Origin of the sequence: Mesorhizobium sp. M5C.F.Cr.IN.023.01.1.1, assembly GCF_003997585.1 — a bacterium.
Lineage (GTDB): Bacteria > Pseudomonadota > Alphaproteobacteria > Rhizobiales > Rhizobiaceae > Mesorhizobium > Mesorhizobium wenxiniae.
Map to the genome: position 1 here is coordinate 1 of NZ_RZSU01000047.1, position 49,603 is coordinate 49,603.

Sequence of the window (49,603 nt, forward strand, 5' to 3'; positions counted from 1 at the left end):
CGAAGTGACCACACCGGTCAGCTTCACGCCGTTGATGAGAAAGATGGTGAGTGGGTTTTTGCTTTTGCGAACTGAATTCAGGAACAGGTCCTGAAGATTTTGCGATCGTTCCGCCATTGTTCTTGTCTTTCGCCGATCCCCTTCGGTTTGCACCTCAATGCGCCAAATTACCCGGCACGTGTCAAGCGCGCAAACACCATCTTGCCGTCAATAACGACAAGCAGAACGAGATATTGATGTTCATTCCACCTGTGCGGTTATCAGGCTGGACTTTTTTCCGCAACGTCAAAAAAGGCTTGCCGCAAGGAAAGTGTTATCGAGCCCGGATGGCCATTGGCGACGGGAGCGCCGTCGATCGCCACGATCGGCATGGCGATGGTGGTCGCGGAGCTGATGAAAACCTCGCGCGCAGCCTTGGCCTCGGCGACCGAAAAACCGCGCTCCTCGATCTTCAGGCCTAGCTTGGCGGCCACTTCGAACAGCGTGGTGCGGGTGATGCCGCGCAGGATGCCGTGCTCGGCCGGACGCGTCACCAGCACACCATCCCTGGTGATGATCCAGGCGTTCGACGATCCACCTTCCTTGACGGTGCCGTCGGCATCGACGAACCAGGCTTCCTGGGCGCCGGCTTCCTTGGCCTTCTGCTTGGCGAGCACATTTGGCAGCAGGCCGACCGACTTGATATCGACCCGATCCCAACGATTCTCCGGCACGGTGATAACCTTGATTCCGCTTTCGGCTCTCTTTGCGGCAGCAGCGGGGTCGGCTTTCCTGGCGGTCACCACCAGCGACGGCTTCGTGCCCGCCGCCGGGAAGATAAAGTCACGGCTGGCGACGCCACGCGTCACCTGAAGATAGACCAGGCCATCGGTGACACGGTTGCGGCGAACCACCTCACGCATAATAATCGGCAACACGCCCCGCGTGACAGGCCAATCGATCGACAATTCGGTCAGCGAGCGGTTTAGCCGTCCGAGATGGCGAGGCATATCAACGATGAAGCCGCGCGCTACCTCGCAGACCTCGTAGACGCCATCGGCGAACTGATAACCACGGTCCTCGACATGCACGAAGGCGTCGGCGTGAGCGACATAGCGCCCGTTCACATAGGCAATGCGCGGCATGAGGCCACCCCTGGAGAAGTCAGCGCATGACCCCGAAAATCGGAATCGATTTTCGGGGTCTTGCGCAAAAATCAAAATGCTACAGCGTCCTTTGAGCGTCCCAAAAAGACCCGCGGCGCTGCAGCGCTTTCTTATGCGATTCCGCCGGCGCCGTAACCGATAATTGCGTAGGCCATGATGGATTGGCTATCAGACGCCCAGCGACTTCAGCTTGCGGTGAAGCGCCGAGCGTTCCATGCCGATGAACTCGGCCGTCTTCGAGATGTTGCCGCCAAAACGATTGATCTGGGCGATTAGATAGTCCTTCTCGAATTGTTCGCGCGCTTCACGCAACGGCAGCGCCATGATGTGCTGATCGGATTGGTTTGGCGTGCGCGGCATGACATCGCCGATCTCGGCAGGCAAAAGATCGGCGGTGATCGGTGCATCGATATCGTCGCCGCGCGCCAGGATCATCAGTCGCTCGACGTTGTTGCGCAACTGGCGGACGTTGCCTGGCCAGTTGTGCGCCTGCAGCACCGCCAGCGCGTCGTCGCCGATGCGCCGCGGCCGGATGCCGGCCTGGCGGGCGATCTGCTTCATGAAATTGTCGACAAGATAGGGGATGTCCTCCCGCCGCTCGGCCAATCCCGGCACCATGACCGGAACCACCGCCAGACGGTGATAGAGATCCTCCCGGAAACGACCGTCGGCGATCATCGCCTCCAGGTTCTGCGAGGTCGACGAAATGATTCGAACATCGACCTTGACCCGTTTGGTACCTCCTACCCGCTCGAACTGCTGTTCGACCAGCACGCGCAGAATCTTGTTTTGCGTTTCGCGCGGCATGTCGGCCACTTCGTCGATGTAGAGAATGCCGCGATGGGCTTCCTCAAGCGCGCCGACCTTGCGTTCGACACCGTTGGATTCGGTACCGAACAGCTCGACCTCCATGCGTTCGGGCGTGATGTTGGCAGCGCTCAGCGTGACAAATGGTGCGCTCTTGCGCGCCGACAGCGTGTGGATGGCGCGAGCCGCGAGTTCCTTGCCAGACCCGGACGGGCCGATGATCATGACGCGGCTGTTGGTCGGCGCAACGCGCTCGATGGTCTGGCGCAACTGGCTCATCGCCGACGACATGCCGATCAGGTCGAAGGTTTCGCCGCTGCGCAGCTTGAGATCAGAAACCTCGCGTCTGAGTTTCGAGGTTTCAATCGCACGTTCGGCGATGAGAATCAGTCTGTCGGCCTTGAACGGTTTCTCGATAAAGTCATAGGCGCCGCGGCGGATGGCCGAGACCGCCGTCTCGATATTGCCGTGGCCCGAGATCATCACCACAGGCAAGCTCGGATGCATCGTCTTGATCTCGTCCAGCAACGCCAGTCCGTCCAGACGTGAGCCTTGCAGCCAGATATCAAGGAATATCAGCCTCGGCGCCCGGTCGGCTACCGCCGCCAGGGCGCTGTCGGCATCGAATGCCGTGCGGGTTTCGTGACCTTCGTCGCTTAGGATACCGGCGACAAGTTCACGGATGTCTTCCTCGTCATCGACGATGAGAATGTCAGACGCCATTACCGACCTTTTCAGTTTCTCTTTCGTTTTCCGTCTTGCCTTCGCCGCGCGACGGCACGGTGGCGACGAGCGGCAGAATGATGCTGATCATCGCGCCTCGCCCGTCGTGGAAATCCGCCGGCGCATCATGCAGTTCGAGCCGGCCGCCATGGTCCTCCACTATCTTCTTGACGATAGCGAGGCCGAGCCCCGTGCCTTTCTCGCGTGTCGTCATGTAAGGCTCGAGCAATCGCTGGCGATTCTCGCGCGGCAAGCCCTTGCCGTTGTCGATGACATCGATGCGAATCGCGCCATTCTGGCGCCCTGCTTGAATCCGGATTATGCCGTGCGAGCGGTCCTTCTGATCAAGTCCGTCAATCGCCTCGGCCGCGTTCTTGATAACATTTCCAAAAGCCTGCGCCATCAGGCGGCTGTCGAAAGTGCCTTTGAGCGGTTCGTTGCCGAACACGCGCTCGAAGGTGATATCGGATCGGCTCACTTCGACGAGGAACGAGGCTTCGCGCAACGATTCGCGCAAATCGAGGGCCTTCATTTCGGGCTTGGGCATGCGTGCGAAAGCGGAGAACTCGTCGACCATCCGGCCGATGTCCTCTACTTGCCTGATGATCGTATCGGTGCACTGATCGAAAACCTCGCGGTCTTCGGTGATGACCTTGCCGTAGCGGCGCTTGATGCGCTCGGCGGAAAGCTGGATCGGTGTCAGCGGGTTCTTGATCTCGTGGGCGATGCGCCGCGCCACATCCGCCCAGGCCGAGGAACGCTGCGCCTGGACCAGATCGGTGATGTCATCGACCGTGACGACATAGGATTTCTCCTCCGAACCGTCGTCGCCGGCCTCGACCGTGATCTGCACGTTGAAGGTCCGCTCCGTACCGGCGCGATAGAAGGTCACCTGCTCGCGGTGGACAGGCTTGCCCGACTTGCGGCCGATCTCGAAGACGCGGCCGACATGCGGCAGCACGGCGGAGAGGTTTTGCCCGAGTGCGGCGGTAGCGGATATGGCCAGCATCGTTTCAGCCGACCGGTTGACGATGGTGACGATGCCATATGGATCGACGCCGATGACGCCAGCGGTGACACCGGCAAGCACGGCTTCCGAAAAACGCCGCCGCTCGTCGACCAAATCCTTGGCAGACAGTATCTCGTTACGCTGCGATTTCAGTTCCAGCAGCATCTTGTTGAAGGTGTCGCCGAGCGAGGCGACGTCTCCGTCGGAGGGCCGAACCGGGACGGCAACGTCGAGATTGCCTGTCGCGACCTCGTCGGCCGCGCCGATGAGCTGGCGGATCGGCCGCACCAGGCGGTCTGCCACGGCAATTCCGGTCCAGATGGCGGACAGAATGATGATCAGCGTCAGCGACAGGTAGGGAAGTGCGAACGCCACCTGCGAAGTGCGGCGATTGTCTTCCAGACCGCGATATTCGTCGGTGTTGGATCTGACAATCTGCCGCGCCTTGATCACCTCGGGATCGACGAGCCGGATGGTGTAGAGATAGAGCCCTTCGATCTCGCGCAGTTTGACGATGGCGCCCATGATATTGCGCGTCTTCGGCTCGATCAGCACCGGCCTGCCGTCGGCGGCACTGCTCATGGCGCCTTCCGGCGGCTCCGGCATGGCAAAATCGGCGTCGGTCTTGGCGCTCATGACGAACGAACCGTCGGGCCTGACCAGTGCGGCATGGGCCAGCGAGCGTCCGACGGCTTCCTTGTTCATGAGATCGAGGAAGCCGGTTCGATCGAGGCCATAGAGCGCACGGGAGGCGTCGAGATCGTAAGCCATCGACAGGGTCGTTCCCTGGAGATTGCGCGCGTTCTCCTGCACATAGGCATCGGCGATCGACAGCGACGAATTGACGATCGTCTTGGTGCGGATCTCGAACCAGCGATCAAGACCGATATCGAGTGTGATCGAGGCGATAATGGCCACCATGATGGCGGGAATCGCGGCGACCAGCGCGAACATCGCCACGATCCGTACATGCAGCCGCGACGCCGCCTTGCCGCGCCGGCGCGCCATCACGATACGATGCACTTCGCGGCCGACCAGCGCGATCAGAAACAGGATGAACGCCGCATTGAGGGCGATAAGCGCCAGCGTTGTCCTCTCGTCCGGCGTGATCGGCGTGGCGCCGACGAGGATGGCGAAGGAGATCGCCGCCGTAACCAGCGCACCGGCAATTGCCACCACGCCGGGCAGCGCAAGCAGCCGGCGCCCGTCCCGTGTGCCAGGTTCGCTGAAAAGCGCTTCGCTCGGTGTCTGTGCCTGTGGAGCCATGTCGCCGTCTAGAGCCAGTGATTGCGTCGGATGTATGCAACGCATTGTGGCGATTATGCAACAAGTGTGACCTGGACGGAAATGTTTCGGCGATCGATCCCCGGAAAAGGCTTCGCTATGCCGGCCTGGTCGATTTGTAGACGTTGACGCCGAGTTCGCGAATTTTCTTGCGTAGCGTGTTGCGGTTGAGCCCCAGGAGTTCCGCAGCCTTGATCTGGTTGCCGCGGGTTGCCGTCATTGAGGCCAGCACCAGCGGATATTCGACCTCGGAGAGAATGCGCTGATAGAGGCCGGCGGGCGGCAAATCGCCGGCGAACGAAGCAAAATAGCGCTGCAGGAAATGTTCCACCGCCTGGCCGATGGAGAGGTCGTCGGGAATGAGGTTGCCGCCAGCGGGAACGACCGGCCTCTCGCCGGTCTTCAGTTCCGCCTCGATGACTTCGGCGGAAATCTCATCCTGAGAATAGAGTGCGGCAAGCCTGCGGACAAGATTTTCGAGCTCGCGCACGTTGCCTGGCCACGGGTAGCGCTTCATCAGCTCGATGCCGCCGGTGGAAATGCGCTTGGTCTGCAGGCCTTCGCTGGCGCCGAGCTTGAAGAAGTGCCGGACGAGATCTGGAACGTCCTCAGACCGCTCGCGCAGCGCCGGCAGCCTTAGCGGCACGACATTCAGGCGATAGAACAGGTCCTCGCGGAAAAGCCCCTGATTGATCAGCGTGCGCAGATCCTTGTTGGTGGCGGCGACGATGCGGACGTCGGTTTTGATCGGCGTACGGCCGCCGACGGTGGTGTACTCGCCCTGCTGCAGGACACGCAGCAGGCGCGTCTGCGCTTCCATCGGCATGTCGCCGATCTCATCGAGGAAGAGCGTGCCGCCTTCGGCCTGCTCGAAACGGCCGGTGGAGCGGTTCTGCGCACCGGTGAAGGCGCCTTTCTCGTGCCCGAACAGTTCCGATTCGATCAGGTCGCGCGGGATCGCCGCCATGTTGATCGCGACGAAGGGGCCGCCGCGGCGGCGGCCGTATTCGTGCAGCGCGCGCGCCACCAGTTCCTTGCCGGTGCCCGATTCACCTGAAATCATCACCGTCAGGTCGGTCTGCATCATACGCGCCAGCATGCGGTAAATATCCTGCATGGCGGCCGAGCGGCCGACCAGCGGCATCGTTTCCGGCGGCTCGTCGGCCCGCGCATCGATCTTCGGCCGTCGGGGCTCGGAAAGCGCCCGGTTGACGATGCTGAGAAGCTCGGTCAGGTCGAACGGTTTCGGCAGATATTCGTAGGCGCCGGTTTCGGAGGCACGAATCGCGGTCATGAACGTGTTCTGGGCACTCATGACTATTACGGGCAGTTCCGGTCGCGCCTTCTTGATGCGCGGCAGCATGTCGAAAGCGTTCTCGTCCGGCATGACCACGTCGGTGATGACGAGATCGCCCTCGCCGGCCGCCACCCAGCGCCATAGCGTCGAGGCGTTGGACGTCACGCGCACCTCGTGGCCGACGCGCGAAAGCGCCTGATTGAGGACCGTGCGGATCGCCGCATCGTCGTCGGCGACGAGAATATTGCCGCGAACCGTCATTTGCGGTCTCCTTCGCCATCATCGTCTGTGCCGAACGGCGTTTCTTTCCAGGCTGGCATCAGGATGCGGAAGGTGGTTGCGCGCGGCGTCGAATCGCATTCGATGATGCCGCCATGCTCGCCGACGATTTTCGCGACCAGCGCCAGACCAAGCCCCGACCCGTTCGGCTTGGTGGTGATGAAGGGATCGAACAGGATCGGCAGGATATCTTCGGAAACGCCAGAACCGTTGTCGCGCACGCAGAATTCCAGCGGCAGCGACACGCGGCCCTGCGTTCCCGGAACGGAAACACGGATGCCCGGCCGGAATGCGGTCGACAGAGTGATCTCGCCTTGCGGATCGCCGCCAATGGCCTCGGCCGCATTCTTGACCAGGTTGAGGAACACCTGGATGAGTTGGTCGCGGTTGGCGAAAACCGGAGGCAATGATGGATCATAATCCTCCAATATCTTGATCCGCTTGGCAAAACCGTTCTTGGCAATCGCCTTCACATGGTCGAGCACGACATGGATATTGACCGGATAGCGATCGATGGGCCGCTCGTCGGAAAACACCTCCATGCGATCGACCAGCGAGACGATGCGGTCGGTCTCGTCGGTGATCAGCCGGGTCAGCGCGCGATCCTCGTCGGAAGCCGACAGTTCGAGCAGCTGGGCAGCACCCCGGATGCCGGATAGCGGGTTCTTGATCTCGTGGGCAAGCATCGCGGCAAGGCCGGTTACCGAGCGTGCCGCACCGCGGTGCGTCATCTGCCGGTCGATCTTGTCGGCCATCGATCGCTCCTGGAACATCACCACGACGGCGCCCGGGAATTCCGACACCGGCGCGACATAGAGATCGACGACCTTCTCGATGCCGAGGCGCGGCGACGATACGTCGACCCGGTATTCGTTGACGGGTGCCCGGCGCTCGCGCACCTGGTCGACAAGCGTCAGCAGCGGACTACCGAAGGGAATGAGCTTGGGGAGAGTATTGCGGGCGAGCATGGTCGCGCTCGAGCGGAAGAAATCCTCGGCATCGGCATTGGCGAAGGTGATGAACCCTTCCGCATCGACCATGATTACCGGGCGGCGGATGGTGTTGAGCACAATGTGAGCGGCGTCCGCCATGTCCATGCTCTGTGTAAGCGTGGCGTTCATGCTGCGCTCCGCAGGTTCATCGCCTCGGCAGCGCGTGAAAACACCTCGCGCAACGCGGCAACGATGCGGACAGGCTCGAAGGAGGTGAGGATGGCCTTTCGCTGCTCATCAACGACGCCAACAGCGTGGCGGTCGAGATACCAGCCAAGATGCTTGCGCGCCTGGCGCACGCCGCTTTCGATGCCGTAGAGCGTTAGCATGTCCTCGTAGTGGGCAACGATGTAGTCGGCCAGCGCTTGCGGACTTTCGGGCACGCCGGGCGCCGCATCTTTTGCCGCGGCTGCCGCGATGCTGCCTGCCGTCCAGGGCGCGCCATAATGCGCGCGGCCGATCATCACCGCGTCGGCGCCCGACTGGTCGAGGATCATTGCTGCCTCCGCCGGCGATCCGACATCGCCATTGGCAACGACTGGTATCGATACAGCCTGCTTTACGCGTGCGATGGCGCGCCAGTCGGCCTTGCCCTGGTAGAATTGGCAGCGCGTGCGGCCATGCACCGTCACCATCTGGACGCCCGCCTGCTCGGCGCGGCGCGCCAGCAGCGGCGCGTTGAGCGCGCTTTCGTCCCAGCCGAGCCGCATTTTGACCGTGACTGGCACCTCGACGGCGCCGACCACCGCCTCAATCAACGACAAAGCGTGATCGAGATCGCGCATCAGCGCCGAACCGGCATAGCCGCCCGTCACCTTCTTGGCCGGGCAGCCCATGTTGATGTCGACGATGTCGGCGCCCTCGCCCGCGGCGATTCGAGCGCCCTCGGCCATATGCGCCGCCTCATGGCCGGCAAGCTGGACCATGTGCACAGGCAGCCCGGAATGGCGGATGCGAAGGCCGCAACCGGCCCTGCCCCTGGCAAGCTCGCCGCTCGCCACCATCTCCGACACGACCAATCCGGCGCCATGCGCATAGGCACGCTGCCGGAACGGCTCATCGGTTATGCCCGACATGGGCGCGAGAAAAGCGCGATTGCGGATTCTCACCCTACCCACGTCCAGCGGCGAAGCCAATTTGGTGAGGTCATACATGCACAAAAACCAAGCATCTTTAGTTGCTGCACATTCTCTAGCCAGAATGGCAGCAATGTGCAACGCGCAATGACGTCACATTAAGGCGCATTTGGGAAAAATGCTGGCCTTGGGCCTATACCCGGGCCCTCGGCGGCGTACGCCTTTAGGAAAGGACGCTTTGGCACTTTGCATCTGCGCATGATCTCTTCCGAAAAGCGATTCCACTTTTCGGGATCATGCGCTAAGCGTCTCGGCATGACAGATGCAAGCGAAATGCGAGCTTTGGCTACGGACTCTAGGGTTGCCGTGGTTATCGTCGCCGCCGGCCGCGGCGCGCGCGCCGGTCAGGCCGACGGCCCGAAGCAATACCAGAGGATCGGTGGCCGTGCCGTCATCGCGCGCACATTGGATATGTTTTTGGCGCATCCGAGAATCGGTCCTGTCGTCGTCGCCATCCACGCCGACGACAGTGCGCTTTTTCGCAGCGCCGCCGGAGCCAACGCCGATCGGGTCATCACGGTGACCGGTGGCGCGTCCAGGCAGGACTCCGTCCGGCTCGGGCTGCTTGCGCTGAGAGGCCATGCACCGAGCCAGGTTCTGGTCCATGATGCCGTTCGCCCGTTCGTCGACGCCGAATTGATAGACCGTACGATCGCCGCTATCGGCGAGCGCCAGGGAGCGCTGCCTGCCTTACCCGTCGCCGACACGCTAAAACGTGAGTCGGCCGCCGGCATGATCGGGGAGACGGTTTCCAGGAACGGGCTTCATGCCGCCCAGACGCCGCAAGGCTTCCCGTTCTGGCCGATCCTGGCCGCCCACGAAAAGGCCCATCACTTGGGCAAGGCGGACTTCACCGACGATGCCGCGATTGCCGAATGGGCGCATATTCCGGTGAAAATCGTTCCGGGCTCGCCGGACAATGTCAAGCTCACCTGGGCAAGGGATATTTCGATGGCGGATCAGCGGCTTTCCGGCGAACGGCTGCGTTTTCCGGATATCCGCACCGGCAATGGCTATGACGTCCACGCGTTCGAGCCCGGCGATCATGTGACCCTGTGCGGCGTGTCCATCCCGCACGACAAGAAACTGGCCGGCCATTCGGACGCCGATGTCGGCCTGCACGCCTTGACCGACGCGCTGCTCGCCACCTGTGGCGCCGGCGACATCGGCACGCATTTCCCGCCGTCGGATCCGCAGTGGAAAGGCGTGGCCTCGCGGATCTTCGTCGAACATGCGGCAAGACTGGTGCGTGCGCGCGGCGGGCGCATCGCCAATGCCGACATCACGCTGATCTGCGAGGCGCCCCGGGTCGGCCCACATCGCGAAGCAATGACCGAAATCCTTTCGGAAATGCTGGCAATTTCCCGAGACCGTATCTCTATCAAGGCGACAACCAACGAAAAGCTCGGCTTTGTCGGACGCGAGGAAGGCATAGCGGCTATCGCCACCGCCAGCGTCGTATTTCCGGGGGATGTCCCCGAATGAGCAACAGCGATCTCGCAGATGCCCTGCTTCAGGCCTGCCGACAGCGTGGCATCATGCTGGCGACGGCCGAAAGCTGCACAGGCGGCATGATCATCGCCGCCCTTACCGACATCGCCGGCTCGTCCACGGTGGTCGACCGGGGTTTCATCACCTATTCCAACGAGGCCAAGACTGAGATGCTCGGCGTTTCCGCCGCCACGCTTGAGACGCACGGCGCGGTCTCGCGGGAAACCGCAGTCGAGATGGCGGCCGGCGCGTTGGCACATTCGCGCGCCGGACTCACCCTTGCTGTTACCGGCGTTGCCGGTCCGGGCGGCGGCTCGGCGGAAAAGCCCGTCGGCCTGGTCTGGTTCGGTATCGCCTTGACTGGCCGGCCGGTCGTCAGCGAATGTCAGTTGTTCGCCGACAAAGGCCGCAATTTCATCCGCCGGGAGACGGTCAGGCATGCGCTTGAACTGGGCTTGCGCGCACTCGCTGCGGATCAGGCTGCCGGCATTGCGCCATAGATGACGTCGGCGCGCTTCTCGAACGCTTCGGAGAACATGCGGAAGGCGCGATCGAACATCGCTCCCATCACCGCACCCAGAATACGGCTCTTGAATTCGTAGTCGATGAAGAAGCATACGTTGCAACCGCCATCGGCCGGCTCGAAACGCCAGGCATTGCTCAAATACTTGAACGGACCGTCGATGTATTTGACGTCGATGGCTTTCTCGCCAGGTTTTAGCAGCACCTGGGTCGTGAAAGTCTCGCGGATCGCCTTGTAGCCGATGCTCATGTCAGCGACGAGCAGGGTGCGTCCGTCGCGTTCCTTGCGCGAGCGAACCGTCAGCGCCTCGCAAAGCGGCAGGAATTGCGGATAGGATTCGACATCGGCGACCAGAGCGAACATCTGTTCCGGCGTATGCGCAACGCGGCGGTGGGCTTCGAATTGTGGCATGAAACCAGTGTGTTAGGCGGACTTCCTGAGAAACGCTTCCCGTGCCGCGCGCAGCTTGGCGAAATCGTCGCCGGCGTGATGCGACGAACGCGTCAGCGGGCTCGATGCCACCAGCAGGAAGCCCTTGGTCTTGCCGATCGTCTCGAAGGACTTGAATTCCTCCGGCGTGACGAAACGGATCACAGGGTGGTGTTTCTTCGACGGCTGCAGATACTGGCCGATGGTCATGAAGTCGACATTGGCCGAACGCAGATCATCCATCAACTGCAGTATCTCGTTCCGCTCCTCGCCGAGGCCAACCATGATGCCGGATTTGGTGAAGATCGACGGGTCGAGTTCCTTGACCCGCTGCAGGAGCCTGATCGAATGAAAATAGCGGGCGCCGGGCCGGACCGTCAGATAGTTCGACGGTACGGTCTCCAGATTGTGGTTGAACACGTCCGGCTTCGCCGCCACCACGATCTCCAGCGCGCCTTCCTTGCGCAGGAAGTCGGGCGTCAGGATTTCGATTGTCGTCGAAGGCGTTGCCGCCCTGATGGCGCGGATGACCCCGGCAAAGTGCTGAGCTCCGCCATCGGCGAGATCGTCGCGGTCGACTGAGGTGATGACGACATGGCTCAGACCCATTTGCTTGACGGCGTGAGCGATGCGCGCCGGTTCATCGGGATCAAGTGCGGTCGGAATGCCGGTGGCGACGTTGCAGAAGGCACAGGCGCGCGTGCAGATCTCACCCATGATCATGAAGGTGGCGTGCTTCTTTTCCCAGCACTCACCGATATTGGGGCAACCGGCCTCTTCGCAGACCGTCACCAGTCTGTGCGATTTCACGATTTCGCGCGTCTCGGCATAGCCTTTCGACACCGGCGCCTTGACGCGGATCCAGTCGGGCTTGCGCAGCACATCCTGGTCAGGTTTGTGCGCCTTTTCAGGATGCCGCAGGCGCGGCGCATTGGCGATCGTGTCGAGGACGGTGACCATCGGAAATCCAGTTCATTCGCGATCGCCTTCCGGCGTTCGCTTTCACAAGTCATCTAGGACTTTTCGCTGCAAAGAAAAAGGCCGCGGCGGCGCATGCCGCCACAGCCGTTTTCGCATGGCAAGAGTTCAGCAGCTAACGGCGCACCATGCGCCCTACCCAGATCAGCAGGCAGGCGCCAATGAAACCGGTGATCAGATAGGCGATCCAGCCGGCGCCGAAGGCGCCGATGTTGAGCGCCTGCAGGATAGCATTCAGCACGATCGCGCCGACGATGCCAAGAACGATATTCATCAAGATGCCCATGTTGCTTTTCATGAACATCTCGGCAAGCCACCCTGCCAAACCGCCGATGATGATGGCTGCGATCCAGCCCACGCCATTCACGTCCATATGCCCTCTCCTTGTGTGATGAATGCATCCGGAAACGAATTACCTTGCCGTTGAGTTCCTTGGCTTTCATGTGTCGAGTCTCACGCGATCAATTTATCACGCGTTCAGCGCGCGGCCATAGGCGTCGAGGACGCTTTCCTTCATCATCTCCGACAGCGTCGGATGCGGGAAGATCGTGTGCATCAGTTCTTCCTCGGTGGTCTCCAGGTTCATCGCCACGACAAAGCCCTGGATCAGTTCGGTCACTTCGGCGCCGACCATATGCGCGCCGAGCAACTGCCCGGTCTTCTTGTCGAAGATGGTCTTGACGAAACCCTGGTCTTCGCCGAGCGCGATGGCTTTGCCGTTGGCGGCGAACTGAAAGCGGCCGACGCGGATGTCCTTGCCCTCGGCCTTCGCCTTCGCTTCGGTCAAGCCGACGGAGGCAACCTGCGGGTTGCAATAGGTGCAGCCCGGAATCTTCAGCTTGTCAGTGGCATGCACGCCGGGGAAATTGGCGATCTTCTCCACGCACACCACGCCTTCATGTTCGGCCTTGTGGGCGAGCATAGGCGGGCCGGCAACGTCGCCGATGGCATAGATTCCGGGCACATTGGTGTTGCCGTAGCCGTCGACGACGACGCAGCCGCGTTCGGTCTTCACGCCGAGCGCTTCGAGGCCGAGATTCTCGATGTTGCCCTGCACGCCGACGGCCGAGATCATCCGGTCGGCGGTGATCTTCTCAACCTTGCCATCCTTCATCTCGACATGCGCGGTGACCGAGTTCGCACCCTTCTCGACCTTGGTGACCTTGGCCTCGAGGATGATCTTCATGCCTTGCTTCTCGAACTGCTTTTGCGCGAATTTCGAGACCTCGGCGTCCTCGACCGGCATTACCGCCGGCAACAACTCGACCACCGTCACCTCCGCGCCCATGGTGCGGTAGAATGAGGCGAATTCGATGCCGATTGCGCCCGAACCCATCACCAGCAGCGATTTAGGCATTTCCTTCGGCACCATCGCTTCGAAATAGGTCCAGATCAGCTTGCCGTCGGACTCGATGCCGGGCAGCGCCCGCGGCCTGGCGCCGGTCGCCAGGATGATGTGCTTGGCGGTATAAGTGCCTTCACCCTTGACGCCCTTGGGCGCCGGCGGCTGCGGCTCCATCGGCTTCTTCGACGATTTCGACACGACGACCTCGCCCGGTTTATCGCCGGAAGCCGCCTTGGAGAGCTTGGCTTCGCCCCAGATGACGTCGACCTTGTTCTTCTTCATCAGGAAGGCGACGCCGCCGTTGAGCCGCAGCGAGACCTTTCGCGAGCGGTCGACCACGGCAGCGGTATCGACGCTGACCTTCCCGTCGATCTTCAAGCCGTAGTCCTTCAGATGATCGGAATAGTGCATGATCTCGGCCGAACGCAGCAGCGCCTTGGTCGGGATGCAGCCCCAGTTGAGGCAGATGCCGCCGAGATGCTCACGCTCGACGATCGCCGTCTTGAAGCCGAGTTGGGCGGAACGCACCGCCGTGACGTAGCCGCCGGGGCCGGAGCCAATGATGATGACGTCGTAGTTCTCAGCCACGGATTTTCTCCTGATTCACAATTCCAGCATGACGCGCACGATTGGCGCCAGTGCCTGCCCGATTTTCCGCGTGTTCTCCGCGTCAAGATGGACGCCATCGAGCGGCGTGGTCTCGGCCACCGAGCCCGCATCGAAAAAGCCGCAGCCGGCCTCGTCGGCAAGCGCGGAATATTGCGGCGCCAGCCGCTTCGACGCTTCATCGCCGCCGGCGAACATTTCCTTGAATTCGGCGTTTTCCGTACGGCTGACCGCGGGCGGCGCGACGAGCAGAATGTGCGGCGCCGGCCAATCGAACGGGTAGTCGTGCCCACGCACGATCTCGATCAGGCGCTGCATGCCCTGTTTGGCAGCGACCGGATTGCCGTGGATCCACGGCTTCATGTCGTTGGAGCCGAGCATGATGACGATCAGGTCGAGCGGCGCATGTGTCATCAGCACCGTCGGCAGCACTCTGGCGCCGTTACGGTCGGCGCCGGCCAGATGGTCGTCGAAAGCCGTTGTGCGGCCGTTCAAGCCTTCGGCGATGACCTGGATATCGCCTCCCAACGTCGCCTGCAGCACACTCGGCCAGCGGTCCTTGAGCGGGTGGCGATCCAGACTTGCCGCATCATAGCCCCAGGTCAGCGAGTCGCCGTAGCAAAGGACTGTTTTCATGCGTTTGCCCCCTCCTGCTGAAATCTGCCCGCGCGCGCCTCACCCGCCAGCGCACCAACAGCCATTGCACATGATCGTTGCGACGCCGGAAGGGCTGAAGGCAAAAAGGCTGGTGAAGAATTTCCGCACCGCCTTCTTCCTATCTAGACCAGCATGCCCATCGGGTTTTCGATCATGCGCTTGAAGGCGACGAGCAGTTCGGCACCGAGCGCGCCGTCGACGGCGCGGTGATCGGTCGACAGCGTCACCGACATGATTGTCGCGATCTTGATCTCGCCGTTCTTGACTACCGCGCGCTCCTCGCCAGCGCCGACCGCCAGGATCGTCGCATGCGGCGGGTTGATGACGGCGGCAAAGTCCTTGATGCCGAACATGCCGAGATTGGACACCGCCGTGGTGCCGCCCTGGTATTCCTCCGGTTTCAGCTTGCGGCTGCGGGCACGGCTGGCGAGATCCTTCATCTCGTTGGAGATGACCGACAGCGTCTTTTCATCGGCGCGCCGGATGATCGGCGTGATAAGCCCGCCGGGGATCGACACGGCGACACCGACATCAGCATGCTTGTGCTTGACCATGGCGCTCTCGGTCCATGACGCGTTGGCATCCGGCACCGCCATCAGCGCCATTGCCATCGCTTTGATGACCATGTCGTTGACCGACAGCTTGTAGGCCGGCGCCTCCCCCTTGTCGGCCTTCTTCATCGGGGCGGCCGCGTTGATCTGCGTGCGCAGGGCCAGAAGCGCGTCGAGCTCGCAGTCGAGCGTCAGGTAGAAATGCGGAATGGTGGTCGTGGCCTCGACCAGCCGGCGCGCAATGGTCTTGCGCATGTTGTCGTGCGGGACAAGCTCGTAGGAGCCTTCGGCAAACAGTTTCAGCACCTGGTCGTCCGACATTGGCTTGGCTGCCGCTGCAGATGCCGGAGCGCCGGCAGGTGCCGCTTTCGCAGCCGGTGCCGCCTTGACGCCGCCGCTGGAAATCGCTGCGTCGACATCGGCCTTGACCACGCGGCCATGCGGGCCGGAGCCGGTCACCGCCGAGACATCGACACCGGCTTCCCGGGCGATGCGGCGGGCGAGCGGCGTGGCGAAGACACGCTCACCGCTTGCATGGCCGTTGGCGACCGGAGCCGCTTCCACCTTGGGGGCAGGTGTGGCGGCAGTTTGCGGCTTCGACGCTTCGGGCTTTGGTGATTCGGCTTTGGGGGCATCCGCTTTCGGAGCCTCTGCCTTCGCCGGCGCTGCGGCGCCATCACCGCCCTTCGCGGCAGCCGCCGCATCCTCGCCTTCGGCCGCGAGCACGGCGATCAGCGCGTTGACCTTGACGCCTTCGGTGCCGGCAGGAACCACCAGCTTGGCCACCGTGCCTTCGTCGACCGCTTCGACTTCCATCGTCGCCTTGTCGGTCTCGATCTCGGCGATCACGTCGCCCGGCGAAACCTTGTCGCCTTCCTTGACCAGCCACTTGGAGAGATTGCCCTCTTCCATCGTGGGCGACAGGGCCGGCATGGTGATGTTGATCGGCATGTTTTCCTCCCGCCCTGCTCAGCGATACGTGACGGCTTTGACCGCCTCGACGACCTCGCCGACATTGGGCAGCGCCAGCTTTTCGAGGTTCGCCGCATAGGGCATCGGCACGTCCTTGCCGGCAATGGTGATGACCGGCGCGTCGAGGAAATCGAAGGCGCGCTGCGACACCTGGTTGGCGATATGGTCGCCGACCGAGCTCTGCGGAAATCCTTCTTCCACCACCACCAGCCGGTTGGTCTTCTTGACCGAGGCGATGATGGTGTCGAAATCGAGCGGCCGGATGGTCCTGAGGTCGATGATCTCGGCATCGACGCCCAGGCCGCGCAATTCGGCCTCGGCCTTGATCGCATAGGTCATGCCGATGCCGAAGGAGACGATGGTGACGTCCTTGCCCGGTTTGTGGATGCGCGCCTTGCCGATCGGCAGCACGAAATCGTCCATCTTCGGCACGTCGAAGGACTGGCCGTAAAGGATTTCGTTCTCGAGGAAGATGGTCGGGTTCGGGTCGCGGATCGCGGCCTTAAGCAACCCCTTGGCGTCGGCGGCTGTGTAAGGCATCACCACTTTCAGGCCGGGAATGTGGCTGTACCAGGCGGCATAGCACTGCGAATGCTGGGCGGCGACGCGCGCAGCCGCGCCGTTCGGCCCGCGGAACACGATGGGCGCGCCCATCTGGCCGCCGGACATATAGAGCGTCTTGGCGGCGGAGTTGATGATCTGGTCGATCGCCTGCATGGCGAAGTTGAAGGTCATGAACTCGACGATCGGCTTCAGTCCGGCCATCGCCGCGCCAACACCGACGCCGGCAAAACCGTGCTCCGTGATCGGTGTGTCGACGACGCGACGCGGCCCGAACTCCTGCAGCAGCCCTTGCGTGATCTTGTAGGCGCCCTGGTATTCGGCGACCTCCTCGCCCATCACGAAGACGTCGCCGTCTCGACGCATCTCCTCGGCCATCGCGTCACGCAGCGCCTCGCGCACAGTGGTCGAGACCATTGCGGTGCCGGCCGGGATGTCGGGATCGGCGGCTGCCTTCATGGCGGGGGCAGCGGGAACGGACGCCTTCGGCGCCTCGCCGGCATCCTGCGGCGCGGACTTCGAGCCTTCCTCGGCTGCGTCGGTGCGCTGCCCGCCGTCTGAAATCGCATCCTGGGTGGAAGCCGGTGCAGCCTTGGCCTCCTTGCCGATATCGGCGGCGCTCTCGCCGTCCTGCAGCAGCACCGCGATCGGCGTGTTGACTTTCACGCCTTCGGTGCCCTCGGCAACCAGGATCTTGCCGAGCGTGCCTTCGTCGACCGCTTCGACTTCCATCGTCGCCTTGTCGGTCTCGATCTCGGCGATGACGTCACCGGCGGCGACCTTGTCGCCCTCGTTCTTCAACCATTTGGAAACATTGCCCTCTTCCATGGTCGGCGAGAGTGCGGGCATGAGAATTTCGATCGGCATGTCCTTGCCCTCTCGTTACAATACGATGTCGGTCCAGAGCTCGGACGGATCCGGCTCTGCGTCGTTCTGGGCAAATTCGGCGGCGTCGGCGACAATGTCGCGGACCTCCTTGTCGACGGCCTTGAGCTCGTCCTCATCAGCCCACTTCTTGTCGAACAGGCGCGCCTTGACCTGCTCGATCGGGTCACGCTCGGAGCGCATCTTCTGCACTTCTTCCTTGGAGCGGTACTTTGCCGGATCGGACATCGAGTGGCCGCGATAGCGGTAGGTCTGCATTTCGAGAATCAGCGGCCCCTTGCCGGCGCGGCACCATTCAGTTGCGAGATCGCCGGCTGCCTTGACCGCGCGGACGTCCATGCCGTCGACCTGGATACCGGGGATCTTGAATGAGGCGCCGCGCTGCGAAAAATCCGTCTCGGCCGACGAACGCGATACCGAGGTGCCCATGGCATAGCGGTTGTTCTCGATGATGTAGATCACCGGCAGCTTCCACAGCGAGGCCATGTTGAAGCTTTCATAGACCTGGCCCTGATTGGCGGCGCCGTCGCCGAAATATGTCAGCGTGACATTGTTGTTGCCGCGATAGCGGTTGGCGAAGGCGAGGCCGGTTCCGAGCGAAACCTGCGCGCCGACAATGCCGTGGCCGCCGTAGAAATGCTTCTCCTTGGAGAACATGTGCATGGAGCCGCCCTTGCCCCTGGATAAGCCGCCGCGGCGCCCGGTCAACTCGGCCATGACGCCGCGCGGCGACAGTTCCATCGCCAGCATGTGACCATGGTCGCGGTAGGCGGTGATCATCTGATCGCCATCGACCAGCGCCATCTTCATGCCGGTGACAACTGCTTCCTGGCCGATATAGAGATGGCAGAAGCCGCCGATGAAGCCCATGCCGTAGAGCTGGCCGGCCTTTTCCTCGAAGCGGCGGATAAGCAGCATGCGCCGGTAGGCGTCAAGCTCCTCGTCTTTGGTGAAGTCGACAGGTTTGGGGGCCGAAAGCCCTGCCGATTTGCCGTCGGATCTGGATTTGGATTTGGCAGGCGCTTTTCTGGCGGCGGTGGCCATGCATCACTCCCTGTTGGCGTCTCTTGCGGACACTGAGGGAGATCAGTTCTCCCCACCGATTTGGGGAGGCTAACACGCGGGAAAGCGTTTCGCCATGCTGAAAAATGCATGGCTGACATGCATCTAAGCAATTAAAATCATTGAAAATATCGTCGATTAACTTGAATTTGGTTATCTTGCCGTAGCTGGCAACATGATGGTGATTTCGTCTGCATGGGACATATTGAGCGCCTTGCGCGCCTGCTCGTCGAGCATGTCCTTCTCCAGCGTGCCTTGATGCATCAGCTGAACGCGCCGCTGCAGGTCGACCCGGCGCCCCTTGACGGCATCGAGCTCACTTTGCAGATCGACGGCTTCGGCTTCCAACCGATACTTGGAATAGATGCCGAATTCGCCATGATAGGCGTGGAACCCGAAATAGGCCAGGAATGCCACGCAGAGCGAGGGAATGATCAGCCGACCGGTGTTTCTCTGCTTGTGCTGACGTGTCCACATGATCCAAATCCCTTAGAGCGCCGCGCGCCGGCTTGGACGCGCAAAGGACGCTCTAACACTCTGCGACCTAGTCCTTTCTCGCCCGATTGTGCTTAATGGACGGTTACGGATGACCGGATTTGGCGGTGTGGAAACAAAAAGGGCGAGGAATGCCCCCGCCCTTTTCATTCCGGATATTTTCTGTGGGCTCAGCCTTTCACGATCGACTTGCCGGCGTAGAGCGCCTGCTTGCCGAGCTCTTCCTCAATGCGGATGAGCTGGTTGTACTTGGCCATGCGATCCGAGCGCGACAATGACCCTGTCTTGATCTGCCCGCAATTGGTGGCGACGGCGAGATCGGCGATGGTCGAATCTTCGGTTTCGCCCGAGCGGTGCGACATGACCGCGGTGTAGCCGGCCTTGTGCGCGGTCTCGACGGCGTCGAGCGTTTCGGTCAATGAGCCGATCTGGTTGACCTTGACCAGGATAGAATTGGCGACGCCCATGCGGATGCCGTCGCGCAGCCGCGCCGTGTTGGTGACGAACAGATCGTCGCCGACCAGCTGGGTCTTCTTGCCGATGAGGTCGGTCAGCGTTTTCCAGCCGTCCCAGTCGTCCTCGGCCAGCCCATCCTCGATCGTGATGATCGGATAATCCCCCGCAAGCTTGGCCAGATATTTGGCCTGGGTCTTCGGATCGCGGGTCTTCTTCTCGCCTTCATAGACGTAGTTGCCGTCCTTGAAGAATTCGGTCGCGGCGCAATCAAGTCCCAGCGCAACCTCTTCGCCCGGCTTGAAGCCAGCCTTCTCGATCGATTGCATGATGAAATCGAGCGCGGCGGGCGCGCTCTTCAGGTTAGGAGCGAAGCCGCCCTCGTCACCGACATTGGTGTTGTGGCCAGCGTCCTTCAGCTTCTTCCTCAACGTATGGAAGATTTCCGAGCCCCAGCGCACGCCGTCACGCAGTGTCGGCGCACCGATCGGCAGGATCATGAATTCCTGGAAATCGATCGGGTTGTCGGCATGGGCGCCACCGTTGATGATGTTCATCATCGGCACCGGAAGCACGTGTGCCTTGGTGCCGCCGACATAACGGTAGAGCGGCAGGCCGGCCGCTTCCGCCGCAGCCTTGGCCACAGCCAGCGAGACGCCGAGGATAGCGTTGGCGCCGAGCCGGCTCTTGTTGGGCGTGCCGTCGAGTTCGACCATGGTCTGGTCGATGTGGATCTGGTTCTCGGCTTCCATGCCGCCGATCGCCTCGAACAGCTCGCCATTGACGGCCTCTACCGCCCGCAGGACCCCCTTGCCGAGGTAGCGGGCGCCGCCGTCGCGCAGTTCGACCGCCTCATGTGCGCCGGTCGAGGCGCCGGAGGGCACGGCAGCACGGCCCATCGAGCCGTCTTCGAGGACGACGTCGACCTCAACGGTCGGGTTTCCGCGGCTGTCCAGGATTTCACGCCCGACAATGTCGATGATGGCAGTCATTGCGATGTCCCCGATTGATCTGACGAAGCGTCGGGCACGTCTTAGCCAAAGTGCTGCAAAACGCAATCGGGGCGTCCGCAAATATTGCCGCCACCGCCACCACATCGATTCACGAAGCACAAATTGCTGTCATCATAAGTCATGTCAGTCATAAGTCTTGGCGGCATGCGGCTTTCTGGTTTATGCTCGCGCTGCGCGGGGCGAAACAGGAGGAGTTTCGCCATGTCTCAGTTGAGCGGTATTGTGAGTTTGTTCCTGATCGCGGCGGCGTTTTTGACGTCGTGTGACACTCAGCAGCCTCAACAGGGGGCGGTAGAGTTGTCGACCCTTGCGGCGGAGTAGATATCCCGCAAAAAGGCCCCCGGTCCAACCGGGGGCCTTTTTGATTCCGGCAGAGCAAGGTCAATGCCAATAAGGCTCGACCTTGTAGTAACTGTATGAAGCATCACGCGCGGCCTCGCCGTCGGCGCCCGTCAATTCGTTGATCGAATAGGCGGGAGCAGCCTTCAGTTGCTCCTTCGTGAACGGCACGACGTAGCCGCCCTTGTCCTCGTCATAGTCGAGGCTCGCCCACGGAATGGCGTGGTACTTCTCGCCGATGCCGAGAAATCCGCCAAAGCCGATCACGGCGAACATGATTCCATTCGACAACTTGTCGAGCATGACATCCTCGATGTCGCCGATGTGCGTGCCTTCCGTGTTGTAGACGGATGTGCCGATGACCCGCGAGGCAGCGATGGCTTCAGTGTGTCCTGTCTGGGTTGTCATTGTGTACTCCTCGTTGTCGTTGACGCTATGCCTGACAATGAGGGGCGCGGATGAAGGTTCCAGACTTTTCGACGCTAATCGATCGGTCACTCAGCGAGGATGAAGGTGACCTTCATGTTGACGCGGTAGGCGGAGATCTTTCCGTCCTCGACGACGACCTTCTGGTCCTGGATCCAGGCGCCTTCGACGTTCTTTAGGGTTTTTGCGGCGCGCGCAATCCCCACTTCGATGGCGTCCTGAAAGCTCTTATTCGACGATGATGTGATTTCGGTGACGCGGGCGACGGACATGGCTTCCTCCTCCAGGCACTCGGTGCCTGGGCAGCGTACAACCGGCACCTGTTGACTACAAGTTTAGGGGTCGGGACTTAGGGCCGGAGCCCTAAACTTGCTCAGCCCTTGGCGACGCGATCGAATGCCATCAGCCTTTCAAGCAGCGCCCGAAGGTCCTTCAGCGGCACCATGTTGGGACCATCGGAGGGGGCGTTGTCGGGATCCTGATGCGTCTCGATAAAGACGCCGGCGACACCGACCGCAACCGCAGCGCGCGCCAGCGTCTCGACGAAGCGCCGATCGCCACCCGAGGAGCCGCCCTGCCCGCCCGGCTGCTGCACCGAATGGGTGGCGTCGAAAATCACCGGCGCGCCGAACTCGGCCATGATCGGCAGGGCGCGCATATCGGACACCAGCGTGTTGTAGCCGAAAGACACGCCGCGCTCGGTGACCAGCACGTTGGCGTTTCCGGAACCGGTGATCTTGGCGACAACGTTCTTCATGTCCCACGGTGCGAGGAACTGGCCCTTCTTCACGTTGACGACCTTGCCGGTTCTTGCCGCCGCGATCAGCAGATCGGTCTGGCGGCTGAGGAAAGCCGGGATCTGCAGGATATCGACATGCGGCGCCACGAGAGCGCACTGTTCCTCGGTGTGGATATCGGTCAGGATCGGCAGCGAAAACGCCTTGCGCAAATCGTCGAAGACGGGCAGCGCCGCATCGAGGCCAGCGCCGCGCGTGCCGCCAAGCGAGGTGCGGTTGGCCTTATCGTAACTGGTCTTGTAGACGAGGCCCAGCCCCAGCTTCTCAGTCAGTTCCTTCAGCGCGCCAGCCATGTCGAAGGCGTGCTGGCGTGACTCAAGCTGGCACGGGCCGGCAATCAGCGACAGCGGCGCGGTGTTGCCGAAGACGACATTGCCGACGGTTACTGACGAATTGGGCTTGCTCATGCTATCTCCCGGAAAATGAAGGTCGCACCCTGCCCGGATGCCGGCCGCACGACAATATCATTGCCGCGTATGTCGTGTTCGACGGTACTGGCTGCAAGCAGCTTGGCGACCGTGCCTGCGGAAAGAACTGAAAAGACGATCCCCGCAAAGCGGAGTTCCGATGGCGCGCCGGCAGGTATGCCGAAGCGCGTCTCGAAAGCGACGGGGTCAAGCAGGGTCAAGGTTGCGTTCGGCAGGCCAAACGCAGTGCTGCTCCCCTGTCCAGTCTCCGGACTGCGCGTCGCGATCGAAATCAATCGGTGCTGTTTGGATGGCTCGTTGCTGACCGCCACGACTTCGATGATGCCGGTTGCGCCGTTGGGGTGGATCTGCAACGCGGTGCGGTCTACTTTCGGCGCATTGATCCGCTCACAGGCGAACAGGAATGCGTCCGTCGCCCCGGTGCCGGAGGCGAAGGCCAGTTTGAACGATGCCATGTCGCTCTTTCCCGCCGCGTCGGTGAAGGCGCGCGAAAAGCCCAGCATGTCTCCGGCAGACAGGCCGGCTTCGATGTAGCGCGCGTGATCGGCATCCGCATTTTCGGTGCCCAAGACAAGGGCGGAAAATCCCTCACTGCCGCACCTGTCGCGATAGGCACGATCGCGCGCGACGAAGACGTTGCCGTCCGCGATCGCTTTCGCCACCGCTTGCCCGTTGCCCACCGCCAGCGGCTCGAGATAGGTGCCGTCCTCAAGGAAGACGCAGCAGTTTTCCGTCCCGAAAGGATGGATGCCGGTCGGCGCCACGACAAAGCCAAGCGAAACCAGCCGCGCCCGCGCCACGTCGAGGCTCGCGGTCGGCAGTACAAGATGGTCAAGCGGATAAGGGCCTGGCGGACAAGGGCCTGCTGTCATCGTCTCGGTCATGCCGGCGCGGTGTGCATCATTCCGGAATTTGGTTCAAGAGCCTCACCTGACGCCGCAAAGATCCGGGCGGCCTATCGTGGCCGCATTATGCGAGCCTCCGGAATACTTGCCGCTGCCGGAAACCAACCTACGTCACCCAAATGAGAAAGATCCTGTTCATAACGGCAGCGGTCGTCGCGATGGCTGTTCTCGCCATGCTGGTCTGGGACGCGCCAAAGCGGCCGGGCGCCGATCCGACCGAACCGACCGCCGCTCAGACAGAGTAATGTTGCTCCTGCTTCGGTCAATTTCTCTTCAGGTTGCAGCCACAACATCCGCCGAATATCGCAATTCGCGCAGCGGTTTGACCTGGCTGGTCGTCTCGGAATAGAGCGGATGCGCCTTGTAGGCGGCCAGAGCGGCATCATCCTCGAACTCGGCATAAACGACCACGTCGATCTCGTCCGAAAGCGGGTCAACCTTGGTGTTGAGCGTCACCTCGAAACGGCGGGAATGGGGGATGTTGCCCAGCGCCAGCAAGCCCGTGCGTACGGCCTCGACATCCTCTTTGTGCCGCGCGCTGAAGAAAACGATATGCCGGATCAACCCCAGCCTCCTCGATCGATGTGCAAGCGTGTTTTGTGTGGGCAAAACGCTCGCGTCAACCGGCAACGATGTCGCGGCGACAACGCGTTGGGCGGGGAAAGAAACCTACACCATACTGGTGATGTAGCGGACGATGCGCGTTATCTCCCCGACCGTGGTGTCGAGATACCGGCCCTGATTGTAGAGTCCGTCCCAGATCAGGAAGAACGTGACGGCGCAGATGACGATGACATAACGCATGCGTGAAACTACTGCATCTGGGTGGCTGCAACCATAGTGATTCCGGCGTTGAGCAGCGCCCTCCCCCAAAATCTATCCATTGATCCGTGTTCGCTTGCCTTGGCTCTTGAAGTTCCCTTTGATGGCATGAAAGATTGGCTACATCGATGTCCGCCAGGTGGTTTACAGGGCTCAATGTTTTCTCCTGTTCGACGACATAACAGGCTTCAACGACGTGCCAGCCTTCAACCGCGTGCCAAGTCCTGCTCGAAGCAAGGCGAGTCCATCAGAAAGAGATGACGTGCGGATGAATGTGCGCGGGCGGAGACGTCAGTTCCTGTAGTCGTCGCCTTGGGTGATCAGCCGCGCGCTGCGCTGACCTGTCACGTAAATCCATAGCCAGCTCAGCGAAACCGCAAGCCGGTTACGGAAGCCGATCAGGAAATAGATGTGCGCAAGGCCCCACAGCCACCAGGCCAGCCGGCCGGTGAGCTTGATCCAGCCGAAATCGATCGCGGCAGCGCGCTTGCCGATCGTCGCCAGATCGCCGTCATGCTTGTAGCGAAAAGGGCGCGGGGTTGCGTCGCCGGCCAGCCGGGCCTTGATCGTCGCGGCGACATGCCGGCCCTGCTGCTTGGCGGCGGGTGCTACGCCGGGGACCATGCGGCCATCTGGACGCAGGACGTGTGCAGCGTCACCGACGACGAAAATCTCCGGGCTGCCCGGCACGGTCAGGTCGGGTTCGACCAGCACCCTGCCCGCGCGGTCCGCTGCGGCTCCCAGCCATTCGGCGGCCGGCGAAGCCGCAACGCCTGCTGCCCACAGGACGGTCCTGGCCGGCAGCTGCGTGTCGCCGAAGACGACACCCTCGGCGTCGCAGCGTGTAACAGGCCGACCGAGTTCGACCGTCACCCCGAGCCGCTCGAGCGCCTTGCTGGCATAGTCGGAGAGTTCCGGCGCGAAATTGGGAAGGATGCGGTCACCGGCCTCGATCAGCACCACGCGCGTCTGCCGCGTATCGAAGTTGCGGAACTCGCCATGCAGCATGTCGTGCGCCAGTTCAACAATGGTGCCGGCCAGTTCCACGCCGGTCGGTCCGCCACCAACAATTACCAGCGTCAGCAGCGCTTGGCGCTTGGCGGGATCGGTCTCCCGCTCAGCCTGCTCGAAGGCGAGCAGAATGCGCCGCCGAATGGTGGTGGCGTCCTCCAGCGTCTTCAGCCCCGGTGCGAAAGGCTCCCATTCGTCATGGCCGAAATAGGCATGGCGGGCGCCGGTGGCCAGCAGCAGCGTGTCGTAGGCGACCGCGCCGCCATCATCGAACAGCACGCGTTTGCCGATGCGGTCGACGCCGGTGACGGTGGCGAGCAGCGTCGTCACGTCCTTGCGCTTGCGCAGGAGATGGCGGATTGGCCAGGCGACTTCCGAGGTCGCCAGCGCCGTGGTCGCCACCTGGTAAAGCAGCGGCTGGAAGAGATGATGGTTGCGCTTGTCTATCATGGTGATGCGCACCGGCGCACCGTCAAGCGCGCGGGTGAATTCGAGCCCTCCAAACCCGGCCCCGACGACGACGACATGATGGCCGGTTTCATTCATTTTCTTTACCCTGGAGAGCAAGCTGGAGAGTAGTTCACCAAGGCTGATGTAGGTATTTTGTGCGCTGCAACAATATCCGGCTTTGCCAACTTGTCCGCCGTAAGATGTCGTGAATGCGCATGTCGCATCCCGACGGCGGGGTATAACTTCATCGAAACAGCACGACAGGGGTGAACTTGGCTAGCGATCATGACGACAACGGTCCGGGGCAATATTCCTCGCCGCCTTGCTTCATGCATGAGCTCGACCCGGAATTCCGGATGCCCCTATCCGATTGGAACGACGTGAAACGATGGCGCAAGGCCGAGCGCGAGCGGCTGATTGCGGCGCGCCTCGCTGTCTCGGCTGACGCGCGGACGGCAATGTCGCAGCGCATCAGCGAAAGCCTCGACGCGGTGATCGGCGACATCGCCGGCCGCATGGTCAGCCTCTACTGGCCGTTCCGCGGCGAGCCGGATCTGCGCCCATGGATGGCTTCCGTCAATGAGCGCGGCGGCCGTACCGCGCTGCCTGTTGTCGTCGAGAAAGGCCAGCCGCTTGTCTTTCGCGCTTACGCACCGGGCGACCGGCTGGAGAAGGGCGTCTGGAACATCCCGATCCCTGCTGAAGGCGACCCGATGCTGCCCGACATCGTCATTTCGCCGATCGTCGGCATCGATCCGGGACAGTACCGGCTGGGCTATGGCGGTGGCTTCTTCGACCGCACACTGGCGGCGATGCCGTTCAAGCCGCTGGTCATCGGTGTCGGCTACGAACTGCAGCGCATCGCCACCATCTACCCGCAGCCGCATGACATCCCGATGAACCGGGTGGTGACGGAGGCATTCAAGGCCTAGGCCAGTTCCGGCTTCATCCCCACCGCCGTCCGGTCGACGATCTCGCGCAAGGCGAAGGATGAATTGATCTTCGTCACATGCGGCATCGCCGACAGCCATTCCTTATGGATGCGCTCATAGTCGACGAGGTCTTTTGCCGCGATGCGCAGGATATAATCGTACTCGCCCGACATCAGGTGGCAGGACAGGACATTCGGGCAGCGCTTTATCGCCGCCTCGAAATCCGACAGCGTCTTCTCGAATTGCCCCGACAGCGATATATGCACGATCGCCGTCATCTGGTGGCCAAGAGCGGCATTGGAAAGCCGGGCGTGATAACCGCGGATGGTTCCGGATTTCTCCAGATTGTCCAGCCGCCGCGAGCAGGCCGACTGCGACAGGCCGACTTTCTCGGCAAGCGCCGCGTTGGGTATCCGTCCATCCTTCTGCAACGTTTCAAGAATGGCGATATCGATCCTGTCGAGCGGCATTGTTCGGGATTCCTGCGACAATCCAGCTATTTTGCGCAACGATTATCGAGCCGTGCCCTTCTGCGCAAGCGCATTCGCAAACACTTACGGGACGATTCGTGGTTCACTATCTCTAAACAGGGATCGTGCCTCAAAAGGGCCGGATCAGGAGGAGAAGAAGATGCGCGTCGGCTGCCCCCGGGAAATCAAGAACCACGAATACCGCGTCGGCCTGACGCCGGGCTCGGTCCGCGAATATGTCGCGCATGGCCACGAAGTGCTGGTCGAGACCGGCGCCGGCGCCGGCATCGGCGCCGACGACAACGCCTATCGCGCAGCCGGCGCCACCATCGCCAAGACGGCCGCCGACGTGTTTGCCAAGTCCGACATGATCGTCAAGGTCAAGGAGCCGCAACCCGACGAATGGGTTCAGCTCCGTGACGGCCAGATCCTCTACACCTATCTCCATCTCGCGCCGGATCCGGAGCAGACCAAGGGCCTGCTGGCCTCGGGCGTGACGGCCATCGCCTACGAGACCGTCACCGACGACCGCGGCGGCCTGCCGCTGCTTGCGCCGATGTCGGAAGTCGCCGGCCGCCTGTCGATCCAGGCCGGCGCCACCGCGCTGCAGAAGGCCAATGGCGGTCGCGGCGTGCTGCTCGGCGGCGTGCCCGGCGTGCTGCCCGGCAAGGTCACTGTGCTCGGCGGCGGCGTCGTCGGTCTGCATGCCGCCCGGATGGCGGTCGGCCTCGGCGCCGACGTCACCATCATCGACCGCTCGATCCCGCGCCTGCGCCAGCTCGACGACATCTTCGCCGGCCGCGTCCACACCCGCTACTCGACTGTCGAGGCGCTGGAAGAGGAATGTTTTTTGGCCGACATCGTCGTCGGCGCCGTGCTGATTCCAGGTGCCGCCGCGCCGAAGCTCGTTTCCCGCGAGATGCTGTCGGGCATGAAGAATGGTTCGGTGCTGGTCGACGTCGCCATCGACCAGGGCGGCTGCTTCGAGACTTCGCACGCCACAACCCATGCCGTGCCGACCTATGAGGTCGACGGCGTCATTCACTATTGCGTCGCCAATATGCCGGGTGCAGTGCCGGTCACTTCGGCCCACGCGCTCAATAACGCAACGCTGCATTACGGCCTGCAGCTCGCCGACAAGGGCCTGAAGGCGCTGATCGACGATCATCATTTGCGCAACGGCCTGAATGTCCACAAGGGCAAGATCACCAACCGCGCGGTGGCCGAAGCACTCGGCTATGAGTTGGTCGAGCCGAAGGCCGTTCTCGCAGCCTGAACCCGCCGCTCAATCCTTTCCCTACCGAGCCGCCGACGCCCTCGGCGGCTCTTTTTCCACAAGCAGATTTCACGGTTTGCGATTAGCTGACCGGCTTTGCCCGTCTTGCTTGCAATGTGTCTTTCCTGTGGCTTTTTTGTTACAGCCGCCAGCATGGGCAGGTGCTAGACGGGTGGTGGGTTCATTCAAAAAGGTAGGGGCAATGACCAGCAAACGAATAGCAAAATCTCTTCTTCTTGGCGCAGTTTCCGTCCTGGCGCTCGGATCGGTTGCTCATGCCGCCGACGCGGTTGTGCCGGTCGTCGAGACGTCGGCCTTCAACTGGAGTGGCATCTATGTCGGCTTTGGCGTTGGCGCCGGCGCCAATGTCCACGAGCTCAGCAGCGATCTGCTTCCTGGCTTCTCGTTCAACGGCATTGGTGGCGAAGGCGTATACGGTGAACTGACTGTTGGGTACGACTATATGGTGTCGCCGCGCTTCCTGATCGGCGGACTTCTGGATGCCCATGCCGGCAACATTGAAACCACGCTCGATGTTGCTGGTTTCGATGCTTCGGTCCGCGAGACCTACGGTTTCGACGCTGGTTTGCGGCTTGGTTACCTCTTCACGCCAAACACTTTGGGCTATGTGCTTGGCGGCTATTCCTGGCAAAAATACAAATTCGACACGAACGCTGGTTTTGATTTCGATTGGGACCAGAGCGGCTACTTCGTCGGAGCTGGCGTTGAAACGGCCATCAACAGTAACTGGACCATCAAGTCAGAATATCGCTATACCCGCTTCGGTACTGAAAACATTCTTTCCGAGTTCGGTATACCGGACGGCGTCCTCGACACGGATACGTCGCGGCATACGTTCCAGGTTGCTGCCAACTATCGCTTTGGCGCCCAGAATGGAGGCGTCCGCCTCTTTTGAGGCTCCTGCCTATAATTGGACCGGCTTCTACGTCGGCGGCGCCGCTGGTGCGGGCGCGTCGGTGCATCAGATCGACGTTCCGCCGGCTGGCGACCTCGAGTTCAACGGGATCGGTGGCGAAGGCGTGTTCGGCGAATTGAACGTCGGCTACGACCATGATTTCGGCAGCTGGGTCGCAGGCGTCATGGTGGATGCCCGCTACTCCGGCATGACTTCGGAGTTGGAACTTCCGGGCGGATCGATCAATCTGGATACTGATTACGGTTTCGATGTACTTGCCCGTGTCGGTATGAAAGTCAACGAATCAACCCTCGCCTACGTGCTCGGTGGTTACAGCTGGCAGCACTTCGATCTGAACGCGTCTTCACCCATCGGCGATATCCTCGATTGGGACTCCAGCGGCTTCTCGGTGGGTGCTGGTCTGGAAACGGCTATGTCCAGCAACGTGACCGTCGGCCTCGAGTACCGCTATTCGCAGTTCTCCGAGAAGGATTTTTCGTCGGATCTTGGGCTGCCGGACGATACTCTCACCTCCACGCCTTCGTTCCATACCGTCCGCATCGGTGCGAAGTACAAGTTCAACTAGAACCGTCCAGACAACAGTCAAAGCCCGCCGGTCATTCCGGCGGGCTTTTTCTTTGGGCGGGAGAAATGCGGGGCGGACAGCGCGGGCAACAAAAAAGCGGAGCCAAAGCCCCGCTTCCTCTGATATCGAGACTTCCCGCCGGTTCATCCGCGGTCGGCAAATCGATCGACAATCATTCCGTAACGCGACAATGCGACAGGCGTACGACAGCTGCGATGGATGAATACCGCCCGAATCGTCACGCGCGCTCGATACGGCACTGGTAGCAATTGTTGCGCGCCGAGCGGACATGCACATAGGCGATCTCGTCGCGTTCGAACAAGGTTTCGGCCCGCGCCGCGATGGCGCCCGTCGGAATGACGCCGCCGCTGCCATAGACGATGCGGTCGTCCCTGCCGTAGCCGCGCACGATGTAGTCGGCGCTTTCGAGCATTTCTGGAAGCGCCTCGGCTTTGGCAGCGCGCTCGCATTCTTCGGCATGCAGAAAGATCGGCCCGGTCTCGGCGTAGGGCTGCAATTTCGGGAATGGCCGGTAAGCCAGGACGAGATAGGCTTCTCCAGCGGCCACGTTCTTCAGGCAGTGGCGGCAGGGCACGCCGTCACCGTCGGATATTTTCCGCTCTGGTATCAGGCCATATGCGTCCGGCGCGCCGCGCTGCAAGGCTCTGACATCTTCCGTGGGCAAGCCTTTGAACTGGATGGTCATCGCGAAATCTCCGGTGTCGTCGACCGAAAATTACGCCGCTGCGCCAGCGTCGCCCACCCGATTCCTGCCAATTTGGATCAGTCCATCAAGGCGTCGAGGCCGCGCACCAGCCCTGTGATCTCCGGTACCCGCCTGATAGCGAGCAGCGTGCCGGCCACGTAAGGGGCAGCGGACGAGCCGGCATCATGACGAATCGTCAGCCGCTCGTCGGGCAGGCCGAACAGCGCCTCACAGGACAAGATGTAAGAAGGCAGGCGGAGCGCATGCACCTGCACCCCCTCGCCCGTACCGACCGCCGCACCGCGGGTTCCCGGCACACCCGAGACCTCCGAGACCGGCCGCGCGGTCGAAGCCTTGCGGACATCGGCCAGCGCTTCGGCAAGCTCGCGCGCGGTGCCGGACGGCGCGTCGGGTTTCTTGGCGCTCGCATAGTCGATCACCTCGACATCCGGCACGTATTTCGCCGCCATCAGGGCAAACCGCTTCAACAGCGTGGCGGTGATTGAAAAATTGCCGGCTGCGATGACGCCGACACGATTGGCGCGTGCTGCAGCGTCGATCTCGCCGAAATCGGTCGCACCCAGCCCCGATGTGCCTATCACAACGTGCCGTCCTTTTTCTATGGCCAGCAGCGCATGGTCTTTCACCACATGCGGCTTGGTGTAGTCGACCAGCACGTCCGACGGCACCTCCAGCGCCTCGGCCAAAGAGCCGGAAACGGTGATGCCGTTGGCCGGCATGCCAACCAGGAGGCCGGAATCCTGCCCCGCGCTGCTGCGTGACACAGCCCCGGCCAGTGCCATGTCGCCTTGCGCCCCGATCGCCGGAACCAGCGCCTTGCCTACCCAGCCGGTCGCACCAGCCATCACCACCCGTACCGTCATCGTTTGGTCCTCCATCACCATTGGAGCGCCACGCCTCCGTTTTGGACGCGCAAAGGACGCTCCAACATTTGAATCTACGCATCGTGCTTTCCGAAAATCGATCCCGATTTTCGGGCCGATGCGGTAGGCTTTGACCGACAGCGATATGTAAAGAGCGCGGCTCATTCAAGTCAGGCTCTTTTCCGGTGCGGTGACTGAGCCTGTTTCGAAAATCGCAGTGGCGAGTCAGATGATGGTGTCTTCGAGAACCGGAGCGGAGCGGACATTCAGGTCCGTGAGCACCGGAAGCGCAGAAGACGCCTTCAGATGGCCGCCAATGCGGATTTCGGACAGGCTCAGCGGATGAAGTCGTCGAAGCGGCGGAGCGTCACCCGGCGATTGCGCCAATTCTCGTTCTGCGTCTGCACGAGCAGGAATTCCTCGCCGTAGCCGACCGTTTCCAGTGTATAGCCCGGCACGCCGAATTCGCGCACCAAGGTGCTCCTCAGCGAGGCGGCGCGCTGTTCGGACAGGATCTGGTTCGATTGGAAGGAGCCAACCGCGTCGGTATGGCCTTCGATCAGCACGCGGGCGCCGGGGTCGCGCCGCAGGATGCGCTGAAGCGCATCGGCGATGTTTTCGATCTTGCCATATTGCGATTCGGAGATGGCCGCCGAGCCAAAGGCGAAATTGATCGACTGGATATCGATCGAACGGGCCATGCGCCGCAGGTCCGGCCGCCTCTTGAATTCCCGGATGGTGACGCGCTGGTTCGGGCGCAGCTTAACGCGGGGCGCGGCCTCGAGCTGACGCTCGATCGTCGCCGCCGAAGGCGTGGTTGCCTGAGCGGCGGCAAGGGTCGGCATGGCGAGGGCCGCAACCAGCGCGGCAGCAAATGTGCGTCGAGTCAGCATGTCTTTTCTCCTTCGGCCTCGGCCGCATTGATGGTGCCGGCAAGATGGCGAAGACAAGCTGAAGCATTGATGAACAATAGGTTCAGTTTGCGGAGAAAATCATGGCCGCATGACACTGGCCGCACGCTCGGCGAAGGTCATTGGATGCACGATCTCCTTCTTTTGCGCGACCGGTGCAAAGCCGAGCTTCTGGTAGAGCGGCAATGCCGCCGGATGGTCGAGCGTGCAGGTCTGCACCGTCACCCGCCTTGGACCGTGCGACCAGGCGGCGGCGATCGCCGCACCCAGGAACCAGCGGCCGATGCCTTGGCCGGTCGCGTGCTCCATCATGCCGAAATAGGCAAGTTCCACTTCTTCCGGCAGATGCGGCTTTAGGTCAAAGAAACCGGCCGGCGACCCATCGAAATACAGCACCCTGATGTCGCGGTCCTCGCGATGGATGCCTGCAGAAAGCTCCTCGTCGCTCAGCCTCAGCACGTTGACCCAGTGCCATTTGCGGCCTACCCGATCCATCAGGTAGCGGTAGAAATGCAGCGGAATGTCCTTGGTCTTCAGCAATGCGATCTGGCGGTTGTACGGCACCGGCGACGAGTAGGCCGGCGGCGCATGCATTTCGAGAAACGTCACCGTGACCTCGATGTCTTCAAGCGCTCCGTTTTCCATCACTGTCGATCCTTGCCCGTCACGACGGGCGTATCGCCAAGCCCACCCCATTCCGTCCATGAACCGTCGTAGAGCCTGTTGTCGGTATGGCCAAGCGTCTCGAGCGCCAGCGTGATCGCCGCCGCAGTGATGCCTGAGCCGCAAGAGGTGACAACCGGCTTCGACAGGTCGATGCCGGCGTCCTCGATCACCTTGCGCAATCGGTCTTCCGACAGCAGCTCGCCGTTCTCGGCAAGCGCCGAAAACGGCACGTTGTGCGCGCCGGGCATATGGCCTGAGCGGACGCCGGCGCGAGGCTCCGGCTCGGTACCGGCAAACCGGCCAGGCGAGCGCGCGTCGGCGATCTGGCTTTTCCCGGTCTCGACGATCCGGCGCATGTCGGCCAGGCTGGCGACGCGGGCGGCATCGAAGTCGGCATGAAACACGCAAGGCGCGATCTTCGTCGGCTCCGCCGTCACCGGCCGTCCAGCCGCTTTCCAGCGGTCGAAGCCGCCGTCCAACACGTAGACCTGGAAAACCCCCATGACACGGAACATCCACCAGGCGCGCGGCGCCGAGAAGAAGCCCGGACCGTCATAGACCACGATGGTGTCGTCGGCCGAAATGCCCATGGCGCCGACATATTGGGCGAAATGCTGCGGCGACGGCAGCGTGTGCGGCAGTGGGGAATCGGGATCCGAGATCGCATCCTGATCCAGGAAACTGGCGCCTGGAATGTGCGCTGCGTCATATTCGGCGCGCGCGTCGCGCTTCTGCGCCGGCAGATACCAGGACGCGTCGACGATGGTCAGGCCAGGCTCGCCGAGGCGCTTCTGCAACCAGTCCGCATCGACGGTGAAAGGGCTGTCTTCGGCCATTCTTCTTCTCCTGCCCGCCTTTGACAATCTGTTTATCAGGCCGGTGGCATCGGTCCAAAGCGTATTCGGAAGCGTCGGTTCTCGCGACCCTTCTTCTCGATCTTGCCGATATGGATCTCGCCGACTTCTCCAGTGCTCTTCACATGGGTGCCGCCGCAAGGCTGGCTGTCGATCGAGGCGTTCTCGCCAATGCAGACCAATCGGATCTTGCCCGAGCCGACGGGTGGCCGAACATTTTTGGATTTCACCAGCGCCGGATTGGCCGCCAGTTCCTCGTCGGTGATCAGCCGGGTGAAGACCGGGTGGTCGGCCCGCACCAGTTCCATCAACCTGGCCGTCACGTCTTCCCTGGTGAAGCCGGCATCTGGGATGTCGAAGTCGACACGGCTGTCGTCCTCGGAAACCGAGGCGCCGGTAATCGGGAACGGGCAGACGACGGTGAGCAAATGGCAGGCTGTGTGCATGCGCATCAGCAGATGCCGCCTCTCCCAATCAACGGCGAGCTTTATCGGTTCGCCGACCTCGAGCACCGCCTGCTCAGGCAACGGCACATGAATGATCTCGTCCTTGGTCTCACCGGTGATGCTGGCGGCAACAGCGATCAGGCTGCCGTCGGCGCGTTCGAGGGTGCCAGTGTCGCCCGGCTGCCCGCCCGACGTGGCATAGAAGATCGTCCGGTCCAGAATGATGCCGCCACGATCGTTGACGGCGACAATCGTGGCATCGGCCGTCCTGAGATAGGCGTCGTCGCGAAACAGCGCTTCCGTCCTGTAAGCCATCACGCAACCTTTTCGAACGGCACCGAAATTGTGCTCCGCTGTTCCATCCAGCCCGGTACCGGCAGCTTCTTTTGACGCAGGAATTCCGGGTTGAACAATTTCGACTGATACCGCGTGCCGTAGTCGCAAAGCACGGTCACGATGGTGTGGCCGCGACCCATTTCACGCGCCAAACGGATCGCGCCGGCAATATTGATGCCGGTCGAGCCGCCGACGCACAGACCCTCCTCCTGGATAAGGTCGAAGACGATCGGCAGTGCATCCTCGTCCGGAATCTGGAAGGAGAAATCCGGCATGAACCCTTCCAGATTGGCGGTGACCCGCCCCTGCCCGATGCCTTCGGTGATCGAGCTGCCTTCGGATTTCAGCTCTCCGCTGGTGTAGAAACTATAGAGCGCTGCACCCAGCGGATCGGCGAGCGCGATCTTGACGTCCTTGCTCTTGGACCTAAGCCCGAAGGCGATGCCGGCCAGTGTTCCGCCGGAGCCGACCGCCGAGACGAAACCGTCGACCTTGCCGCCGGTCTGGGCCCAGATTTCTTCCGCTGTGGTGCGGGTATGGCCGTCACGGTTTGCGACGTTGTCAAACTGATTGGCCCAGATCGCGCCGTTCGGCTCGGACCGGGCCATCTGCTCGGCCAGACGGCCCGACAGTTTCACATAATTGTTGGGGTTCTTGTAGGGAACGGCAGGCACCTCAATCAGCTCGGCCCCGAGCAATTTGATCGTGTCCTTCTTCTCCTGGCTTTGCGTCTCGGGGATGACGATCACGGTGCGGTAGCCAAGCGCCTTGGCAACCAGCGTCAATCCGATGCCGGTGTTGCCGGCTGTCCCCTCGACGATGACCCCACCCGGCCTCAAGAGCCCGCGCTGCTCGGCATCGCGGATGATGAACAGCGCGGCACGGTCCTTGACCGACTGGCCCGGATTCATGAATTCGGCCTTGCCCAGGATCTCGCAGCCGGTTTCTTCCGAGGCTTTGTTGAGGCGGATCAGAGGCGTATTGCCGATCGCTTCGATCACAGAACGGGGCATGGAGATTCCTTTATGCTTGCGGCGGAACCCTAGAAACCCGAAGCTTCGGTTTCAAGGCAAGAATTTGCCTGGTCCAGCGGCATTTCTGGGCTGCAATGTCCTAAAATAGACCTTGCGTTCCGCCATTCATTGAAGCTCCCCATTGAAAAGCGCTCTTTTCATCCGATTTCTTCACCGCTAGAGCACAGCTAAGAAAAAGTCGCAGGGCATAAATGACACTCTATCGGGCCAACCCGAAGCACGGCGTCGCCTGGATAACGGGCGGCAGCAGCGGCATCGGCCGTTCACTGGCCAAGGACCTTGCGGCGCAAGGCTATGCCGTCGCGGTGACGGCGCTCGACGAGGATCCGATCGACACGCTTGTTGTCGAGACGGCGCAGATGCCGGGCCATGTCACGGCCTATCCTTGCGACGTCACCGATGAGAGACGCATGGCAAAGACGGTCGCAGCGATCGAGAAGGATCTTGGCCCGATCGTCTTGGCCGTCTTCAATGCCGGGAGCTATATTGCGACCGCCGGCGAAGACCTCACCGTCCGTGGATTTCGCCAGTCCTTCGATGTCAATTATTTCGGCATCATAAACGGCCTGGTGCCGGTCATCGAACGCATGCGCGTCCGCGCCCGCGGCCATATCGTCCTGGTCGGTTCGGTCACCGCTTATTTCGGCTGGCCGACCACGGCCGCCTATGGCGGCACCAAGGCGGCGGTCAATATCCTCGCAGAGTCGCTGAAATACGATTTCGACAAGATGAACGTCCGCATCCAGGTGATAAATCCGGGCTTCGTCGACACCCCGCTGACTGAGAAGAATTTGCTGCCGATGCCCGGGTTGATGCCCGTCAATCGCGCCTCGCGCCGCATGGCGCGCGGCATCAAGTCCGGCGGCTTCGAAGTCACCTTCCCGCGCCGCTTGAGCTGGGGCCTGAAGCTGCTCAGAATTCTGCCGAGACCGTTCTGCCGATGGGTCATCAGCACCGCGACCCGCTGGAAGGCGCGTCCGCTGAATTTCGACCGCAAGCCGCCGAGCGAATAGACCGGCTATCAAGTTGGCGATCCCGCGGGCGGGACGTCGTTGCCTGTTTGCCATCGCGGCCATAGGTTGAGAATTGTTGCGTGGAGTCTGCGATGGGGCGACGAATCGTGCTTGCGGTATTGGGTCTCGCCGTCATTCTTTTTCTTGCCTTCTTGCTTGGCCCGCGCGTCCAAGCCGACACCACGATCCGCTTCGATCCTTCCGTGATCGGCGATGACCCGCAAGCCTATCTGGTACGCAAGGAGGCTGCCGTACCGGGCATCTACGACGGGCTGGAAAAGGAAATCATCTGGGCCAATCCGATGGTTCATGCCAGGACGCCGCTGTCGATCGTTTATATCCACGGCTTTTCGGCGTCGAAGGGCGAGGTTCGTCCGCTGCCGGACGAGGTGGCCGACCAGCTCGACGCGAACCTTTACTACACCCGCCTCACCGGCCACGGACAGGGCGGTGCCGCGATGGCCGAAGGCAGCGTCAACGCCTGGATCAACGACTACGAGGAAGCGCTCGCCATCGGCCGGGCGATCGGTGACAAGGTGATCGTCATCGCTACCTCGACCGGCGGCTCGCTGGCAGCCTGGGCTGCGACGCAGCCGGGCGCATCGGAGGGGATGGCGGCAGTAGTGTTCATCTCGCCGAATTTCGGCGTCAAGGCTTCCGGCGCCGAACTCCTGACCATGCCGTGGGGCCGAGAGATCGCCGAGCTGGTCGCCGGCAAGGAGCGCAGCTTCGTGCCACGCAATGCGCTGCACGAGAAATTCTGGACCTACCGTTATCCGATCGCGGCGACCCTGCCGATGGTGGCGCTGACCGAGCTTGCTTATGGCGCGCCGGTGGAGAAGGCTACCATTCGTGCCCTCTTCATCTTTTCGGATTCGGACAAGATCGTGCGGTCCGACCGCACCCGCGAAATTGCCGGGCGCTGGGGCGCTGCGCGCGAACTGGTGCCGGTCGACGATACCGGTGATCGGGACAATCACGTTATCGCCGGTGACGCGCTGTCGCCAGCAACTACGGCTTTCCTTGCACAGCGCATTGTGGTGTGGGTCAGAGCGCTCACGGAGTAACGGGCGCGTCCCAGGAAATGAAAAAGGCGACCGAAGCATCGCTCCGATCGCTCTTTTTTCAGTTCTCGCAACCAAGCCGAGCCCGACAGGCTCGGCTGGATGCGACTCTGATTACGCAGCCCGCGCTGCTGGCCGCTTGCCGCCGAAACGACGCTTGTTGTTGCCCTTGAACGGCTTCGCGCCTTCCGGCTTACGCTCGCCGGCGAAGGCCTCGCCGAAGCGCTTCTTGCCGTTGTTCTGGCCGCCTGGCCGCCTGCCGTCGCGACGACCATTGCGGTCGTTGGCCGGCTCGAAGCTGCGCTCGTTCTTTTCGGCGGGATTGCGCTGCGGATCGGGGCTGCCGAGATGGTCGGCAACGATCGGCAGCTTGGTGCGGATGATCCGCTCGACCTGGCGCAGTTTGCTGTTCTCGGACGGATCGCAAAGCGTGATGGCGATGCCGTCCATGCCGTTACGGCCGGTGCGGCCGATGCGGTGGACATAGCTCTCCGCCTCGTCCGGCAGGTCGAAATTCACCACATGGCTGATGCCGGGCACGTCGATGCCGCGCGCCGCGATATCGGTCGCCACAAGAATGCGCACCGAACCCTCGCGGAAATCGTTGAGCGCCTTCTGGCGGGCGTTCTGCGACTTGTTGCCGTGGATGACGGCGGCCTTGAAGCCGTCGCGCTCGAGGTCCTTGGTCACCCTGTCGGCGCCATGCTTGGTGCGCGAAAAAATGATCACGGACTTCATCGCGTCGTCGGCGAGCATGTTGGACAGCACCTGGCGCTTCTGCTTGGTGCGGGCAAAGACGACGCCCTGCACGATCTCCGCCGCCGCGGTGCTTTGCGGCGCGACTTCGACGCGGATCGGGTTCTTCAGCAGGCCCTTCGCCAGTTCGGCGATTTCATTGGGCATGGTGGCCGAGAACAGCACCGTCTGGCGGTCGGGCGCGGTCGCCTTGGCGATGCGCTTGACGTCGTTGATGAAGCCCATGTCGAGCATGCGATCGCCTTCGTCGAGCACCAGCCATTTGGTGTCGGCAAGCACGAGGTCACCCTCGCGCACCAGGTCGGTCAGCCGGCCGGGCGTGGCGATCAGGATGTCGACGCCGGGAGCAACCTTCTTCACCTGGCTGAAGCGCGAAACGCCGCCAAGCACCAGAGCGGTCGAGACATGCGCGCCCCTGGCGAGGATCTTGATGGTGTCCTCGATCTGCACGGCGAGCTCGCGCGTCGGCGCCAGAATGAGCGCACGCGTCGTCTTCGGCCGGCGCTTGGTACCAAGCGCGATGATCTTGGAGAGGATCGGCAACGCGAAGGCAGCGGTCTTGCCGGAGCCGGTCTGGGCGATGCCAAAAATGTCGCGGCCTTGCATCTGCGGCGGGATCGCCTGCATCTGGATCGGCTTCGGCTCGGTAAAGCCGGCGGCATGAGTCGCCTTGAGCAGAGCGCCAGTAATTCCAAGGGCTGCGAAACCGGTGAGTTCCGCAGTGTTACCGGTCGAGGTGGTGTTACCGGCAAAGGTGTTTTCGTTGGTCAAAATATTCTTCTTTCACGCGGCTCCTGGCCGCAAACATCAGTGGCGGCAGGGCGCAACCTGCCGTCGAAAAACTGTCATGAAACGACAAGGCGGCGGACGTTATCGTCCGCACGGCTGCGCTGTCGTGCCCGCAGGCATCATGCCACGGGGCTTTTTCGCCGCCTTGCCGATGTGTCGGAAAGAGGGAAAACAGACGCAACCAGTCTCATTCGTCGAGAAGGCCGGATCGTCCCGGCCCAAGCGCCTATGTTGCCGCATATGGCCCAGTTCGCCGCGAAATGCAAGGGGCGTTATGTTGCAGCGCAGCGAAAGCCATGGCGAAGCGGCGCTTGCGCTGCCCTGCTGCCATGATTACCACAAGTCAGGCTTTCCGTTTTTGGGGATCGAGCGATGAAGGACGTGCTGAAGGAACTCGAGCGCCGCCGCGACATGGCGCGCATGGGCGGCGGCCAGGCCCGTATCGATGCTCAGCACAAAAAGGGCAAGCTCACCGCGCGCGAACGCATCGACGTCTTTCTCGACGAGGGCTCGTTCGAGGAGTTCGACATGTATGTCGAGCACCGCTCGACCGATTTCGGCATGGAGAAGACCAAAATCGCCGGCGACGGCGTCGTCACCGGCTGGGGCACCGTCAATGGCCGCCCGGTCTATGTCTTCGCCAAGGACTTTACCGTGTTCGGCGGCTCGCTGTCCGAGGCCCACGCCGAAAAGGTGGTCAAGGTGCAGGAGATGGCGCTGCGCAACCGCGCACCGATCATCGGCCTCTACGACGCCGGCGGCGCCCGCATCCAGGAAGGCGTGGCAGCACTTGGCGGTTATGCCGAGATATTCCAGCGCAATGTGCTCGCCTCCGGCGTTATCCCGCAGATTTCACTGATCATGGGCCCTTGCGCCGGCGGCGACGTCTATTCGCCGGCGATGACCGACTTCATCTTCATGGTGCGCGACACCTCCTATATGTTCGTCACCGGGCCGGACGTGGTGAAGACGGTCACCAACGAAACGGTGACTGCCGAGAGCCTCGGCGGCGCCTTCGTCCACACGACCAAGTCCTCGATCGCCGATGGCGCCTACGACAATGACGTCGAGGCGTTGCTGCAGATGCGCCGGCTGGTCGATCTGCTGCCTGCCTCCAATACGGCTGATATCCCCGAGATCGAATGCTACCAGTCGGTCACCGATCACGATCTGTCGCTCGACCGGCTGATCCCCGACAACGCCAACAAACCCTACGACATCAAGGAGTTGATCCTTAAAGTTGCCGACGAGGGTGACTTCTTCGAGATCCAGCAGAGTTTTGCGAAAAACATCGTCACCGGCTTCGGCCGCGTCGAAGGCCGCACGGTGGGCTTCGTCGCCAACCAGCCGATGGTGCTGGCCGGCGTGCTCGATTCCGACGCCAGCCGCAAGGCGGCGCGATTCGTGCGCTTCTGCGACTGTTTTTCGATTCCGGTCGTCACCTTCGTCGACGTTCCGGGCTTTCTGCCCGGCACCGCGCAGGAATATGGCGGGCTGATCAAGCATGGCGCCAAGCTTTTGTTCGCCTATGCCGAAGCGACCGTCCCGAAGATCACCGTCATCACCCGAAAGGCTTATGGCGGCGCTTATGACGTGATGGCGTCAAAGCATCTGCGCGGCGACATGAACTATGCCTGGCCGACGGCGCAGATCGCGGTGATGGGCGCCAGGGGCGCGGTCGAGATCATCTATCGCAAGGACACCGGCGATGCGGAGAAGATCGCAGCACATACAAAGGCTTACGAGGACCGCTTCCTGTCGCCCTTCGTCGCCGCCGAGCGCGGCTATGTCGATGAGGTGATCATGCCGCATTCGACCCGCCGCCGCATTGCGCGAGCGCTCCGCATGCTGCGCAACAAGGATATGCAGAACCCCTGGAAGAAGCACGACAACATTCCGTTGTGACATCGCAGATGTCGCGCCTGGTCCTCTACACAGGAGAGCACTTCGGCAGGTTTGCCGTCCTGCTTTTCGTTCTGCCGCTTTTCTGCCCGGTGCTCCTCTGGCTGCTGCTCCTTGACCGGCATCCGCTTGCGGTTATCGCGGGCGGTGTTATTGCCGTACCGGCTGCAATGCTGGCTTTCGTTCTGTTAATTGGAGCATTGTTTGCCGGTTTTCGGCCTAGCAGGGTGGAAGGGATTACTCGGGAATCGGCACCAAAACTGTGGGCAGTGTGGGAAAGCGTTGCCGGCAAACATCGCGCCGGCCGGACGACGATTGTGCTGAGCAGTGACCTGAACGCCAGCATAGGGGAAGAGCGCCCGTTTCTAGGTCTGCTCGGCCGTCGAGCGATCTTGACCGTCGGTATCCCGTTGCTTGCCGTGACCGACGAAAAGGCATTTTCTGCAATCCTTGCTCACGAACACGCTCATCTAAAAAACAGGGATACAAACGGCGGCCTCAATCTCGCCGAGCTCGACAAAAGCTTCGATTTGATCTTCGAATATGCTCCTCCCGGAAAGACGGTTTCCGGCAGCCTGTTTTACTGGATACTGGCTCCGCTGTCGTACTCTCTGGAACGTGAAGGAATACGGCTATCGCGCCGAGCGGAAATCGACGCCGATCGTCATGCGGCAATGTCAGGCGATTCGTATGAAGCAGCGCGCGCCCTGCTCCTGATCGCCGCCGCCGACAAATTCTTCGACGACCGGGTTTACAATCCGCTCAAGCGTGAGTTGCTTGGCGCGATGGCGCCGCCTCGCCCGCCGCTTGATAGAGTTCTGGCGGTGTGCAGCGACTTGTCGAGCACGAGCCTTCTGCAAGAGTATGCACTGAAGGCCTGGGCCGCCGCCGATGACGAGAAGGCGGACCACCCGCCATGGTCGGAACGTCTGACTGCGCTTGGATATGGTTCCGTTCCAACGATAGAGCCGGTTTTGGTTCCTGCCCTGTCGAGCCTGCTGAGCAATGAAATGATCGCAGAGCGGGTTCGCCATTTCGATAGTGAATGGACAACGAAAATCGCCGATTATCTCGATCGTTAGGCGATCCCTCCGGATTGTTGCGGGGAGCTACCGATCATTCCCCTTCCGCCGCGCCAAACCCCGCCCCCATGGTGGCGCGGACAGCGCCCGCCCAGGGTGTCGCATGGTTGTCGATGCGCATCTGGAAAATGAAATAGGTCGGCGAGCAGAAGCCAATACCTTTCACCCTGCCGATACCAGGCGTATCGGGCGGCAGCGACTGGCACATATAATCCTCGCGGCAGAAATGCTCGGCCGAGCAGGCCGGCCGGTTGCCGCGGTTGACCGCGCCGCCTAGGCACTGGTCGAAATTATTGGTCGCCACGCAAATGTCGAATTTTTTGCCGCCAACCAGCCCGCAGATCTCGTTCGGCATCGGCTTGCCCGGCTTGAAGCCGGCAAAAGCACGATCCTTGTCGTCGCAGCCGCGATAGGCAATGCCGGCCGGCACGCCGATCTTCGGTGGCCGGCAGGTGTAGGCGGTGCGCGAAATGTCGGTCGCGAAGGCTGCGAACTGGCCTGCTATTCTGTAGCGATCATTGAAAGGCTGCGCCGGGTTGCTGGTGATCGAGCCGGTCAGGCATGGATGGCCGGAGAACATCTTTTCACTGTCTTTGGGCAGCAGGCATTGCGCCAGCTTCGTCCGCACGCCCGACGCCGTCGCCAGCGGCGTGCAGACGGTGCCGCCGCCGCATTGCCAGGTCGTGCCGAAGCGGGCCGCATCCTCCGCCATTAGGCACGGCATCGCCATTTCGGCCGGCGCATAGTCGACCTCGCCAGCGTCCTTCCACACGGCCGGCGGCGCGAAGGACAGCGGGCGGAAGCGGTTCGGCTCCTTGCCGTCGGCGGTCGCACGCAGCCAGGCCTCGCGCCGCGGTATCTCGGCATGAAGATGCGGCGAGATGCCGACCTCGATGCGATTCAGCGGCGAGGTCGTCTTGTCGTCGCGGCCGATGAAATGGAAACCGGCGGTCGAACCCGCCTGATGGCAACCCTGGCAGGCGCCATTGTCGAGCCGCTCGACCAGCGCTTCCGGCGTGCGCACCAGCTTCAGCGCGGAATAGTCGAGCTCAGAAAAATCCGCGGGCTGGAACAGCGGCGTGAACGGGTGATTGGCCTGCCTTGCGCTGCCGAAAGTCGACCACGAGATGACTTTCTTCGCCAGGAATTGATGCGGGATCTTATAGACACCGAGGTCGACCGCGGCTGCATTGGCGCTGATATAGTCGGCGAGTTTTGCTTTCAGCGCGGCGTCTTCGGCAAGCCGCGCGGCGTCGGGCGTATTTTCCAGCGGCTTTTCGCTGACCGTCTCTCCATCGATGCCGAAAATCCGCATGAGGTAGGCAGCCTGCCCGCCGAATTCGGTCTCCTGGCCGGAGGGAAAGCGCACCACCTGGGCGTTGAGTTCGAGCTGCTCAAAGCTCAGCCCGGCCTTCTCCAGCGGCCCGCCGATGAGCCAGCCGGTATCGACGGACTCGTCGAGTTGCGGCGTCCAGCGCCCGGCAACGCCGACGCAGCCGCCATCGGCATCCGGCGCGGCGCTGTAGATGGCATTGAAGTTGAACGGCAGGCGCGAGGCCAGAACCTTGCCGTTTTTCTTGAAGCTGTAGGCAAGGCGATAGATGAAACGCACCTCGCCGCAGCGCCCTTCGCCGCGCGCCTCGGCGAAATCGCGCCGATCGAGCCTGTTGACGACGCCGACCAGCCGGAAGCGCGCGGCGTCCGTCTTCAGCCAGCGCATGTCTATGATGCGGCCGACATTGCCGTCGGTGACTTCGTAGAGCGGCCGCCCGCCAGCCTTCATCTCGGCCCGCAGCGCGGCGACATCGGTTGCAACCGTCTCGACGATCCGGTGATAGGCCGGCGCCTTGTCATAGAGCGTCTTCAGGTCGCCCTTGCCATCGACACCGAAAATGCTGGCGAAATCAAAACCTTTGGCATCGAGGGCGGCGAGCACGGCCGGATCGTCGACAATGGTCACGGGACCTTCGGCACGCGCGGTGTGCGCCATGAAAGCGGCGACGAAGATTGCGGCAAGCAGAGCGAACCCGCGGCTCATCGAGCAGTCACCTCGTTGCGACATTCGGCAAGCTCGCGCAGCACCGGCACCAGCGCCAGCGGCAAATCCTCGGCGATCAGCCCTGGTCCGAAACGGCTGCCGGCCTCGGCATGAATCCAGACCGCCGCGCAGGCGGCTTCGAAAGCCGGCATGCCTTGCGCCAGGAAGCCGGCAATGACCCCCGACAGCACGTCGCCCGAACCGGCGGTGGCCAGCCATGGCGCGCCATTGCAGTTGATCGCCGCTCTGCCATCGGGCGCCGCGATCACCGTGTCCGCGCCTTTGTAGACGACGATTGCGCCGGCGCGCTCGGCCGCAGAGCGCGCCTTGGCCAGCTTGGACAGGTCCCTGTCTCCGGCGATGTCCGGAAACAGTCTGGCGAATTCGCCCTCATGCGGCGTCAGCACCAGCGCTGGCGTGTTCAGACGACGGGCGGCTTCGAACAGAACTTTCGGGGTCTCGCGAAACGAGGTGATGCCATCGGCATCGAGCACCAGCCCGTCGGCCCTGCCGTCTTGCCGCTGCCCGGTGGCCAGCACGCCAACGGCAAAATCCCGTGTTTTTTCGCCGACGCCGAATCCGGGTCCGAGGACGAAAGCCGACGGCCGGCGGTCGCCGATGAATTCCTGTACGTCCGCGATGCTGTCGGCCCTGCGCAGCATGATCGAGGTCAGATGCGCGGCATTCGCCTGCAGCGCGTTCGCCGGCGACAGCACCGTCACCGCCCCTGCCCCGCTTCTGGCCGAGGCAAGCGCCGACAGCCGCGCGGCACCCGTCGCGGACGGCCCGCCGGAGAAGACGCCGACATGGCCGCGCCTGTACTTATGCGCATCGACGGCTGGAACCGGGAAACTTTCTAGCCAAAGCGGCGGGGTGTTCTCGCAGGTTCGCGGTTCAAGCTGCGCAACGATCCCGTCGCCGATGCCGATATCGGCAAGCACCAACTCGCCGCACATCTCGCGCCCAGGCAACAGCAGATGGCCGGGCTTTTTTCGCGCAAACGTCACCGTGATCCGGGCGTGGAATGCTCGGCCGAGAACCTGGCCGCTCTCGCCTGACACACCTGAGGGCAGATCGACCGCAACGACTGGCAGGTTCAGGTCTGTCGCGACCTCGACCGCCTTGGCGGCATCGCCGGACAGCGGCTTGGACAGCCCTGCCCCATAGAGCGCGTCGACCAGGATCGCTCCTGCCTCGGCGGCAAATTCCGACAGCGGCCGAGGCCTGACCGGGCATTCCGAAGCGGCGAGCGCCGCGTCGCTGCCGGTTTTGGGGAAGCCGGATGCCCACATCAAGACGTCGACGGCGCTATCCCTCAGAATGCGGGCGACGACATATCCGTCGCCGCCATTGTTGCCGGGCCCGCACAGTACGTGTACGCGTCTGGCAGCCGGAAAACGGGCGAGCACCACCGCAGCGACCGCGGCACCTGCATTGCGCATCAGGCCAATGCCGTTGAGTGGTCCGGCGGAAATCGTAAGCCGGTCGGCCTCAGCCATTTCGGCCGGAGACAAAATTTCATTGTTCATGGATGCCGATCCGCATTGGCTCAAGCCCGACCCCTGTGGTCAAACCCCGATCCCTGTGGTCAAACATTGTCCAGTTTTCGGTTCGAAGCAAACGGTGATGAGATGGCACGATCTATAAGCACATCGTTGGGGGACAATGGCTTCTTCGAAGCACAAATGCTCGCGAAATGCTCTGTCTGCCCAATTATTGTGCGGACGGAAGCGCCGACAATGTGTAGGTTCCCAGTATCCATGACGCATCCAACACGGCGAATGACGCGAATTTATCCCCCAACGCGGCATGGCATCGAAATCGCGTGATACCGCTTCGAATCCCCTCAAATTGGCACAGTTCGTGCTTGAAGGAGGCGCAAGCGGGGCTCACAACCCGTCTTTTTTGGCAGTGGAGGCCACTTTTTACATGAAAAAGATCGAAGCGATCATCAAGCCGTTCAAACTAGACGAAGTGAAGGAAGCGCTTCAGGAGGCCGGGCTGCAAGGCATCACCGTTACGGAGGCCAAGGGTTTTGGCCGCCAGAAGGGCCATACCGAGCTTTATCGCGGTGCCGAATATGTCGTCGACTTCCTGCCCAAGGTAAAAATCGAGGTCGTGCTCGGCGACGACGCGGTCGAAGGCGCGATCGAAGCCATTCGCAAGGCGGCCCAGACCGGCCGCATCGGCGACGGCAAGATCTTCGTCTCCAACATCGAGGAAGTCGTGCGCATCCGCACCGGCGAAACAGGGATGGACGCGGTCTGAGGTTTCTGATTTCAGATCATCTCCTCGAAACGACATAAGACAGGGAAACATGACATGACGACAGCCAAAGACATCATGAAGCAGATCAAGGACAACGACGTGAAATTCGTTGACCTGCGCTTCACAGATCCGAAGGGCAAGCTGCAGCACGTGACGATGGATGTCGTTGAGGTCGAGGAAGACATGTTTGCCGACGGCGTCATGTTCGACGGATCCTCCATCGCCGGCTGGAAGGCGATCAACGAGTCCGACATGGTGCTGATGCCCGATACTGAGACGGTGCATATGGACCCGTTCTTCGCGCAGTCGACCATGGTCATCCTGGGCGACATCCTCGATCCGATCTCCGGAGAGTCCTACAACCGCGACCCGCGCGGCACCGCCAAGAAGGCCGAAGCCTATATGAAGGCGGAAGGCATCGGCGATCAGATCTTCGTTGGCCCGGAAGCCGAGTTCTTCGTGTTCGACGACGTCAAGTACAAGGCCGACCCGTACAACACCGGGTTCAAGCTCGACTCCACCGAATTGCCGTCCAACGACGATACCGACTACGAAACCGGCAATCTCGGCCACCGTCCGCGCATCAAGGGCGGCTATTTCCCGGTGCCGCCGATCGACTCGGCGCAGGACATGCGCTCGGAAATGCTGACCGTGCTCGCCGAAATGGGCGTGCGCGTCGAAAAGCATCACCACGAAGTGGCCGCTGCCCAGCACGAACTCGGCATCAAGTTCGACACGCTGGTCCGCAACGCCGACAAGATGCTGATCTACAAGTATGTCGTGCACCAGGTCGCTAACGCCTACGGCAAGACGGCCACCTTCATGCCCAAGCCGGTCTTCGGCGACAACGGCTCGGGCATGCACGTCCACCAGTCGATCTGGAAGGAGGGCAAGCCGACCTTCGCCGGCAATGAATATGCCGGCCTCTCGGAGAGCTGCCTGTTTTACATCGGCGGCATCATCAGGCACGCCAAGGCGATCAACGCCTTCACCAACCCGCTGACCAACTCCTACAAGCGCCTGGTGCCGGGCTATGAAGCGCCGGTGCTGCTCGCCTATTCGGCGCGCAACCGCTCTGCCTCCTGCCGTATTCCATTCGCCTCGTCGCCGAAGGCCAAGCGCGTCGAGGTCCGCTTCCCCGATCCGGGCGCGAACCCCTACCTCGCCTTTGCCGCCATGCTGATGGCCGGCCTGGACGGCATCAAGAACAAGATCCATCCCGGCCAGCCGATGGACAAGGATCTCTACGACCTGCCGCCGAAGGAACTGAAGAAGATCCCGACCGTCTGCGGCTCGCTGCGCGAGGCGCTGCAGAGCCTCGACAAGGACCGCGGGTTCCTGAAGGCCGGCGGCGTGTTCGACGACGACCAGATCGACAGCTACATCGAGCTCAAGATGGCCGAAGTGATGCGCTTCGAGATGACCCCGCATCCGGTCGAATACGACATGTATTATTCGGTCTGAGCGGATCGGCTAAAGGACAACAAAACCCCGCCGGAGCGATCCGGCGGGGTTTTTTGTTTGGGATGGAGAATACAAATCGAGCAGTTGGTGTAGTCGCCCTTGGCAAAACGCCGACGCGACGAGAGCGAGACACGGCGCAGACGCGAAGTCCACGCCGTGACTGCATGCTCAAGCGGCAGCCGAAACCTCTGCGCTGGCCGGGACGGAGGCGATCGTCTTCAGGATTTGCGAGGCGATCTGGTAGGGGTCGCCCTGCGAGTTCGGGCGGCGATCCTCGAGGTAACCCTTATAGCCATTGTTGATGAAGGAATGCGGCACTCGGATCGAGGCGCCGCGGTCGGCGATACCATAGCTGAACCTGTTCCATGGCGCGGTCTCATGCTTGCCGGTCAAACGCTTGTCGTTGTCCGGCCCGTAGACGGCGATGTGATCCATCAGGTTCTTGTCGAAGGCGGCCATCAGCGCCTCGAAATAGTCCTTGCCGCCGACCTCGCGCATATAGGCGGTCGAGAAGTTGGCGTGCATGCCGGAACCGTTCCAGTCGGTGTCGCCGAGCGGCTTGCAGTGGTATTCGATGTCGATGCCGTATTTCTCGGTGAGGCGCTGCATCAGGTAGCGGGCCATCCACATCTGGTCGGCGGCCTTCTTGGAGCCCTTGCCGAAAATCTGGAATTCCCACTGCCCTTTGGCGACCTCGGCGTTGATGCCTTCATGGTTGATGCCGGCGGCAAGGCAGAGGTCGAGATGCTCCTCGACGATCTGCCTGGCGACGCTGCCGACATTGCTGTAGCCGACGCCGGTGTAGTACGGGCCTTGCGGCGCAGGGTAACCGCTTTCGGGGAAGCCGAGCGGGCGGCCGTCCTTGTAGAAGAAATACTCCTGCTCGAAGCCGAACCAGGCACCCTCGTCATCGAGGATGGTGGCGCGTTTGTTGGATGCATGCGGCGTCACGCCGTCCGGCATCATCACTTCGCACATGACGAGCACGCCATTGGTGCGCGCGGGGTCTGGATAGATGGCGACCGGCTTCAGCACGCAGTCGGACGAGTGGCCTTCGGCCTGCATGGTCGAAGAACCGTCGAAGCCCCACAGCGGAAGCTGGTCGAGCGTCGGAAACTCGGCGTATTCCTTGATCTGCGTCTTTCCGCGAAGGTTGGGAACCGGGGTGTATCCATCGAGCCAAATGTACTCGAGCTTGTATTTCGTCATTCTAGCCTCTCGTTGCTTTGATCACCGAACCTTGGACGGCGCCGACGTGCCAGCCACCCTGCAGCCGACCTGCCGGATTATTAAAAAGCAATTCGTGTGCCATTTTCTCCGGCAAAGGATGCGACAAAAC

General features: G+C 62.0%; 48 protein-coding genes and 1 pseudogene. 13 read left to right on the forward strand and 36 right to left on the reverse strand.

Annotation, left to right across the window (positions count from 1 at the left end; genetic code table 11):
• The 7 genes from EOA78_RS19195 to dusB form a co-directional block, all read right to left on the reverse strand.
• Positions 1 to 117, reverse strand: a 117-nt coding sequence (locus tag EOA78_RS19195) for an RNA chaperone Hfq (protein ID WP_206533462.1), incomplete at its 3' end; no start/stop codon positions are given.
• A gap of 143 nt (positions 118 to 260) precedes the next feature.
• Complete coding sequence (locus EOA78_RS19200) at positions 261 to 1,124, reverse strand: D-amino-acid transaminase (protein WP_127316489.1); 864 nt, start codon at positions 1,122 to 1,124, stop codon at positions 261 to 263.
• A gap of 189 nt (positions 1,125 to 1,313) precedes the next feature.
• A complete protein-coding gene (locus tag EOA78_RS19205) occupies positions 1,314 to 2,675 on the reverse strand; it encodes a sigma-54 dependent transcriptional regulator (RefSeq protein ID WP_065008746.1) in 1,362 nt (453 codons plus the stop codon).
• Positions 2,665 to 4,950 (reverse strand): PAS domain-containing sensor histidine kinase, encoded by a 2,286-nt coding sequence (locus EOA78_RS19210; RefSeq protein ID WP_164783823.1) that lies wholly within the window; start codon positions 4,948 to 4,950, stop codon positions 2,665 to 2,667. Before EOA78_RS19210 ends, EOA78_RS19205 begins: the two co-directional genes overlap by 11 nt.
• A 115-nt stretch (positions 4,951 to 5,065) precedes the next feature.
• Positions 5,066 to 6,526 carry a nitrogen regulation protein NR(I) gene (gene ntrC / locus EOA78_RS19215; protein ID WP_127316490.1) on the reverse strand — a complete coding sequence of 487 codons (1,461 nt, stop codon included), beginning with the start codon at positions 6,524 to 6,526 and terminating at the stop codon, positions 5,066 to 5,068.
• On the reverse strand, positions 6,523 to 7,665 hold the full coding sequence (locus EOA78_RS19220) for a nitrogen regulation protein NR(II) (RefSeq protein ID WP_127316491.1): 1,143 nt from the start codon (positions 7,663 to 7,665) through the stop codon (positions 6,523 to 6,525). The genes ntrC and EOA78_RS19220 overlap by 4 nt, the downstream gene beginning before the upstream one ends.
• Positions 7,662 to 8,690, reverse strand: a complete 1,029-nt coding sequence (gene dusB / locus EOA78_RS19225) for a tRNA dihydrouridine synthase DusB (RefSeq protein ID WP_127316492.1) — start codon at positions 8,688 to 8,690, stop codon at positions 7,662 to 7,664. Before dusB ends, EOA78_RS19220 begins: the two co-directional genes overlap by 4 nt.
• A gap of 237 nt (positions 8,691 to 8,927) precedes the next feature.
• Here dusB and EOA78_RS19230 point away from each other — a divergent pair, with 237 nt between their 5' ends.
• Both EOA78_RS19230 and EOA78_RS19235 read left to right on the forward strand, forming a co-directional pair.
• Positions 8,928 to 10,157 carry a bifunctional 2-C-methyl-D-erythritol 4-phosphate cytidylyltransferase/2-C-methyl-D-erythritol 2,4-cyclodiphosphate synthase gene (locus EOA78_RS19230; protein WP_127316493.1) on the forward strand — a complete coding sequence of 410 codons (1,230 nt, stop codon included), beginning with the start codon at positions 8,928 to 8,930 and terminating at the stop codon, positions 10,155 to 10,157.
• Positions 10,154 to 10,663 carry a CinA family protein gene (locus tag EOA78_RS19235; RefSeq protein ID WP_127316494.1) on the forward strand — a complete coding sequence of 170 codons (510 nt, stop codon included), beginning with the start codon at positions 10,154 to 10,156 and terminating at the stop codon, positions 10,661 to 10,663. The genes EOA78_RS19230 and EOA78_RS19235 overlap by 4 nt, the downstream gene beginning before the upstream one ends.
• Here the strand turns inward: EOA78_RS19235 and EOA78_RS19240 are convergent.
• From EOA78_RS19240 to eno, 10 genes are all read right to left on the reverse strand, one after another.
• Entirely contained in the window at positions 10,639 to 11,097 is a 459-nt protein-coding gene (locus tag EOA78_RS19240; protein ID WP_127316495.1) for a type II toxin-antitoxin system RatA family toxin, read from the reverse strand. The genes EOA78_RS19235 and EOA78_RS19240 overlap by 25 nt on opposite strands.
• Before the next feature lie 12 nt (positions 11,098 to 11,109).
• Positions 11,110 to 12,075 (reverse strand): lipoyl synthase, encoded by a 966-nt coding sequence (gene lipA / locus EOA78_RS19245; RefSeq protein WP_127316496.1) that lies wholly within the window; start codon positions 12,073 to 12,075, stop codon positions 11,110 to 11,112.
• Between the two features lie 133 nt (positions 12,076 to 12,208).
• Positions 12,209 to 12,466: a GlsB/YeaQ/YmgE family stress response membrane protein gene (locus tag EOA78_RS19250; protein WP_127316497.1), complete on the reverse strand. Its 258-nt coding sequence runs from the start codon at positions 12,464 to 12,466 to the stop codon at positions 12,209 to 12,211.
• Positions 12,467 to 12,562: 96 nt separating this feature from the next.
• Complete coding sequence (lpdA, locus tag EOA78_RS19255) at positions 12,563 to 14,026, reverse strand: dihydrolipoyl dehydrogenase (RefSeq protein ID WP_127316498.1); 1,464 nt, start codon at positions 14,024 to 14,026, stop codon at positions 12,563 to 12,565.
• A 15-nt stretch (positions 14,027 to 14,041) separates the two neighbouring features.
• A complete protein-coding gene (locus EOA78_RS19260) occupies positions 14,042 to 14,680 on the reverse strand; it encodes an SGNH/GDSL hydrolase family protein (RefSeq protein WP_127316499.1) in 639 nt (212 codons plus the stop codon).
• Between the two features lie 143 nt (positions 14,681 to 14,823).
• Positions 14,824 to 16,203 (reverse strand): pyruvate dehydrogenase complex dihydrolipoamide acetyltransferase, encoded by a 1,380-nt coding sequence (locus EOA78_RS19265; RefSeq protein WP_127316500.1) that lies wholly within the window; start codon positions 16,201 to 16,203, stop codon positions 14,824 to 14,826.
• Between the two features lie 18 nt (positions 16,204 to 16,221).
• Positions 16,222 to 17,652 (reverse strand): pyruvate dehydrogenase complex E1 component subunit beta, encoded by a 1,431-nt coding sequence (locus tag EOA78_RS19270; protein WP_127316501.1) that lies wholly within the window; start codon positions 17,650 to 17,652, stop codon positions 16,222 to 16,224.
• A gap of 15 nt (positions 17,653 to 17,667) precedes the next feature.
• Positions 17,668 to 18,714, reverse strand: a complete 1,047-nt coding sequence (gene pdhA, locus EOA78_RS19275; protein ID WP_127316502.1) for a pyruvate dehydrogenase (acetyl-transferring) E1 component subunit alpha — start codon at positions 18,712 to 18,714, stop codon at positions 17,668 to 17,670.
• Between the two features lie 171 nt (positions 18,715 to 18,885).
• Positions 18,886 to 19,209, reverse strand: coding sequence for a septum formation initiator family protein (locus EOA78_RS19280; RefSeq protein ID WP_127316503.1), 324 nt, complete (start codon positions 19,207 to 19,209; stop codon positions 18,886 to 18,888).
• 188 nt (positions 19,210 to 19,397) lie between these two features.
• Entirely contained in the window at positions 19,398 to 20,672 is a 1,275-nt protein-coding gene (gene eno, locus EOA78_RS19285) for a phosphopyruvate hydratase (protein WP_127316504.1), read from the reverse strand.
• A 50-nt stretch (positions 20,673 to 20,722) separates the two neighbouring features.
• Between eno and EOA78_RS36035 the strand changes: the two genes are divergently transcribed.
• Positions 20,723 to 20,959 (forward strand): hypothetical protein, encoded by a 237-nt coding sequence (locus EOA78_RS36035; protein WP_164783824.1) that lies wholly within the window; start codon positions 20,723 to 20,725, stop codon positions 20,957 to 20,959.
• A 115-nt stretch (positions 20,960 to 21,074) separates the two neighbouring features.
• On the opposite strand, the gene EOA78_RS19290 is transcribed toward EOA78_RS36035, so the two are convergent.
• From EOA78_RS19290 to EOA78_RS19305, 4 genes are all read right to left on the reverse strand, one after another.
• Positions 21,075 to 21,440, reverse strand: a complete 366-nt coding sequence (locus tag EOA78_RS19290; RefSeq protein ID WP_029352317.1) for a PRC-barrel domain-containing protein — start codon at positions 21,438 to 21,440, stop codon at positions 21,075 to 21,077.
• Between the two features lie 86 nt (positions 21,441 to 21,526).
• A complete protein-coding gene (locus tag EOA78_RS19295) occupies positions 21,527 to 21,730 on the reverse strand; it encodes a dodecin family protein (protein WP_029352316.1) in 204 nt (67 codons plus the stop codon).
• Between the two features lie 101 nt (positions 21,731 to 21,831).
• Positions 21,832 to 22,662, reverse strand: a complete 831-nt coding sequence (kdsA, locus tag EOA78_RS19300) for a 3-deoxy-8-phosphooctulonate synthase (protein WP_127316505.1) — start codon at positions 22,660 to 22,662, stop codon at positions 21,832 to 21,834.
• Positions 22,659 to 23,567, reverse strand: a complete 909-nt coding sequence (locus EOA78_RS19305; protein ID WP_127316506.1) for a VOC family protein — start codon at positions 23,565 to 23,567, stop codon at positions 22,659 to 22,661. Before EOA78_RS19305 ends, kdsA begins: the two co-directional genes overlap by 4 nt.
• A gap of 140 nt (positions 23,568 to 23,707) precedes the next feature.
• Here EOA78_RS19305 and EOA78_RS37735 point away from each other — a divergent pair, with 140 nt between their 5' ends.
• Positions 23,708 to 23,833: a hypothetical protein gene (locus tag EOA78_RS37735; protein WP_281034054.1), complete on the forward strand. Its 126-nt coding sequence runs from the start codon at positions 23,708 to 23,710 to the stop codon at positions 23,831 to 23,833.
• Positions 23,834 to 23,861: 28 nt separating this feature from the next.
• Here EOA78_RS37735 and EOA78_RS19310 read toward each other — a convergent pair whose 3' ends face one another.
• The 3 genes from EOA78_RS19310 to EOA78_RS19315 form a co-directional block, all read right to left on the reverse strand.
• On the reverse strand, positions 23,862 to 24,152 hold the full coding sequence (locus EOA78_RS19310) for a Dabb family protein (RefSeq protein WP_127316507.1): 291 nt from the start codon (positions 24,150 to 24,152) through the stop codon (positions 23,862 to 23,864).
• 105 nt (positions 24,153 to 24,257) lie between these two features.
• Positions 24,258 to 24,392, reverse strand: coding sequence for a hypothetical protein (locus EOA78_RS37740; protein ID WP_277569091.1), 135 nt, complete (start codon positions 24,390 to 24,392; stop codon positions 24,258 to 24,260).
• A 309-nt stretch (positions 24,393 to 24,701) separates the two neighbouring features.
• Positions 24,702 to 25,967 (reverse strand): NAD(P)/FAD-dependent oxidoreductase, encoded by a 1,266-nt coding sequence (locus EOA78_RS19315; protein WP_127316508.1) that lies wholly within the window; start codon positions 25,965 to 25,967, stop codon positions 24,702 to 24,704.
• 176 nt (positions 25,968 to 26,143) lie between these two features.
• Here EOA78_RS19315 and EOA78_RS19320 point away from each other — a divergent pair, with 176 nt between their 5' ends.
• Positions 26,144 to 26,803: a 5-formyltetrahydrofolate cyclo-ligase gene (locus EOA78_RS19320; protein ID WP_127316509.1), complete on the forward strand. Its 660-nt coding sequence runs from the start codon at positions 26,144 to 26,146 to the stop codon at positions 26,801 to 26,803.
• Here the strand turns inward: EOA78_RS19320 and EOA78_RS19325 are convergent.
• Positions 26,800 to 27,273, reverse strand: coding sequence for an Lrp/AsnC family transcriptional regulator (locus tag EOA78_RS19325; RefSeq protein ID WP_023675099.1), 474 nt, complete (start codon positions 27,271 to 27,273; stop codon positions 26,800 to 26,802). The two genes, EOA78_RS19320 and EOA78_RS19325, sit on opposite strands and share 4 nt — an antisense overlap.
• Positions 27,274 to 27,433: 160 nt before the next feature.
• Here EOA78_RS19325 and ald point away from each other — a divergent pair, with 160 nt between their 5' ends.
• The gene (ald, locus tag EOA78_RS19330; RefSeq protein ID WP_127316510.1) at positions 27,434 to 28,549 is read left to right on the forward strand and encodes an alanine dehydrogenase; all 1,116 of its coding nucleotides are present in this window, start codon (positions 27,434 to 27,436) and stop codon (positions 28,547 to 28,549) included.
• 202 nt (positions 28,550 to 28,751) lie between these two features.
• Positions 28,752 to 30,051, forward strand: a pseudogene (locus EOA78_RS19335) (outer membrane beta-barrel protein).
• Positions 30,052 to 30,289: 238 nt separating this feature from the next.
• Here the strand turns inward: EOA78_RS19335 and EOA78_RS19340 are convergent.
• The 7 genes from EOA78_RS19340 to EOA78_RS19370 all read right to left on the reverse strand — a co-directional run bounded on the left by EOA78_RS19340 (position 30,290) and on the right by EOA78_RS19370 (position 35,867).
• A complete protein-coding gene (locus EOA78_RS19340) occupies positions 30,290 to 30,757 on the reverse strand; it encodes a DUF1203 domain-containing protein (RefSeq protein WP_127316511.1) in 468 nt (155 codons plus the stop codon).
• 77 nt (positions 30,758 to 30,834) lie between these two features.
• Positions 30,835 to 31,641, reverse strand: coding sequence for a 4-hydroxy-tetrahydrodipicolinate reductase (gene dapB / locus EOA78_RS19345; protein ID WP_127316512.1), 807 nt, complete (start codon positions 31,639 to 31,641; stop codon positions 30,835 to 30,837).
• A 335-nt stretch (positions 31,642 to 31,976) separates the two neighbouring features.
• Positions 31,977 to 32,534, reverse strand: coding sequence for an OmpA family protein (locus EOA78_RS19350; RefSeq protein ID WP_127316513.1), 558 nt, complete (start codon positions 32,532 to 32,534; stop codon positions 31,977 to 31,979).
• Positions 32,535 to 32,633: 99 nt separating this feature from the next.
• Positions 32,634 to 33,197, reverse strand: a complete 564-nt coding sequence (locus EOA78_RS19355) for a GNAT family N-acetyltransferase (protein ID WP_127316514.1) — start codon at positions 33,195 to 33,197, stop codon at positions 32,634 to 32,636.
• Complete coding sequence (gene sseA / locus EOA78_RS19360) at positions 33,197 to 34,054, reverse strand: 3-mercaptopyruvate sulfurtransferase (protein WP_127316515.1); 858 nt, start codon at positions 34,052 to 34,054, stop codon at positions 33,197 to 33,199. Before sseA ends, EOA78_RS19355 begins: the two co-directional genes overlap by 1 nt.
• Before the next feature lie 35 nt (positions 34,055 to 34,089).
• Entirely contained in the window at positions 34,090 to 34,833 is a 744-nt protein-coding gene (locus EOA78_RS19365; RefSeq protein WP_127316516.1) for an alanyl-tRNA editing protein, read from the reverse strand.
• Entirely contained in the window at positions 34,833 to 35,867 is a 1,035-nt protein-coding gene (locus EOA78_RS19370; RefSeq protein ID WP_127316517.1) for a cysteine synthase A, read from the reverse strand. The genes EOA78_RS19365 and EOA78_RS19370 overlap by 1 nt, the downstream gene beginning before the upstream one ends.
• Before the next feature lie 212 nt (positions 35,868 to 36,079).
• Here EOA78_RS19370 and EOA78_RS19375 point away from each other — a divergent pair, with 212 nt between their 5' ends.
• Both EOA78_RS19375 and EOA78_RS19380 read left to right on the forward strand, forming a co-directional pair.
• The gene (locus EOA78_RS19375; RefSeq protein ID WP_127316518.1) at positions 36,080 to 36,901 is read left to right on the forward strand and encodes an SDR family oxidoreductase; all 822 of its coding nucleotides are present in this window, start codon (positions 36,080 to 36,082) and stop codon (positions 36,899 to 36,901) included.
• 92 nt (positions 36,902 to 36,993) lie between these two features.
• Positions 36,994 to 37,968 (forward strand): alpha/beta fold hydrolase, encoded by a 975-nt coding sequence (locus EOA78_RS19380; RefSeq protein ID WP_127316519.1) that lies wholly within the window; start codon positions 36,994 to 36,996, stop codon positions 37,966 to 37,968.
• 111 nt (positions 37,969 to 38,079) lie between these two features.
• Here the strand turns inward: EOA78_RS19380 and EOA78_RS19385 are convergent, their stop codons facing one another.
• Positions 38,080 to 39,492: a DEAD/DEAH box helicase gene (locus EOA78_RS19385; protein ID WP_127316520.1), complete on the reverse strand. Its 1,413-nt coding sequence runs from the start codon at positions 39,490 to 39,492 to the stop codon at positions 38,080 to 38,082.
• Positions 39,493 to 39,882: 390 nt separating this feature from the next.
• Between EOA78_RS19385 and EOA78_RS19390 the strand changes: the two genes are divergently transcribed.
• Positions 39,883 to 41,415, forward strand: a complete 1,533-nt coding sequence (locus EOA78_RS19390) for an acyl-CoA carboxylase subunit beta (protein WP_127316521.1) — start codon at positions 39,883 to 39,885, stop codon at positions 41,413 to 41,415.
• Positions 41,416 to 41,423: 8 nt separating this feature from the next.
• Positions 41,424 to 42,494, forward strand: coding sequence for a M48 family metallopeptidase (locus EOA78_RS19395; RefSeq protein ID WP_127316522.1), 1,071 nt, complete (start codon positions 41,424 to 41,426; stop codon positions 42,492 to 42,494).
• Positions 42,495 to 42,528: 34 nt separating this feature from the next.
• Here the strand turns inward: EOA78_RS19395 and EOA78_RS19400 are convergent, their stop codons facing one another.
• Positions 42,529 to 44,532 (reverse strand): hypothetical protein, encoded by a 2,004-nt coding sequence (locus tag EOA78_RS19400; protein WP_127316523.1) that lies wholly within the window; start codon positions 44,530 to 44,532, stop codon positions 42,529 to 42,531.
• On the reverse strand, positions 44,529 to 46,061 hold the full coding sequence (locus tag EOA78_RS19405; RefSeq protein WP_127316524.1) for an NAD(P)H-hydrate dehydratase: 1,533 nt from the start codon (positions 46,059 to 46,061) through the stop codon (positions 44,529 to 44,531). Before EOA78_RS19405 ends, EOA78_RS19400 begins: the two co-directional genes overlap by 4 nt.
• Positions 46,062 to 46,461: 400 nt before the next feature.
• Between EOA78_RS19405 and EOA78_RS19410 the strand changes: the two genes are divergently transcribed.
• On the forward strand, positions 46,462 to 46,800 hold the full coding sequence (locus EOA78_RS19410) for a P-II family nitrogen regulator (RefSeq protein WP_006205430.1): 339 nt from the start codon (positions 46,462 to 46,464) through the stop codon (positions 46,798 to 46,800).
• Positions 46,801 to 46,854: 54 nt separating this feature from the next.
• Positions 46,855 to 48,264: a type I glutamate--ammonia ligase gene (gene glnA, locus EOA78_RS19415; RefSeq protein ID WP_127316525.1), complete on the forward strand. Its 1,410-nt coding sequence runs from the start codon at positions 46,855 to 46,857 to the stop codon at positions 48,262 to 48,264.
• 168 nt (positions 48,265 to 48,432) lie between these two features.
• Here glnA and EOA78_RS19420 read toward each other — a convergent pair whose 3' ends face one another.
• Positions 48,433 to 49,473: a glutamine synthetase beta-grasp domain-containing protein gene (locus EOA78_RS19420; RefSeq protein WP_065008714.1), complete on the reverse strand. Its 1,041-nt coding sequence runs from the start codon at positions 49,471 to 49,473 to the stop codon at positions 48,433 to 48,435.
• Between the last annotated feature and the right edge of the window lie 130 nt (positions 49,474 to 49,603).

Bases quoted from the DNA above. Each gene is read 5' to 3' on its own strand.
- EOA78_RS19200 (WP_127316489.1), bottom strand. From the start codon at position 1,124: ATGCCGCGCATTGCCTATGTGAACGGGCGCTATGTCGCTCACGCCGAC.
- EOA78_RS19205 (WP_065008746.1), bottom strand. From the start codon at position 2,675: ATGGCGTCTGACATTCTCATCGTCGATGACGAGGAAGACATCCGTGAA.
- EOA78_RS19210 (WP_164783823.1), bottom strand. From the start codon at position 4,950: ATGGCTCCACAGGCACAGACACCGAGCGAAGCGCTTTTCAGCGAACCT.
- ntrC (WP_127316490.1), bottom strand. From the start codon at position 6,526: ATGACGGTTCGCGGCAATATTCTCGTCGCCGACGACGATGCGGCGATC.
- EOA78_RS19220 (WP_127316491.1), bottom strand. From the start codon at position 7,665: ATGAACGCCACGCTTACACAGAGCATGGACATGGCGGACGCCGCTCAC.
- dusB (WP_127316492.1), bottom strand. From the start codon at position 8,690: ATGTATGACCTCACCAAATTGGCTTCGCCGCTGGACGTGGGTAGGGTG.
- EOA78_RS19230 (WP_127316493.1), top strand. From the start codon at position 8,928: ATGACAGATGCAAGCGAAATGCGAGCTTTGGCTACGGACTCTAGGGTT.
- EOA78_RS19235 (WP_127316494.1), top strand. From the start codon at position 10,154: ATGAGCAACAGCGATCTCGCAGATGCCCTGCTTCAGGCCTGCCGACAG.
- EOA78_RS19240 (WP_127316495.1), bottom strand. From the start codon at position 11,097: ATGCCACAATTCGAAGCCCACCGCCGCGTTGCGCATACGCCGGAACAG.
- lipA (WP_127316496.1), bottom strand. From the start codon at position 12,075: ATGGTCACCGTCCTCGACACGATCGCCAATGCGCCGCGCCTGCGGCAT.
- EOA78_RS19250 (WP_127316497.1), bottom strand. From the start codon at position 12,466: ATGGACGTGAATGGCGTGGGCTGGATCGCAGCCATCATCATCGGCGGT.
- EOA78_RS19260 (WP_127316499.1), bottom strand. From the start codon at position 14,680: ATGAAAACAGTCCTTTGCTACGGCGACTCGCTGACCTGGGGCTATGAT.
- EOA78_RS19265 (WP_127316500.1), bottom strand. From the start codon at position 16,203: ATGCCGATCAACATCACCATGCCGGCCCTGTCGCCCACGATGGAAGAG.
- EOA78_RS19270 (WP_127316501.1), bottom strand. From the start codon at position 17,652: ATGCCGATCGAAATTCTCATGCCCGCACTCTCGCCGACCATGGAAGAG.
- pdhA (WP_127316502.1), bottom strand. From the start codon at position 18,714: ATGGCCACCGCCGCCAGAAAAGCGCCTGCCAAATCCAAATCCAGATCC.
- EOA78_RS19280 (WP_127316503.1), bottom strand. From the start codon at position 19,209: ATGTGGACACGTCAGCACAAGCAGAGAAACACCGGTCGGCTGATCATT.
- eno (WP_127316504.1), bottom strand. From the start codon at position 20,672: ATGACTGCCATCATCGACATTGTCGGGCGTGAAATCCTGGACAGCCGC.
- EOA78_RS19290 (WP_029352317.1), bottom strand. From the start codon at position 21,440: ATGACAACCCAGACAGGACACACTGAAGCCATCGCTGCCTCGCGGGTC.
- EOA78_RS19295 (WP_029352316.1), bottom strand. From the start codon at position 21,730: ATGTCCGTCGCCCGCGTCACCGAAATCACATCATCGTCGAATAAGAGC.
- kdsA (WP_127316505.1), bottom strand. From the start codon at position 22,662: ATGAGCAAGCCCAATTCGTCAGTAACCGTCGGCAATGTCGTCTTCGGC.
- EOA78_RS19305 (WP_127316506.1), bottom strand. From the start codon at position 23,567: ATGACCGAGACGATGACAGCAGGCCCTTGTCCGCCAGGCCCTTATCCG.
- EOA78_RS37735 (WP_281034054.1), top strand. From the start codon at position 23,708: ATGAGAAAGATCCTGTTCATAACGGCAGCGGTCGTCGCGATGGCTGTT.
- EOA78_RS37740 (WP_277569091.1), bottom strand. From the start codon at position 24,392: ATGCGTTATGTCATCGTCATCTGCGCCGTCACGTTCTTCCTGATCTGG.
- EOA78_RS19315 (WP_127316508.1), bottom strand. From the start codon at position 25,967: ATGAATGAAACCGGCCATCATGTCGTCGTCGTCGGGGCCGGGTTTGGA.
- EOA78_RS19325 (WP_023675099.1), bottom strand. From the start codon at position 27,273: ATGCCGCTCGACAGGATCGATATCGCCATTCTTGAAACGTTGCAGAAG.
- ald (WP_127316510.1), top strand. From the start codon at position 27,434: ATGCGCGTCGGCTGCCCCCGGGAAATCAAGAACCACGAATACCGCGTC.
- EOA78_RS19340 (WP_127316511.1), bottom strand. From the start codon at position 30,757: ATGACCATCCAGTTCAAAGGCTTGCCCACGGAAGATGTCAGAGCCTTG.
- dapB (WP_127316512.1), bottom strand. From the start codon at position 31,641: ATGACGGTACGGGTGGTGATGGCTGGTGCGACCGGCTGGGTAGGCAAG.
- EOA78_RS19350 (WP_127316513.1), bottom strand. From the start codon at position 32,534: ATGCTGACTCGACGCACATTTGCTGCCGCGCTGGTTGCGGCCCTCGCC.
- EOA78_RS19355 (WP_127316514.1), bottom strand. From the start codon at position 33,197: ATGGAAAACGGAGCGCTTGAAGACATCGAGGTCACGGTGACGTTTCTC.
- sseA (WP_127316515.1), bottom strand. From the start codon at position 34,054: ATGGCCGAAGACAGCCCTTTCACCGTCGATGCGGACTGGTTGCAGAAG.
- EOA78_RS19365 (WP_127316516.1), bottom strand. From the start codon at position 34,833: ATGGCTTACAGGACGGAAGCGCTGTTTCGCGACGACGCCTATCTCAGG.
- EOA78_RS19370 (WP_127316517.1), bottom strand. From the start codon at position 35,867: ATGCCCCGTTCTGTGATCGAAGCGATCGGCAATACGCCTCTGATCCGC.
- EOA78_RS19375 (WP_127316518.1), top strand. From the start codon at position 36,080: ATGACACTCTATCGGGCCAACCCGAAGCACGGCGTCGCCTGGATAACG.
- EOA78_RS19380 (WP_127316519.1), top strand. From the start codon at position 36,994: ATGGGGCGACGAATCGTGCTTGCGGTATTGGGTCTCGCCGTCATTCTT.
- EOA78_RS19390 (WP_127316521.1), top strand. From the start codon at position 39,883: ATGAAGGACGTGCTGAAGGAACTCGAGCGCCGCCGCGACATGGCGCGC.
- EOA78_RS19395 (WP_127316522.1), top strand. From the start codon at position 41,424: ATGTCGCGCCTGGTCCTCTACACAGGAGAGCACTTCGGCAGGTTTGCC.
- EOA78_RS19400 (WP_127316523.1), bottom strand. From the start codon at position 44,532: ATGAGCCGCGGGTTCGCTCTGCTTGCCGCAATCTTCGTCGCCGCTTTC.
- EOA78_RS19405 (WP_127316524.1), bottom strand. From the start codon at position 46,061: ATGAACAATGAAATTTTGTCTCCGGCCGAAATGGCTGAGGCCGACCGG.
- EOA78_RS19410 (WP_006205430.1), top strand. From the start codon at position 46,462: ATGAAAAAGATCGAAGCGATCATCAAGCCGTTCAAACTAGACGAAGTG.
- glnA (WP_127316525.1), top strand. From the start codon at position 46,855: ATGACGACAGCCAAAGACATCATGAAGCAGATCAAGGACAACGACGTG.
- EOA78_RS19420 (WP_065008714.1), bottom strand. From the start codon at position 49,473: ATGACGAAATACAAGCTCGAGTACATTTGGCTCGATGGATACACCCCG.